Here is a 57671-nt window from a genome sequence, read left to right as displayed (position 1 = left end):
CTACGTCACCGAGGTCCGCACCCATCAGGCCGACGTCGCGCAGCGGCTCATCCCGCTGCTGCGGGACATCCGCCGCGGCGGATCGGCGGCCGTGGACCTGTGCGACGTGGCCGCCGGCCGCCTCGACGGCTACTACGAACGCGGCCTGCACCCCTGGGACCTGGCGGCGGGCGACCTGATCGCCAGGGAGGCGGGCGCGCTGACCGGCGGACGGCCCGGTGAGCGCCCCGGCCGCGATCTGGCGATCGCGGCCACCCCGGGCGTCTTCGAGCCCCTGCAGCGCCTGCTGGAGGACTTGGGCGCCTGGCACGACTGAGCTGCCGCACGCGCACGACGCAGGGGCCCCGGCGCTGGATTCGCCGGGGCCCCTGCGTCGTGCTGCGAACTGCTCAGACGCTTGTCGCGCCGACCTCCACACCGTGGTCGGCGGCGAGGCGGCGCAGGTCGTCGAGCTCGCCCTGCTCCACCTCGGCGAGGAACTCGTCGCCCTCGTCGCGAGCCCGCGTCAGGTCGGACTCGGTCGCCCTTATGCGCTGCAGAAGTCCTGCGGTGAATGCGTCCATGCTGCGCCCCCTCGTCCTGGGTCGTGGGTCGTTGGCACGGGGGTGTGCCGGTTGGGAAGGGGCGATCACGTCTTTCACAGGTGCCCGGCGCAGCCCCGCCGGGCGGCGACGGTGCCGGACACCCACGTCCACTCTGCGGAAGCGGAACGCGCAGTGCCGCATGGTGCTACGGCACATGCAGAGCGTGATCGCGGGGTGTAAAGCCGTCCTCCCCCCGCGCTCTTCCACGGAAACCTCAACCCGGCGAGAAAATCTCGCATTCCCGGGCCTCGCACCCGCTCTTCATCTGGCGCCCACCGCCTTACCGCCGACTTATGGCCGAAAAGGGCAGGATGGAAGCCCACACCCGCCAAGACACCCGTCCGCGTGCGCTCGAACGGCGCTACGCGGGTGGACACAGGAAGGACAAGCGACGTGCGCGTACTCGTCGTCGAGGACGAGCAGCTGCTCGCCGATGCGGTGGCCACCGGACTGCGCCGGGAGGCCATGGCCGTCGACGTCGTGTACGACGGTGCGGCCGCCCTGGAGCGCATCGGCGTCAACGACTACGACGTGGTCGTCCTCGACCGGGACCTCCCCCTCGTGCACGGCGACGACGTCTGCCGCAGGATCGTCGAACTCGGCATGCCCACGCGGGTGCTGATGCTCACGGCCTCCGGCGACGTCAGCGACCGTGTCGAGGGACTGGAGATCGGCGCCGACGACTACCTTCCCAAGCCCTTCGCCTTCAGTGAGCTGATCGCGCGCGTGCGCGCCCTCGGCCGGCGCACCAGCGTGCCGCTGCCGCCCGTCCTGGAGCGGGCCGGGATCAAGCTGGACCCCAACCGCCGCGAGGTCTTCCGCGACGGCAAGGAGGTCCAGCTCGCGCCCAAGGAGTTCGCCGTGCTCGAAGTGCTGATGCGCAGCGAGGGGGCGGTGGTGTCCGCGGAGCAGCTGCTCGAGAAGGCCTGGGACGAGAACACCGACCCGTTCACCAACGTCGTGCGCGTGACCGTCATGACGCTGCGCCGCAAGCTGGGCGAACCTCCGGTGATCGTCACCGTCCCCGGCTCCGGCTACCGGATCTGATCCGCCATGGCCACGACCCCCACGTCCGTGCAGGCGCCCCCCAAGCCCACCTGGGACCCCAGGAGCCCGCAGACCCCCTTCCCGTGGCTGCGGCCCACCATCCGCATACGTCTCACACTGCTGTACGGCGGCATGTTCCTGATCGCCGGCATCGTGCTGCTGTCGATCATCTACCTGCTGGCCGCGCAGGCCCTCCACGAGGGCGGCGGCGGTCAGTCCCTCCAGGTGCGCGGGGTCAGTCTGGACGTGACCAGCGCGTCCTGTCCCGCGGTGAACAGCGCGCCCGACGCCGAGATCAACGCGGTGCTCAAACAGTGCGACGCCATCCAGCGGCAGCGCGCTCTGGACGACCTCCTCAGCCGCTCCCTGCTGGCTCTCCTCGGCCTCGCCGTCATCGCCTTCGCCTTCGGCTACGCGATGGCCGGACGCGTCCTGTCCCCGCTGGGCCGGATCACGCGCACCGCGCGCGCGGTGGCGGGCTCCGACCTGTCCCGGCGGATCGAGCTGGACGGACCGGACGACGAGCTGAAGGAGCTGGCCGACACCTTCGACGACATGCTGGAGCGACTGCAGCGGGCGTTCACCGCCCAGCAGCGCTTCGTGGGCAATGCCTCGCACGAGCTGCGCACGCCGCTCGCGATCAACCGCACCCTGCTGGAGGTGCACCTCTCCGACCCCGGGGCGCCGCCGGAGCTGCAGCAGCTGGGCAAGACGCTGCTGGCCACCAACGAACGCAGCGAACAACTGGTCGAGGGGCTGCTGCTGCTCGCCCGCAGCGACAACCAGATCGTCGAGCGCAAGCCGGTCGACCTGGCCGAGGTGGCCGAGCAGGCCGTCGACCAGGTGCACGGGGAGGCGGCGGCCAAGGGCGTGCTGATCCGCGGGGAGCAGAAACCCGCGGTCGTCCAGGGCAACGGCGTACTGCTGGAGAGGATCGCCCTGAACCTCGTCCAGAACGCGGTGCGGTACAACGTTCCCGAGGGCGGCTGGGTCGAGGTGACCACCGAGATCCAGCACGGCCAGGCGGTGCTCGTCGTGTCGAACACCGGACCGGTCGTGCCGGCGTACGAGATCGACAATCTGTTCGAGCCATTTCGCCGGTTGCGTACCGAGCGGACGGGTAGCGACAAGGGGGTCGGGCTCGGTCTGTCCATCGTGCGGTCCGTGGCCCGGGCGCACGGCGGCCACATCGCGGCTCAGCCTCGCGAGGGGGGAGGTCTTGTGATGCGGGTCACATTGCCCGTCTGAGATCGTGTCGCGACACACGCGGGCTTGTTCGCTTTGCGCGGAATTTCCCGGGGCCTTGTCGGGCTTGCCTGTGTGTGATCGATCACAGGGGCGATTTTCCGTCCATCCACTCTCCGTGATCATGAATGCCGTATAACGCCCGGAAAATCCGGGTTTTCGGGGGTGCTGATCACGGGAAGTACACGGTGAGACGCCTTTGAAGTGCGGCATTCGGACCGTGTACGGTCCCGATCGCCATTCCAGCCGATCACTCGTGAGGAGTTCGGTTGGGTGTCGATTGAGTAACAGACCTTGATGTGAGGCAAAATCTCCGCCTCGAGGCGGGCACAAGTCCGGCCTCTCACGCGTTACGTGCGCTGGAGACACCGCAGACACCCAGAGGGGGAGAGGCGACATGGCCACCGATTACGACACCCCACGCAAGACAGATGACGACGTCGATTCAGACAGCCTTGAGGAGCTGAAGGCACGGCGGAACGACAAGTCCGCCTCGGCGGTCGACGTCGACGAGTTCGAGGCGGCGGAGGGCCTTGAGCTGCCCGGCGCGGACCTCTCGAACGAGGAGCTGGCCGTCCGGGTGCTGCCCAAGCAGCAGGACGAGTTCACCTGCATGAGCTGCTTCCTGGTGCACCACCGCAGCCAGCTGGCCCGCGAGAAGAACGGCCAGCCGATCTGCCGCGACTGCGACTGAGGGCGGGTCGGCCGTGACTGGCTCGACCCCTCCTCGGAAGCGCCGCTTCCCCTTGCGGGGATCGGACAAGGGGCCCACGGAGGGCCCCCACGGCGTGCGTGACGACGAGCGAGGCTCATCCACAACGGGAGCGATCCCGGCAGGATCGGCCTCGCTCGAACGTGCGAGTGAACGGGCTGACCTCCCGGCGCCGACGCGGAACACCGCCCCCGTCGCCAAGCGACGGGCGGCGGTCATCCGGGGCAAGGCCACCGGTCTGGCCCGGGAAGGCCTCCGCAAGAGCGGTGGCCGCGCCAGGGCGGGCCTGGCGCATCTGGCCGACCGGATCATCGACATCGCCCCACGGGTCCCCGTGCGGGACCTTCAGACGCTCCGCGCACAGTTCCCCGGCCTCGGGCCCGAGCAGCTCGCGGACAAGCTCGTGGCGGGCGCGGCGAACGCCACGTCCACCGTCGGGGCGGGCATCGGCGCCGCGGCGATGCTGCCGGTGCCGCCGGCGATGCCGACCGAACTGGCGGCGGAGATCACCGGGGTCGCCGCGATCGAGCTGAAGCTGATCGCCGAACTCCACGAGGTCTACGGCCTGCGGCCGCCGGGCGGTCTCAAGGACCGCAGCGCCGCCTGTCTGCGCTCGTGGTCGGGTGAGCGCGGGATCGACGTCAGGAAACCGTCCTCGGTCAACGCGGCCCTCGGCGGTCAGATGAAGCGCGAGCTGCGTCAGCAGATCATGAAGCGCATGGTCCGCAACCTGCCGAACCTGATGCCCTTCATGGTGGGCGCCGCCGTCGGCGCGCTCATGAACCGGCGGGACACCAGAAGGCTGGCCGGGAAGATCCGGGCAGACCTGCGCAAGGCGCAGGTGCCGTGGGACGCGCTGCCGGAACTGCCGGCGCTCGAGGAGCCCGCGGAGCCGCTGGCCATGGGCGAGATCACCCATGACCCGCTGAATCCCGAGAACCCGGGCGAACCCGGACGCTGAGCCCTGCCGAAGCCTTGCTGAAGCCCTGTTGAAGGCCTGCCGAGGCCCGCGGGGGCTCCGCCCGGCCTCCTGAGCGGGCTACGCCTGCGCCGCGGCCCCGCGTGCCGCCTCGATGGCCTGCGCCAGCCGCTCAGGCTCCCGCGTCGACAGGTACAGGTACGGCGTCGGGTCCTGCGGGTCGGTTACCTCCACCTTCAGCGCGGTGGGGATGTAGGAGCGCAGCAGCAGGAAGGCCCGGGTGTCGGCCTTGTACGTGCGCCAGGCGCGCGCCTCCTCCGCGTCCAGGACCTCCGCGTCGCCCAGGGCCGTGACCGGGATCTTCGCCTCGCCCGCGATCAGCGAGTCGCCCACCACGCGGATGCGCGGGGACCCGTAGGAGCTGGCCACGACGGCCGCGGCCGCGGTGCCGCCCACCAGACCGCCGAGCAGCGGCAGAGTGCCGAAGGGCAGCAGGATCAGTGCCATGGAGACGCCCACGAGGAACGAGACCAACCACCACGAGCGGGGGGCGGTGAGGCGTTCTTCGTACGGGGCGGCGGAGAGCTGCATGGAACCAAGCTTGGCACGGTCCCCGGTGCCGGCCGGGGGCAGGGTGGCGGCGCGACAGCGCTGCCGGGCACGGTGGCGGCGGGCGTCGGACGGGCGGGTAAGGTCTGCGGCTGTGAGTGGTACTTCCGCAGCTCTCGAGCCTCCGGCCGGGGCCCAGAAACCCGTCCGGCACCCCGACGCCCCCGCGCCCGGCGAACTGCTCGGCGCCCACTACGAACACTGTTTCGGATGCGGCGGCGGGCAGGCCCACGGTCTGCATCTGCAGGCGAGGGCCGGCGAGGGCGTGACCGTCACGGCCGAGTTCACCGTGCAGCCGGCCCACCAGGGCGCGCCGGGACTGGCGCACGGGGGGGTTCTGGCGTCCGCCCTGGACGAGACGCTCGGCTCGCTGAACTGGCTGCTGCGGACGATCGCCGTGACCGGACGGCTGGAGACCGACTTCGTCCGGCCCGTGCCCGTCGGCACCACGCTGCACCTGGAGGCCGAGGTGACCGCGGTGGCCAGGCGCAAGATCTACTCGACCGCGACCGGGCGGATCGGCGGCCCCGACGGGCCCGTCGCGGTCCGCGCCGACGCCCTCTTCATCGAGGTCGCCGTCGAGCACTTCGTGGACCACGGCCGCGCGGAGGAGATCCAGGCGGCCATGAGCGACCCGGACCAGGTGCGGCGTGCCCGCGCCTTCGAGGTGAACCCGTGAGCCGTGGTCCCCTGGACGTCCTGATCCGGCGCGTCGACCCGGACGTACCGCTTCCGGCGTACGAGCACCCCGGCGACGCGGGAGCCGATCTGCGCACCACGGAGAGCCGCGAACTGGCTCCGGGGGAGCGGGCCGTGCTGCCCACGGGGGTCTCCGTGGCCCTGCCGGAGGGGTACGCGGCCTTCGTGCACCCCCGGTCGGGGCTCGCCGCCCGGTGCGGCGTCGCCCTCGTGAATGCCCCGGGGACGGTTGATGCCGGGTACCGTGGGGAGATCAAGGTGATCGTGGTGAATCTCGACCCGCGCGAGTCGGTGCGGTTCGAGCGCTTCGACCGGATTGCCCAACTGGTCGTCCAGCAGGTCGAGAGGGTCCGCTTCCAGGAGGTCGCGGAGCTTCCCGGGTCGGCGCGGGCCGCAGGGGGCTTCGGGTCCACCGGCGGGCATGCCGCCGTGGGCGGCGCAAGCGGTACAAGCGGTCAGGCCGCCGACGGCGGCGCGACGGGTGGGAATCGATACGCTTCGGTCGTATCCGACCGGGAAGGACAGTGACGTGTTCGGACGTCGCAACAAGAAGGATGCCGCCGAGGACGCGGCCGGCGAGGCCGAGCAGGTCGTCGACAGTGTCGACGCTGAGGCGGACGACGTGGAGGGCGTGCGTGAGCGCGTGCGGCTCGAGCCGGAGCCGCGGCCCGACGGGCCGTGGGACGACTCGGAGGTGCGCGACCCCGCCGAGGGGCGCGTCGACCTCGGCGGGCTCTTCGTGCCCGGGGTCGACGGCATGGAGCTGCGGGTCGAGGTGGCCGGCGACGCGATCGTCGCCGCGACGGTCGTGCTGCGCGACAGCGCCATCCAGCTGCAGGCCTTCGCCGCTCCCAAGCGCGAGGGCATCTGGGGCGAGGTGCGCGAGGAGATCGGCTCCGGCATCACCCAGCAGGGCGGCATCGTCGACGAGGTCGAAGGGCCGCTGGGCTGGGAGCTGCGGGCCCAGGTGCCGGTGCAACTGCCGGACGGCACGGGCGGCTTCCATGTCGTGCGTTTCGTCGGCGTGGACGGTCCCCGCTGGTTCCTGCGCGGGGTGATCTCGGGCCAGGGCGCGGTGCAGCCGCAGGCGGCGGGTCTGCTCGAGCAGATCTTCCGGGACACGGTCGTGGTGCGAGGCGAGGGGCCGATGGCGCCTCGCGACCCGATCGTCCTGAAGCTGCCGAACGACGCGCAGATGGTGCCCGAGGGTGTGCAGCAGCAGGACGAGAGCTCCCGCTTCTCGGGGGGCATGGGCCAGCTGCAGCGCGGACCGGAGATCACCGAGGTCCGGTAGTCGACGACCGGCCCCACGGCAGGCAGGGCCGCACCCTCAGGGGGGTGCGGCCCTTCGTCGTGCCCGCCGGGGCGCAGCCCCGTTCTCTTCTCCGCCGTGCGACCCGCGGGGGAAGGTCCGCGAGACCCGCAGGGGTGTGTCCGCGTGAACCGATCCGGGGGGCTCGTCCGATGAAGGGTCGAGGGATGCCCCCGACCGCCGGACGGCGTCAGGGTTGCGTCAACGGCGCCCCTCACCTGTCGGATCATCCCATTTGTCGGGACCGTTGGCCGTAAGGTCGACGCTGCACACGCAGATTCAGCGGAAGACAGTGAGGCCATGGCACGCGGCAAGCTTCGGATCTACCTCGGTGCGGCGCCGGGCGTGGGCAAGACGTACGCCATGCTCTGCGAAGCGCACCGGCGGCTGGAGCGCGGCACCGACTGCGTGGTGGCGTACGTCGAGCACCACGGCCGACAGCGCACCGAGGTGCTGCTGCACGGTCTGGAGCAGATCCCGCGCCGGGAGCTGGAGTACCGCGGCGGCTCCTTTGCCGAGATGGACGTGGACGCGGTCCTCGTCCGCGACCCGCAGGTCGCCCTGGTGGACGAACTCGCCCACACGAACGTCCCGGGCTCGCGCAACGTCAAACGCTGGCAGGACGTGGAGGAACTGCTCGCCGCCGGCGTCGACGTGGTCTCCACGGTGAACATCCAGCACCTGGAGTCCCTCGGCGACGTCGTGGAGTCGATCACGGGCGTCCGGCAGCAGGAGACGGTGCCCGACGGGTTCGTGCGGCGCGCCGACGAGATCGAGCTGGTGGACATGTCGCCGCAGGCGTTGCGCCGGCGGATGGCGCACGGCAACGTCTACCGGCCGGACAAGGTCGACGCGGCCCTGTCCAACTACTTCCGGCCCGGCAACCTCACAGCCCTGCGGGAGCTGGCCCTGCTGTGGGTCGCCGACCGGGCCGACGCGTATCTGAAGCAGTACCGCCGCGACCACCGGGTGTCGGCGATCTGGGGCTCGCGCGAGCGGATCGTGGTCGGACTGACCGGCGGCCCGGAGGGACGCACCCTCATCCGGCGGGCGGCGAGACTGGCGGAGAAGGGCGCCGGCGGCGAGGTGCTGGCCGTCTACATCGCCCGCAGTGACGGACTGACCTCGGCCTCCCCGAAGGAGCTGGCGCTCCAGCGCACCCTCGTGGAGGACCTCGGCGGCACCTTCCACCACGTGGTCGGCGACGACGTGCCGGCCGCGCTGCTGGACTTCGCCCGCGGGGTCAACGCCACCCAGATCGTGCTCGGCTCCTCCCGCCGCAAGACCTGGCAGTACGTCTTCGGACCCGGGGTCGGCGCGACGGTGGCCCGGGAGTCGGGGACCGACCTCGACGTGCACATCGTCACCCACGAGGAGGTCGCCAAGGGGCGTGGGCTGCCGGTGGCCCGGGGTGCCCGGCTCGGGCGGACCCGGATCGTCTGGGGCTGGCTCGTCGGGGTGGCGGGACCGGCGCTGGCGGCACTGCTGCTGAACACCGTCCACCTCGGCCTCGCCAACGACATGCTGCTGTTCCTGGCCGTGACCGTGGCGGCGGCGCTGCTCGGCGGTCTGCTGCCCGCACTGGCGTCCGCCGCCGTGGGCTCGCTCCTGCTGAACTACTTCTACACACCGCCCCTGCACCGGTGGACGATCGCCGACCCGAAGAACTTCGTCGCCATCGTGGTCTTCGTCGGCGTGGCGGTGTCGGTGGCCTCGGTGGTGGACCTGGCCGCCCGGCGTACGCACCAGGCGGCCCGGCTGCGGGCCGAGTCCGAGATCCTCTCCTATCTGGCGGGCAACGTGCTGCGGGGCGAGACCAGCCTGGAGGCGCTGCTGGAGCGGGTCCGCGAGACCTTCGCCATGGAGTCGGCGGCACTGCTGGAGCGGGCGGACGACCGGGCGCCGTGGACCCGCGCGGGCCACGTCGGCGGGGGCAGACCGGTCGAGCGGCCCGAGGAGGCCGACGTGGACGTCCCCGTCGGCGACCACCTGGCGCTCGCGCTCACCGGGCGGGTGCTGCCCGCGGAGGACCGGCGGGTGCTGGCGGCCTTCGCGGCGCAGGCGGTCGTCGTGCTGGACCGGCGGCGCCTGCGGGAGGAGGCCGAACGCTCCCGCGCGCTGGCAGAGGGCAACCGCATCCGCACTGCCCTGCTGGCCGCCGTCAGCCATGACCTGCGCACCCCGCTGGCCGGGATCAAGGCGGCGGTCTCCAGCCTCCGTTCCCCGGACGTCACGTGGTCGCCGGAGGACCGGGCGGAGCTGCTGGCGGGCATCGAGGAGGGCGCGGACCGCCTCGACCATCTGGTGGGCAACCTGCTGGACATGTCGCGCCTGCAGACCGGCACGGTCACGCCGATCTTCCGGGAGACCGACCTCGACGAGGTGGTGCCGATGGCGCTCGGCGGGGTGCCGGAGCCGGAGCGGAGCGTGGAGCTGGACATCCCGGAGACGCTGCCCATGGTCGCCGTGGACCCGGGCCTGCTGGAGCGGTCGGTCGCCAACCTGGTGGAGAACGCGGTCAAGTACAGCCCGGCGGACGCGCGCGTGCTGGTCTCCGCCAGTGCGATGTCCGACCGCGTCGAGGTGCGGGTCGTGGACTGCGGGCCGGGCGTCCCCGACGAGGCCAAGGAGCGGATCTTCGCGCCCTTCCAGCGGTACGGCGACGCCCCGCGCGGCGCGGGGGTGGGGCTCGGGCTCGCGGTCGCGCGGGGCTTCGCGGAGGCCATGGGCGGCACCCTCGAAGCCGAGGACACCCCCGGCGGCGGTCTCACCATGGTCCTCACCGTCCGGGCGGCCGGCCCGCGCCCCGAACAGCAACCCGTGCGACCCGAAAGGCGGACCTCATGCTGAGCCAGGCCGGGGGGGCACCCCAGGCATCCACGAGGGTGCTCGTCGTGGACGACGAGCCGCAGATCGTGCGCGCCCTCGTGATCAACCTCAAGGCCCGCGGATACGAGGTCGACGCGGCCCACGACGGCGCCACCGCCCTCCGGCTGGCCGCCGCCCGGCACCCCGACGTGGTCGTCCTCGACCTCGGGTTGCCGGATCTGGACGGCGTGGAGGTGATCAAGGGGCTGCGCGGCTGGACCCGGGCGCCGATTCTGGTGCTGTCCGCCCGGCACTCCTCGGACGAGAAGGTCGAGGCGCTCGACGCCGGCGCCGACGACTACGTCACCAAGCCCTTCGGCATGGACGAGCTGCTGGCGAGACTGCGGGCCGCCGTGCGCCGTGCCGAACCCGCCGGGGGCGAGGACGAGGCCCTGGTGGAGACCGACGGGTTCACCGTCGACCTGGGCGCCAAGAAGGTCAACCGGGCCGGGAAGGACGTCCGGCTGACGCCCACCGAATGGCACCTGCTGGAGGTGCTGGTGCGCAACACCGGTCGGCTGGTCAGCCAGAAGCAGCTGCTGCAGGAGGTGTGGGGGCCCTCGTACGGGACGGAGACCAACTATCTGCGGGTGTACATGGCCCAGCTCAGGCGCAAGCTCGAGAGGGATCCCTCCCACCCCAGGCACTTCCACACGGAACCCGGGATGGGCTACCGGTTCGAGCGTTGAATCCGGGTCGGGCCGACGCCGCGCGGCCATGGGCCGGCCGGACGATGGCCGGCGGTGGCGGTGGCGGGGCGCAAGGTGCGGCGGTGGCCTGCACAGGGGCAGGGGCAGGGGCAGGGGCAGAGAGGTGCGGCGGGTGGCCGGGGCAGGGGTTCGGCGGTGGTCGAGGTGGGGGTACGGCGGTGGCTACGGGTCGGCGCGGGCGCCCCGGTACGCTTCAGACATGAGTGCTGCCCCTCGTTCAGAAAAGCCGGTGGGCCGGTTCCGGCGCATGCTCGACCGGCTCTCCTCGTCGCAGGAGGACCTGGAGTCCGAGGAGCTGCGCGAGGACGCCGAGACGGCCGGCTGCACGCGGATAGGCGACTGCCAGGACCGACAGATCGTCACGGTTACTGGTACCTTGCGCACGGTCACCCTGCGGCCGCGCGCCGGAGTTCCGGCCCTCGAGGCCGAGCTGTTCGACGGCAGCGCCGCGCTCGACGTGGTGTGGCTGGGCAGGCGCTCCATCGTGGGCATCGAGCCGGGGCGCAGGCTCATCGCATCGGGCCGGGTCTCCATGAGCCGGGGCCGCCGGGTGCTGTTCAACCCCAAGTACGAACTGAGACCCCTGGGTAGGGAGTAGCCGGTGACGTCGCTCGACAAGCCGACCGAAGACGCGACCGTGGAGCATCCGACCGCGGAGGACACTGCCGCGGCCGACGCCCGGGCGGTGACGGAGGCCGCGCTGTTCGAGGCGTTCGGCGGGATCCGCGGCATGGTCGAGACGGTGGTGCCCGGCCTGGTCTTCGTCACGATCTTCACGATCAACAAGGACCTGCACATGTCCGCGATCGCCGCGCTCGCGGTGTCGCTGGTCCTGGTCGTGGTCCGCCTGGCGATGAAGGACACGGTCAAGCACGCGTTCAGCGGGGTCTTCGGCGTCGCCTTCGGCGTCGTCTTCGCGATGATGACCGGCAACGCCAAGGCCTTCTACCTGCCGGGCATGCTCTACACGCTGGGGCTGGCGCTCGCGTACATCATCACGACGCTGTGCGGGGTGCCGCTGATCGGTCTGATCCTCGGCCCGGTCTTCAAGGAGAACCTCTCCTGGCGGACCCGCAACCCAGGACGCAAGAAGGCCTACGCCAAGGCCAGCTGGGCCTGGGGGCTGATCCTCCTCGCCAAGTGCGCGGTCCTCTTCCCGCTGTACTGGTGGGCCGACACCACCCAGCTCGGCTGGGTGCTGGTCGCCCTGAAGATCCCGCCGTTCCTGCTGGCCGTCTGGCTGACCTGGGTCTTCCTCGCGAAGGCGCCCGCGCCGATCGACGTGTTCGCGGAGATGGAGGCGGAGGAGAAGGCTGCGGCCGCTGCTGCGGAGGCGTCCGAGGCCGGTGGGCGGCACCGCCGGGAGGGGTAGTTCCCGGTAGGGGTGGCCGTCCCTGGGGACTGTGCCCCCGGACCCCCGCGTCGGCCCCTGCACGGGCCTCGGCCCGGATCTCCCTCAGAGGGGGCGCCCCCCAGACGGGCTGGTCGTCCGGGCCCGCGATGAATGAAGCCGCCGCGCCGCGCTGAGAGGCGCAGGTAGCGGCAGAGGCAGCGGCAAAGGTGAAGGGCGTCCCGAGATCCCGGGGCGCCCTTCATTGTCGTCACCTGTTGCCGGCTCAGTCGCCCGTGTCGTCCTTGCGGACGGAGAGCAGGTCCTCGAGCTGTTCCTCTCTCGCCTGGGCGGCGACGAAGAGCAGTTCGTCGCCCGCCTCCAGGGAGTCCTCCCGGGTCGGGGTGAGAACCCGCGTGCCGCGGATGATGGTGACCAGCGAGGTGTCCTCCGGCCACTCCACGTCGCCGACCTGCGTGCCGGCCAGGGCCGACTCCTCCGGGAGCGTCAGTTCGACGAGGTTGGCGTCGCCGTGGCTGAAGCGCAGCAGACGCACCAGGTCGCCGACGCTCACGGCCTCCTCGACCAGGGCCGACATCAGGCGCGGGGTGGACACGGCCACGTCCACGCCCCAGGACTCGTTGAAGAGCCACTCGTTCTTCGGGTTGTTGACCCGGGCCACGACGCGCGGGACGCCGTACTCCGTCTTGGCGAGCAGTGAGACGACCAGGTTGACCTTGTCGTCGCCCGTCGCGGCGATGACGACGTTGCAGCGCTGCAGGGCCGCCTCGTCCAGTGAGGTGATCTCGCAGGCGTCGGCCAGCAGCCACTCCGCCTGGGGGACGCGCTCGACCGAGATGGCGGTCGGCGCCTTGTCCACGAGGAGGACCTCGTGGCCGTTCTCCAGCAGCTCGCCGGCGATCGAACGGCCGACGGCACCGGCTCCGGCAATGGCGACCCTCATCGGTGACCGTCCTCCTTGGGGCCTTCGGCGAACGACGCCTCGACCTTCTCGACCTCGTCGGTGCGCAGCATCACGTGCACCAGGTCGCCCTCCTGGAGGACCGTCTGCGAGCTGGGCAGAATGGCCTCGCCGAGCCGGGTCAGGAACGCCACGCGGACGCCCGTCTCCTCCTGCATCGTGCTGATCTTGTGGCCGACCCAGGACGCGGCGGCGTGTACCTCGGCCAGTTGGACGCCCCCGGTGGGATCGCGCCACAGCGGCTCGGCACCCGACGGCAGCAGCCGGCGCAGCATCTGGTCGGCCGTCCAGCGGACGGTGGCGACGGTGGGGATGCCCAGGCGCTGGTAGACCTCCGCGCGGCGCGGGTCGTAGATACGGGCCGCGACGTTCTCGATCCCGAACATCTCACGCGCCACTCGGGCGGCGATGATGTTCGAGTTGTCGCCGCTGGAGACGGCCGCGAACGCGCCGGCCTCCTCGATGCCCGCTTCGCGCAGGGTGTCCTGGTCGAAGCCGACCCCGGTGACCCGCCGGCCGCCGAAGCCGGAGCCCAGTCGTCGGAAGGCGGTGGGGTCCTGATCGATCACGGCGACCGTGTGCCCCTGTTGCTCCAGGGTCTGCGCGAGAGCGGAACCCACTCTGCCGCAGCCCATGATGACGATGTGCACGACCGTCCTTCCGAGGGTCAAGAAGTAAAGAAGTCCATAAATTTTCTGGCCTGGCTGGGAACAGGGTCTCAGACCGCGGCCCAAGCTACACAGGCGCGGTCGCCGCAGGGCACCCCCGTGCACCGTATGCGCCTGTCCGGGGGAGTGGGATCAGCGCCGGCTGATGCTCCACAGACTCAGGAAGGTGAGAACCCCCAGTCCCAGCAAGGCTCCTACGGCGCCGACGAGCTCCGCGGTCGTGTGCATGGACCCTCCGGGGGGCGGCAGTGGGCGGGGGATTGTCATATAGGCACGGCGACCGCCGCGGTCGCGCAACCCGCAGCCGCCGACCGGCCGATTTCACCCGGGAGGCAGATGCGCCACGCCGTCACCCGGCTGAGCCCGGGGGAGGGTGGGCGGTCCCGTGTTCGAAGGCCTACGATCCTCTGTTGTGTCCAAACTGACCGACGTGCCCAAACGGATCCTGATCGGGCGCGCACTGCGCAGTGATCGGCTCGGAGAAACGCTCCTGCCGAAGCGCATCGCTCTGCCCGTCTTCGCTTCCGACCCGCTGTCCTCCGTGGCCTACGCGCCTGGGGAGGTACTGCTGGTCCTGTCCATCGCGGGCGTGTCGGCCTACCACTTCAGCCCGTGGATCGCCCTCGCGGTCGTCGTGCTGATGTTCACGGTGGTCGCCTCCTACCGGCAGAACGTCCACGCCTACCCGAGCGGCGGTGGCGACTACGAGGTGGCCACCACCAACCTCGGCCCCAAGGCGGGCCTGACCGTCGCGAGCGCGCTGCTCGTCGACTACGTCCTCACGGTGGCCGTCTCCATCGCCTCCGGCATCGAGAACCTCGGCTCCGCGATCCCGTTCGTCGTCGAACACAAGGTGGCCTGCGCGGTCGCCGTGATCGTGTTGCTGACGCTGATGAACCTGCGCGGCGTCAAGGAGTCCGGCAAGCTCTTCGCCATCCCGACCTACGTGTTCGTCGCGGGCGTCTTCATCATGATCGCCTGGGGCGCCTTCCGCGGGGTGGTGCTCGGCGACACCATGCGGGCGCCGACCGCCGAGTACACGATCAAGGCCGAGCACCAGGGCCTGGCCGGTTTCGCCCTGGTCTTCCTGCTGCTGCGCGCCTTCTCCTCCGGCTGTGCCGCGCTCACCGGCGTGGAGGCGATCTCCAACGGCGTCCCCGCCTTCCGCAAGCCCAAGTCGAAGAACGCGGCGAGCACGCTCGCGGCGATGGGCCTGCTGGCCGTCACCATGTTCTGCGGGATCATCGTCCTGGCCCTGGTGACCGATGTCCGGATGGCCGAGAACCCGGCCGCCGACCTGCTGCACAACGGCGTCGCCGTCGGCTCCGAGTACGTCCAGAACCCGGTGATCACCCAGGTCGCCGAGGCCGTCTTCGGCAAGGGCAGCTTCCTGTTCGTCGTGCTCGCCGCGGCCACCGCCCTGGTGCTGTTCCTGGCGGCGAACACCGCCTACAACGGCTTCCCGGTGCTCGGCTCGATCCTCGCCCAGGACCGCTACCTGCCCCGCCAGCTGCACACCCGCGGCGACCGCCTCGCCTTCTCCAACGGCATCGTGCTGCTCGCCGGGGCGGCCACCCTGCTGGTCGTCATCTACGGCGCCGACTCCACCCGGCTGATCCAGCTGTACATCGTCGGCGTGTTCGTGTCCTTCACGCTCAGCCAGACCGGCATGGTCCGGCACTGGAACCGGCTCCTGGCCACCGAGACCGACCAGGTCAAGCGCCGCCACATGGTCCGCTCGCGGGCGATCAACACCTTCGGCGCCTTCTTCACCGGCCTGGTCCTGGTCGTCGTCCTCGGCACCAAGTTCACGCACGGAGCGTGGGTCGCGCTGCTCGGCATGGTGATCTTCTACGGGACGATGACCGCGATCCGCCGCCACTACGACGGTGTCGCCGCCGAGATCGCCGCCCCCGAGGGGCCCAGCGACGACAGCGTCCGGCCCTCTCGCGTCCACTCGGTGCTGCTCATCTCCAAGATCCACCGGCCGACGCTGCGGGCCCTCGCCTACGCCAAGCTGATGCGCTCCGACACGCTGGAGGCGCTGACCGTCAACGTCGACCCGGCCGAGACGAAGACGCTGCGCGACGAGTGGGAGCGGCGCGGGATCGACGTACCGCTGAAGGTCCTGGACTCGCCCTACCGCGAGGTCACCCGGCCGGTCATCGAGTACGTCAAGAGCCTGCGCCGGGAGTCGCCGCGCGACGCCGTGTCGGTGATCATCCCCGAGTACGTGGTCGGTCACTGGTACGAGCACCTGCTGCACAACCAGAGCGCCCTGCGGCTGAAGGGCCGGCTGCTGTTCACGCCGGGCGTCATGGTCACGTCCGTCCCGTACCAGTTGCAGTCCTCCGAGGCGGCGAAGAAGCGGGCGCGCAGGCGACAGGAGTGGAACGCTCCCGGTTCGGTGCGGCGCGGGCCGCTGCAGGAGGGGCACCACCCGAAGGAGCCGTCGGCTCCGCCCGGCCCGCCGGATTCCGGCAACGCCGAGAACTCCTCGGAGCCGGACGCGAAGAACTGACCCCCGCTCCGCGCGGACCTCTGTTCCGCGCGGGCCCTCGTTCCGTGCGGACCCCGTTTCCGCGTCCCGGCGCGTGGTGAACGGCCGGACGACAGCCACGTAGACTGGTGGGCTGTTGTCCGGCCGTTCCTCGTTCGACGTTGTGGAGTCACCCCGCCATGCAGGCAGAACCGAAGAATCCGCAGGCGGTGTCGCTCGTCGGGCAGGAGTACGAGGTCGAGATCGGCCCCGTCGCCCACGGCGGCCATTGCATCGCCCGGACGGAGGCCGGCCAGGTCCTGTTCGTCCGGCACACACTGCCCGGTGAGCGGGTGGTGGCCCGTGTGACGGAGGGCGAGGAGGGCGCGCGTTTCCTGCGGGCCGACGCCGTGCAGGTCCTGGAGGCGTCCAAGGACCGCGTCGAGGCTCCCTGCCCGTACGCCGGCCCCGGCCGCTGCGGCGGCTGCGACTGGCAGCACGCCAAGCCCGGCGCGCAGCGCCGCCTCAAGGGCGAGGTCATCGCCGAGCAGTTGCAGCGGCTCGCGGGCCTCACGCCCGAGGAGGCCGGCTGGGACGGCACCGTGATGCCGGCCGAGGGCGACAAGCTCCCGGCGGGTCAGGTGCCCCAGTGGCGGACCCGCGTGCAGTACGCGGTGGACGCCGACGGCAACGCCGGTCTGCGACGCCACCGCTCGCACGAGGTCGAGCCGATCGAGCACTGCATGATCGCGGCGCCGGGCGTCAGCGAGCTGGGCATCGAGGAGCGCGACTGGTCCGGCATGGCCTCCGTCGACGCCATCGCCGCGACGGGTTCCCAGGACCGCATGGTGATCCTCGAACCCCGGCCCGGCGCGCGCCTTCCCCTCGTCGAACTCGACAGGCCCGTCTCCGTCATGCGCGTCGAGGAGCACGACGGCGGCATCCACCGCGTCCACGGCCGCGGGTTCGTACGGGAGCGGGCCGACGGCCGCACCCACCGCGTCGGCAGCGGCGGCTTCTGGCAGGTCCACCCGCAGGCCGCCGACACCCTTGTCAAGGCCGTCATGCAGGGCCTGCTGCCGCGCAAGGGCGACATGGCGCTCGACCTGTACTGCGGCGTCGGCCTCTTCGCCGGAGCACTCGCCGACCGGCTCGGCGACAAGGGCGCGGTCCTCGGCATCGAGTCGGGCAAGCGCGCCGTCGAGGACGCCCGGCACAACCTCGCCGGCTTCGAGCGGGTGCGGATCGAGCAGGGCAAGGTCGAGACCGTCCTGCCGCGGACCGGGATCACCGAGGTGGACCTCATCGTCCTGGACCCGCCGCGCGCGGGAGCGGGCAAGAAGACGGTGGAGCACCTGTCGTCGCTGGGCGCGCGGAAGATCGCCTACGTGGCCTGCGACCCGGCCGCGCTGGCCCGGGACGTGGCCTACTTCCGGGACGGCGGATACCGGGTGCGGACGCTACGGGCGTTCGACCTGTTCCCGATGACGCACCACGTGGAGTGCGTGGCGATTCTGGAGCCTGCTGACAAGGGCGCCTGACCTGTGGTTTCGTGGCCCTGGTGGGTTATTCGACCTGTTTCCCTCCGTGCAGCGGGTCGAGCGGACAGTTCATCCTTCGCAGCCTCCTGACCTGCGAATTCACTAGAGAGGCGCTTGCGTCGGCGACGCCTTCAGGGGCTCGTTGGAGAATCTTGACGCTCGGATGACGCTCGAAGCGGAAGTCTCCGCCTTCCGGACCTCCGTCTGCGGCCGTGCGGACTGGACCATCGGCACAGGGAGGGATCCGCCACGGGCGTCCCGTTGCGCCGTTCTGTATCAGGGGACGCGGCGGCGCCTCCACCGTCAAGAACGACGTCATGCCCCACTGGTCGGATTGGGAGATGCGGGCCGTTACTCGCATGGACGTCCAGAGCTGGATTCGCTCCCTGGTGGCTGGAGGCGTGGGCGCTGCCGCGACCACGGGCGTACAACCTGACCTCGTGCATCATGCGCGCGGCCGTGGATGACGATGTGATCGCACACCCTCACCGCGGACCCGGTCGCCTACCAGGTGTCGGTCTTCCTCGAGGTCGAGGGCGCAGCCCACTAACTGCCGGCCTACGCCGGCAACCTCGACATCATTGACCAGCGCTGCCGTCCGTATGGCCGAGGCCATGGTCGCCCACACCAACGAACTTCAGGGTGCGGGCGCATGACCGTCGACAGGCTCTTCATCCAGGACGTGACCTTGCGGGACGGCATGCATGCCATCCGCCACCGCATCGAGCCGGAGCAGCTCGGCCGGATCGTCGCCGCACTCGACGCCGCGGGCGTCGACGGCATCGAGGTCTCCCACGGCGACGGCCTCGCCGGCGGCTCCTTCAATACGGTCCGGGCAGCCACACCGACTGGGAGTGGATCGAGACCGCCGCCGCCCACATCGAGAACGCCCGCCTCACCACGCTGCTGCTGCCCGGCATCGGCACCATCAAGGAGCTCAAGCAGACGTACGCGCTCGGCGTCCGCTCCGTGCGTGTGGCCACCCACTGCACCGAGGCCGACGTCTTCGCGCAGCACATCGCCACCGCCCGTGAGCTTGGCATGGACGTGTCCGGCATTCTGATGATGAGCCACATGGCGGACGCCAGGACGCTCGCCGGGCGGGCCGCGCTCATGGAGTCGTACGGCGCGCGGTGCGTCTACGTCACCGACTCCGGCGGCCGTCTGATGACGGACGGCATTCGCGACTGCATCCGCGCCTACCGGGACGTCCTCGACCCGACGACCGAGATCGGCGTCCACGCCCACGAGCACCTCTCCCTCTCGGTCGCCAACTCGATGACCGCGGTGGAGGAGGGAGTCACCCGGGTCGACGCCTCGCTTGCAGGCCAGGGCGCGGGCGCCGGCAACACCCCGCTGGAGGCGTTTATCGCAGTGGCCGACCTCAACGGCTGGGCCCACGGCTGCGACCTGTTCGGGCTTCAGGACGCCGCCGACGACCTGGTTCGTCCAAATGTTCGCTGCATGGCTCCGGCGCGGTCCCTACGCGGCGTGTACCCACTTCAGGGCAGACGCGCGGAGCCCCTCGATCGTCCGTCGGACGTCCGCGACCGGCACGCAGTGGCCCGGCCGTGCGGTCATGGCCATGGCCAGGCTCCGGCGGGCCAGCTCGCCGTCGCCCGGGGACCAGACGGAACGCTTCTCGAGATCCATGAGCGCGTGGTCGACGCCTCCGTCGGCCGCGACGCCCAGTTCCGCGAGGGCGGCCTTGGCCGCGGCGACGACGACAGCGCCGCAGAGCCTCGCCGCGACGCCGGCCTCGCCCTCGTCGGCGGCGCGCTCCGCGAGCGTGAGAACGGCGTCGGAGCCGCTGCCCAGCGCGTTCATGTCGTGCGTCAGGAACAGACCGCGGATGTCCTCCATGACGACGTCCAGGTACAGCTGCCGGTAGAACGACGGGCAGGCACAGTCCCGTACGTCTGCCCGCCACCAGTAGTTGACCGAGACCGAGGCTTCGTCCTGGGCGGAGACCTGGTGCCACCAGAAGGCCGGAAGGAAGAGCAGGTCACCCGGCTCGACCACGGCCTCCCAGTACTCCGCCTGCTCGAACCTGGGGAACTGCTGCAGGTCGGGGGCCTTCAGGTCGACGCGGCTCAGGTGCCGGGTGCGGATGTCGAGCGGACCCGGGTAGAGCAGGTCGCTCTGGTCCGGGTTGAAGAGCAGGAATCGCTTCGTCCCGTCGAGCTGCGCGAACAGGTTGTGCATGTTGTCGTAGTGCAGGGGGGTGTTCGACGCGCCCGAGGCCATCCACAGGTTGATGTCGGTGATGGCCGCGGCCGGAACGCACGGGGGGACGACGAGTTCGCCGTGCAGCTCGGGAAGCCTGTCGGCGATCGACATCTGCTGCATGCTGAGCCGGCGGCCGGACCGCGTGTCGCGGAACTCGGCCGCGAGCCGAGATCCGCGCATGTGCTCGTAGCGCAGACCCTCGCGTGCGTCCAGATTGTACCGGAACGCGCCGTCCGCCTCCGCGATGCTGACGGGCATCTCGCGGTCGCCCAGACGCTCGGAAATGTACTCGGGAGTCCACTTCTGCATGGCGTCGAGCGCGTCGGTGCCGCGGATCACCAACGGGGTCGTGGTGAGGACCGAAGCGCGGGTGAGGGGTTCTTCGGGCAACGAGGAAACGATGTCCACGTGTCCCAGCGAGCGGGCTCCCGGCATGACAGCTTTCCCTTCCGAGGGAAACGTGTGACGAAGAACCGATGCCTGGGTCCGTCCGTCACCGGGCTTCGGGCGATCCGAACCACGATGTTCGACAGAGGTGTTCATGTCGAGGCGTGAGTGTCCGAACGCCCGCCGAGTCCCCGATCCGGTCGTTCAACCGGCGCATCCGCTGCAGTTGATCGGGCTGACGAAGGTGGCGACCCGCCCGCCCGCTGCGGCAGACTCCAGGAGAACCGAGCCCGGGCCTGCTCGATCGTGCGGAAACACGGAATCCATGGCGGTCGCTCACCGCCCGGTGAGAGGACCAGGGGCCGCCCCGGACACGCGGGCGCAGAACATCCCCGCGTCGTCCCGGTACCCGCAGACAACCCACACCGGCGCATCGCGTACCGCTTCGGAAGGAACACCCCACGCATGAGCCACAGCACAGCACTCACCGGCCCGCGCAAGACAGCGGTCGCGACGGCCCAGCCCCTTCCATCCGTAATCCCGGCGCAGCGGCGATGGCGCGCACCGCATGTCCAGCTGCCGACACAGTTCAGGCCGCGCTGAGCGGTTCGGGCATTACTTGCCGGCAGCCGGATTCGCGGATCTCGCCCGCGCCCGCCCGCCCGTTCGCCCGCGCGGAGAGGAGAGTCCCGTGAATCCGACGCTCGAACCCAGCGTGCTCCATCTGCTGCGCCGCCACGCAACCGAGCGGCCCGACCGGACCGCCGTGACGTTCGTCCACGACCACGACGCGCCCGACGGCGCGCGGAGCCTGACCTACGCCGAGTTGGATACGGAGGCCCGCCGCGTCGCGTCCTGGCTGCAGGAACGCTGTGCCCCCGGCGACCGGGCACTGCTGCTGCACCCGGCCGGGCTGCCGTTCGTCACCGCCTTCCTCGGCTGCCTCTACGCCGGGGTCGTCGCGGTGCCCTCACCGATGCCGGGTCAGTTCCAGTACCAGCAGCGCCGCGTGACGAAAATCGCCAACGACGCGGACCTGAGCGTGGCACTCACCGACGTCGGCCAGCTGCACGAGGCACAGCAGTGGGCCGCCGGCAGCGGAGTCGATCTGCCCGTCGCGGCCAGCGACGCCCCCGACTTCGGCGACGGCGGGAGCTGGCGCGACCACAGCGCCACCGCCCAGGACCTGGCGCTGCTGCAGTACACCTCCGGCTCGACGGGCGACCCCAAGGGCGTCATGGTCGACCACGCCAACCTGCTGCACAACGCGGCCAGCTTCGGCCGGGCCCTCGGCTTCACCGAGGAGACCAACTTCGGCGGCTGGATCCCCCTGTACCACGACATGGGCTTGATGGCGCAGACGCTGCCCGGCCTCTTCCTCGGCAGCCAGGTCGTGCTGATGTCGCCGATGGCCTTCCTCAAGCGCCCGTACCACTGGCTCAAGCTGATCGACCGCTACGACATCGGCCTCTCGGCCGCGCCCAACTTCGCCTACGAGCTGTGCACCCGGCGGGTCACCGACGAGCAGACAGCCGGACTCGACCTGTCCCGCTGGCGGTTCGCCTGCAACGGCTCCGAGCCGATCCAGGCCAGCACGCTGCGGGAGTTCGCCGAACGCTTCGCCCCGGCCGGCTTCCGGGCCGAGCAGTTCGCCCCCTCGTACGGGATGGCCGAGGCCACCGTCTTCATCTCCGCCCGCGCGTCCCGCCCGCCGGTCTTCCGCGCCGTCGACGCGCAGGCGCTGGAGAAGCACCTCGTCCAGGACCCCGGGCCGAATGACCCGGTGCGCGAGCTCGTGGGCTGCGGCGACGCCCTCGGCTCCGACGTGCGCATCGTCGACGAGCAGGGCACCGTGCTGCCCGACGGCACCACCGGCGAGATCTGGCTGCGCGGACCGAGCACCGCCAGAGGCTACTGGGGCCGTCCGGACGCGACCGAGCAGACCTTCCACGCCCGCACCGCCGACGGCGACGGACCCTATCTGCGCACCGGCGACCTCGGAGTCCTCGTCGACGGCGAGATCTACGTGACCGGCCGCACCAAGGACCTTCTCATCGTGCACGGCCGCAACCTCTACCCGCACGACATCGAGCACGAACTGCGGCTGCAGCACGCGCCGCTGAGGACCCTGGCCGGCACCGCCTTCACCGTCCCCGTGCCGCACGAGGAGGTCGTGGTGGTGCACGAGATCCGCGGCCGGTTCACCGAGGAGCAGCTGCGCGAACTCACCGTCGCCATGCGCGCCACCGTGCACCGCGAGTTCGGCGTGCACGCCGCGGGCATCGTGCTGCTGCGGCCCGGTGCCGTCCGCAAGACCACCAGCGGCAAGGTGCAGCGCAGCGAGATGCGCGGCCTCTTCCTGGCGGGAGACCTCACCCCGCTGTACGCGGACCTGGCCCCCAGCCTGCAGACGGCTCGGGCGGGAGCGGCCGGGTGAGCGCGCGTGTGCCGCAGTGGCCCGTCGGCGTACCGGCCGCGCTGGCCGAGGCGATGGACACGGCGGCTGCGGCGGGCGGCCCGTTCAGCGGGCGCCGAACCGCGGAGCTGGACGCCGCGGAGGCCTTCCCCGACCACGAGTGCGCCCTGCTGGACGCCGCCGGCTTCCCCCGCGCCTACGTGCCGGCCCCGCTCGGCGGAGCCTGCGGGGGCCTGCCCGAACTGGTCGACGCGCTGCGCGTGGTGGCGGCCCGCGACCTGACCGTCGCCGTGGCCCACGGCAAGACCTTCCTCGGCTCGGTGTCGACCTGGGTCGCCGGAACCGAGGAGCAGCAGCGGGCCTTGGCCGCCCTGGTGCTCGACGAGCACGCGGTGGTCGCCTGGGGCCTGACCGAGCCGGGCATCGGCAGCGACCTGTTGGCCGGCAACCTGGCCGCCGTCCCCGCACCGGACGGCGGATGGCGGCTCACCGGCGAGAAATGGCCGATCAACAACGCCACGCGGGGGCGGCTCGTCTGCGTCCTGGCGCGCACCGGCCCGGACGGCGGGCCGCGCGGGTTCAGCCTCTTCCTGGTCGACAAGTCCACTCTCCCGGACGGCGCCTGGCAGCCGTTGCCCAAGGAACCCACCCACGGCATCCGCGGCGCGGACATCAGCGGGATCCGCCTGAACGGCGCGCCCGTCCCGGCCGACGCGCTGATCGGGCGGATCGGCGACGGCCTCGGCATCGTCCTGAACGCGCTGCAGCTCACCCGCACTATGTGCGTCGCGCTCTCCCTGGGCGTCGGCGAGCACGCGCTGCGCCTGGCCGCCGAGTTCGCCGCCGAGCGCGCCCTCTACGGCACCCGGCTGCTGCTTCTGCCGCTGGCCCGGCGCACGCTGGGCCGGGCCGCCGCCTCCCTGGCCCTGGCCGACGCCGCGACCCTGCTGGCGGCGCGCTGCGCCCACGGGCTGACCGGCGAGATGAGCACCGTCTCGGCAGCCGTCAAGGCCGGGGTGCCCTGGTTGGTCCAGCAGGCCATCGACGACCTCGCAGAAGTGATGGGCGTCCGCGGATTCCTGACGGGCCATCATGCGGACGGCGCGTTCCAGAAAATGGAACGTGACCACCGGATCGTGGCCGTCTTCGACGGCAGCACCGCGGTCAACCGTTCCCTGCTCATCTCCCAGTTCCCCCTGCTGGCCCGACTGATCCGCACCGGCGCCCACGACGCGGCCGGACTCGCCGCGGTCACCGGGGAGACCCCGCTGCCCGACCTCGACTTCCGGGCCCTGCGCCTGGTGAGCCGCACGGGCTGCAGCATCGTCCAGTCGGTGCCGGACGCCGCCGGGCGGGTCGCCGCTCTGGCCGCGGCCGGCTCCCTGCCGGAGCGCGTCGCCGAACTGGCCGCCCAGCTCTCCGCGCAGACGCGGGCGCTCGCGGACGCCATGGCCGAACTGCCCCCGAGCGCAGGGTCCGCCCCGGCCGCGGCCTTCGCCGTAGCCCGGCGCTTCGAGCTGTGCTTCGCCGGTGGCGCCGTCCTCCACCTGCTCGCCGCGTCCGGCGGCCAGGAGCGCACGGTGACCCTGACCGCGGCCCTGGAGAGGTGCCTGGAGCTGCTGGTGCCCGGCCACCGGCCACCCTCCGACGCCTACGAGCCCCTCGTCCCGCCCCTCGCGCACCCCGTGGAGGAACCGGTCCGATGACCCTTGTCGATCCCGCCGGAAGCACCGCCCCCGCAGCAGCCGCCGACCCGAGCGACCGGCTGGAGGCCCTGCTCGGCCACGCCGGCGACCCCGCCAACCCGGTCGGCCGGGCCGCGGTGCTCGCAGCCGACGCCCAGGGCACCCTGCTCACGGCCGGCGAGGAGATGCTCACCGCCTTCGGCCTGAACGCCCAGTTCGTCCCACAGGCCCTGGGCGGCCGGTTCACCGGTCCGGAGGAACTCATCGCCGTCATGCGCGCCGTCTACCGGCGCGACCCCTGCCTGGGCCTAGGCTACGGCGTCGGCTCCTTCATGGCCGCCGTCAACGTCTGGACCGCCGGCAGCGTCGAACAGCAGGCCCGGCTCGCCGAGCACCTGCTCTCCGGGGGCCGGGTGGCCTGCGGCTACCACGAGTTGGCCCACGGCAACGACTTCGCCCGCGCCGAGGTCCGCGCGCTGCCCGGTCCGGACGGGCGGCTGCTCCTCAACGGCCGCAAGGAAGTGGTGGCCAACATCACCCGGGCCGGCGCCATCGTGGTCTTCGCCCGCACCAGCGACGCCCCCGGCAGCCGCAGTCACTCCCAGCTCCTGCTGGAGGCGGACCGGCTGCCACCGGAGACCGTCACCCACCTGCCCCGCTACGGCACCGTCGGGATGCGCGGCGTACCGCTCGGCGGGATCGAGTTCACCGACTGCCCCGTCCCGGCCGACTCCGTGGTCGGCACCCCCGGCCACGGACTGGAGACGGCCCAGCGTTCCTTCCAGCTCACCCGGATCGCGCTGCCCGGCATGACCGCCGGCCTGCTCGACACCGCGCTGCGCACCGCCCTGCGCGGCGCGCTCGGACGCCGGTTGTACGGCGGCACCGCCGCCGACCTGGCCCTGTCCCGGACGCTGCTCGCCGAGGCCTTCGCGGACCTGCTGCTCGCGGACGCGTTCGTCACCGTGGCCGCCCGCGCGGCCCACACCGCTCCCGCGCAGTGCGCCGTGTACGCCTCGGCCGTCAAACTCACCGTCCCGGCGCTGCTGATGGCGGCCGTCCGGCGGCTCGGCGACCTGCTCGGCTCACAGTTCTACCTGCGCGACGCGGAGCAGCCGCTGTTCCAGAAGCTGCAGCGCGATGTGCTGCCCTCGGCCTTCGGCCACGCCTCCCGGGTCTCCTGCCAGTCCGCGCTGCTGCCGCAACTGCCGCTGACCGTACGGCGGACCTGGAGCAAGGAGGACGGTCCTGCGCTGCCCGACGTCACCTTCCGGCCCGGGGAGGCGCTGCCACCGATGGACTTCGGCGCCCTCGCCGTCACCGCGGGCGGACGCGACCCGCTCTCCCGGACCCTGCTCGAGGGGGCCGAGCGGCGCACCGGCGAAGACCCGGCGATCGCCGCACAGGCCGTGGAGCATGCCGCCGAGGTGCGGGCGCTGGCCACCGAGGCAGCCCTGCTCACCCCCGCCCAGCTGGGCCCCGCGGCACCGCCCGAGGCCTTCGACCTGACGACCCGGTGGGCCTCGGCGCTCGCCGCCGCGGCCTGCCTGGGCCTGTGGTGGCAGCGGCCGCGGGACGGGCGCGGCCCGGGCGCCGAGCCCGCCTGGGTCCTGGCGGCGCTGCACCGCCTGGGCGCCCACACCGGGCGGCATCACGACCCGCTGCCCGAGCCGCTCACCGAGCGTCTGTACGCGGAGCTCCTCCGGCGCCACGACGCCGGCCTCACATTCGACCACGCGTGCCGCCCCACCGGCGCGTGAGCCCGTCGTGACCGCCCCCCTCAGACACGACAGACACGACACCCCTCAGACCCGACTACCAGGGAGGTTCCATGGCCGAGACCACTGACCACGCGGACGCCGTCGACACCGAGGAGATCCGGCAGTGGCTGCGCGGCTGCGTGGCCGCGAGCGTCCGGATCCCCACCGAGAACATCGACTTCGAGGTTCCGCTGTCCGAGTACGGCCTCGACTCGGTGTACGTGCTCAGCCTGTGCGCCGACATCGAAGACCGCTACGGCATCGAGGTGGAGCCCACCCTGCTCTGGGACCACCCCGCCATCGGCCCGCTCGCGGACGCCCTCACGCCGCTGATCGCCGGCGGCAGGGCGTAGGTCGTTGGAGCACAACGCACGAAGGGCCGCCGGTTTTCCCCGGCGGCCCTTCGTGCGTCGCGTCACCCGTGGCCCGTGCCCCGTGTCAGGCCGCGGTCAGTCCGACCGGGAGGCGTTCGGGGCCGTTGACGACGATCGAGTCGAGCAGTTTGGGCTCGCCGGCGAGCTCCACCCGCACCGACCGGTCCAGCAACTCGCCGTAGAGCAGTCGTAGTTCGACCTTGGCCAGCATGCTGCCGAGGCAGAAGTGCTCGCCGAACCCCAGGGCCAGGTGCCGGTTGGGCTTGCGGGTGACGGTGAAGGTGTCGGGGTCGTCGAAGACGGTCTCGTCGCGGTTGGCCGACGGCAGCCAGAAGACAACTGGGTCGCCCGCCTCGATCTTCTTGCCGTGGATCTCGGTGGTCCGGGTGGCGGTCCGCATGATGTGGGTGGCGGTCGACGTCCAGCGCAGCACCTCCTCGACCGCGGACGGCAGCAGCTCCCGGTCCTCGGCCACCTGCCGCCACTGCTCGGGGTGTTCGAGGAAGGCGAGCATGCCTCCGGCGGCGGCGATCCGGGTGTTCTCGGTGCCGCCGACCAGCAGGTTGTCGCAGTTGAGGATGACGTCCTCCGCACCGAGCCGCTCGCCGTCGAGGGTGGCCGTCGCCAGCACGCTCACCAAGTCGTCCGCCGGCCGCCGCGCCTTCTCCGCCTGGAGCGACTCGAAATACCCGAGGATGTTCAGGTGGGCGAACCGGCGTTCGAGCGGGTCGCCGGCCGCGAAGGCCTGGCTGGTCAGCTCGTACAGGTACTCCCAGTCGGACTCCGGCACCCCCATCATCTTGCAGATCACGTAGAGCGGGACCCGCGCGGCGACGTCCGCCACGAAGTCACAGGTGCCCTGCTGCAGCGCCTTGTCGACGATCCCCTTGGTGATTCCCGCCATCTCCGCCTCGAGTTGGCGAACGGAGCGTACCGAGAACCACTCGTCCACCAGGCCGCGCAGCTGGCGATGGCGCGGCGCGTCGGTCAGGGCCAGGGTGCGGCCGCCGCCCGGGTCGACGCCGTGGTCGGCCGGCCGGAGCAGGATCCCCCGGGCCGAGCTGAATGTCTCCGCATCACGATAGGCGGTGCGCACGTCCTCGTAGCGGGTCAGTGCCCAGAAGCCGGGAAGCTCCGTGGCCGGGTGCCAGTACACCGGATCGTTGGCCCGCAGCCAGCGCCACTGCACAAAAGGATCGCCGTGCGAGTACAGTCCGGGATCCACCAAATTGATCGGCGGGGCCGATTCGGCCGGCGCATTGTGCATGGGAATGCCTCACAGGATCGTCGGAATTCGAGACCGAAATATCATGCACGTGGCCGGGGTGTTGACGAAATGCCGTCCGGAACCCCGGGGTCGGACGTGGTCACCGATGTGAAGCGCCATTCCGTACGACTGTCAACCGCGTTCGGGCAGCACGTCCGAACGGTGTTCAACCGGCGCGGCGGCACAGTTGAACGGCCTGTCCCGGACCTGCCAGGTCGCAGGCGCGGCAAGGCCGTTCGAGCGGCCGCAGCTCATTGATCGCATCAGCGTCCCTGAGCCATAGTGGATCACGTCCCGGGCGGTGGAGAGTGCGTGCCGGGGGAAACGTGTTCGGCGTCGAGGGCGCCTTTTGTGGCAAGGGGCCGCATTTTGCGATTCCATCGGGACGCCAATTATTCAGTTCCGGCTGGCCCACCTCATGACTGCATCGCAGGGTGTCGGTCGAACCTGCGCGCTTAGAGGTTCCTGCTGTCGCCTGCCGGCCGATGAGTCGAACCGAATGGAGTGCGCGGGAATGGCTACGTCTGAGGGTGGACTCCGGGAGTTGATGGCCGGCCAGCTCGCGATCTGGTATGGCCATCAACTCGCGCCCGAGAACCCGTACTTCAACGGTGGCGAATACCTGGAGCTCCACGGAGACGTGGAACTCGGCCTCCTGGTGCGGGCTTCACGACGCCTGATGGAGGAGGCCGACGCCGTTCGGCTGCGGATCCGCGAGGTCGACGGGCAACCGCTGCAGTACTTCCACGACGTGGCGGACTACCCGGTGGACGTCATCGACGTCAGCGGCGACGCCGACCCGCGTGCGGCCGCCGAGCGTCTGATGTGGGAGGACATCCGGCAGGAGCGAGGGGCTGCCGACCGCGCCCTCTACGGCATCAAGATCTTCACGGCCGGCCCCCGCCTCACCCTGTGGTACCAGCGCGCCTATCACGTCATCCTGGACGGCCGCAGCATCGGCCTGATCGTCGGCAGGCTCTCGCAGATCTACAACGCGCTGCTGCAGGGCGACTCGGTGGACGAGACCGCCCTCCCGTCCAGCACCGTGCTGATGGAGGCGGAACGCGACTACCGGGCCTCCGCAGACTACGAGGCGGACCGGGAGTACTGGAGAGGCGTCCTGGCCGGGATGCCGGTGGCCGAGGACCTCGGCGGGAGCCACGCGAGGCGGGTCCAGGGAACCCCCGTCCGGTCCTTGGAGGACGTCGACGACTCGGTCGCCGCGAACCTGAAATCGACCGCCCGCCGACTGGGTACCAACTTCGCCGGCCTGATGATCAGCGCCGCGGTGCTCTACCAGCACTACCGCACCGGGCAGCGCGACGTGGTCGTAGGCGTGCCGGTGAGCGGGCGCTTGGGGACGCGGGACCTCGCGGTTCCGCTCATGACCCACAACGTCCTCCCGATCCGGGTGGAGATCTCCCCGGACACCACGGTCGGGGACCTCGTGCGGCGCACGACCCGCGCGGTGTTCCAGGGCCTGCGCCACCAGCGCTTCCGCTACGAGGAGATGCTCCACGACGCGGCGCTCGGCGAGGGCGACCTGTGGGACCTGACGATCAACGTGATGTCCTTCGACATCTACTCGCTGCCGTTCGGCGACTGCACCATCACCGCGCACAATCTGGCCAGCGGGCCGGTCGACGGCACCCGGATCGACGTCTACGACCGGTCCGGCATGGAGATCGCCGTCGACGTCAACGGCGACGCGCCCGGCCTCACGCCGGGCGACGAGGTCTGCCGCCGATTCCTCGCCCTGGCGAACTGGCTCGCCTCCGTCGAGGCCGACGAACGGGTCAGTCGATCCGGCCTTCTGGACGCGGACGAGCGTCGTCGGGTGCTGGTGGAGTGGAACGACACGGCGGTGGAGGTCGAGCCGTCGACGCTTCCGGGGTTGTTCGAGGCGCAGGTGGCGCTCACGCCTGATGCGGTGGCGGTGGTGTTCGAGGGTGTGGAGGTGTCGTTCGCGGAGCTGGATGCGCGGGCGAACCGGTTGGCGCGGTTGCTGGCCGGCCGCGGTGTCGGCCCGGAGTCGGTGGTGGGGGTGTGCCTGGAGCGCGGGGTTGGGCTGGTGGTGGCGTTGTTGGCGGTGGTGAAGGCGGGTGCGGCGTATCTGCCGTTGGATCCGGAGTATCCGGCTGAGCGGGTTGCCGTGGTGCTGGAGGATGCGGTGCCGGCTGCGGTGGTGACGGCGCGGGCCTTCACCGAGGTGATCCCGGCTGGTGCACCGGTGGTGGTGCTGGATGCGCCGGCCGTCGTCGAGGAGTTGGCGGGTCTGCCGGGCACGGCGCTGGGTACGGCTGTGCTGCCGGGGCATCCGGCGTATGTCATCTTCACGTCGGGTTCGACGGGGCGTCCGAAGGGCGTTGTGGTGGCGCATGAGGGCATCGTGAACCGGCTGGGGTGGATGCAGTCCCGCTACCAAATCGGTGTGGGGGACCGGGTGGTGCAGAAGACGCCGTTCGGGTTCGACGTGTCGGTGTGGGAGTTCTTCTGGCCGTTGTCGGTGGGTGCGTGCCTGGTGGTGGCGCGTGCGGGTGGGCACCGGGATCCGGAGTATCTGGCCTCGCTGATCGTTGATCAGGGGGTGACGACGGCGCATTTCGTGCCGTCGATGCTGGAGGCGTTCCTGTCGGAGCCGTCCGCGGTGCGGTGTGTGAGCCTGCGTCGGGTGGTGTGCTCGGGTGAGGCGCTGTCGCCGGTGGTGGCAGATCGCTTCTTCGAGGTGTTCGGCGGGGTGGAGCTGCACAACCTGTACGGGCCGACGGAGGCCTCGGTCGATGTCACCGCCTGGCAGTGCGAGCGGGGCAGTGGAAGCGGTGTGGTGCCGATCGGTGGGCCGGTGGCCAACACCCGCCTGTATGTGCTGGACGAGTACCTGCAGCCGGTCGCTCCCGGTGCCGCTGGCGAGCTGTATCTCGCCGGCGTGCAGCTCGCGCGCGGCTACGCCAACCGGGCCGCGCTCACCGCGGAACGTTTCGTTGCCTCGCCGTACGGCACCGGGGAGCGGATGTATCGCACCGGTGACGTGGCCCGTTGGACCGCTGATGGTGTGGTGGAGTACCTGGGCCGTGCGGACGAGCAGGTGAAGATCCGTGGCTTCCGTATCGAGCCGGGGGAGGTCCAGGCTGTTGTGGCGGCGCATGGGCGGGTCGCGCAGGCGGCTGTCGTCGCGCGTGAGGATGTGCCGGGTGACAGGCGTCTGGTGGCGTATGTCGTCCCGGACGGCGGTAATGCTTCCGGACTGTCCGAAGACGTACGGCAGTTCGTGGTGTCCCGGCTGCCGGAGTACATGGTGCCCTCGGCCGTCGTCGTCGTGGATGGGCTGCCGTTGTCGGTGAACGGCAAGCTGGACCGCAAGGCCCTGCCCGCCCCCGAGTATTGCACCGGCTCGGGTCGTGCTCCGGCGAGTGTGCGTGAGGAGGTGGTCTGCGCGGCGTTCGCCGAGGTGCTGGGTCTGGAGAGCGTCGGTGTGGACGACGACTTCTTCCGTCTCGGCGGCCAGTCGCTGATGGCGATCCGCCTGGTGGGGACGCTCCGCAAGCTCGGCGTGTCCGTATCGGTACGGGCGTTCTTCGAAACACCGACGCCGGCCGGTCTCGCCCGGTCCGTGGGTGCCGCGGAGGTCGCCGTGCCGGCGAACCTGATCCCCGCCGACGCGATCGCGATCACGCCGGAGATGCTTCCGCTGGTCGAGTTGACCGCTGAGGAGATCGCGCGGGTCGTCGCCACGGTGGAGGGCGGCGCAGCCAACATCGCGGACGTCTATCCGCTTGCCCCGCTCCAGGAGGGTCTGCTCTTCCACCACCTCCTCGATGACGGCGACGACGACACCTATCTGGCCTCCTTCGTGCTGGAGTTGGACTCCAAGGAGCGGCTCGACGTCTTCGCCGACGCGCTGCAGCAGGTGCTGGACCGGCACGACATCTTCCGCACGGCGATCGTCTGGGAGGGGCTGCCCGAGCCGGTCCAGGTGGTGTGGCGGCGCGCCGAGCTGCCGGTGACCGAGGTGGCCCTCGACCCGCAGGCCGCCGACCCGGTTGCCGAGCTGGCCGCGACGGTCGGCCGTACGGTGGACCTCACCCGGGCCCCGATGCTCGGGCTCCACGTGGCCGAGACCGCGGACGGCCGCCGCCTCGCCCTGCTGCGGCTGCACCACATGGTGCAGGACCACACCACGGTCGAGGTGCTGCTCGCCGAGATCCAGGCCGTCATGCAGGGGCGCGACACCGAGCTGCCGCAGCCGCTGCCGTTCCGCGACATCGTGGTTCGGGCTCGGGCGGGGCTCGACGGCGAAGCGCACGAACGCTTCTTCGCCGAGCTGCTGGGCGACGTCACCGAACCGACAGCGCCGTTCGGGCTGCTGGAGACGCGTGCGTCCGGGATTCAGACGGTCGAGACCGAGGCGCGGATCGCCCCCGATCTGGAGCACAAGCTCCGCGAGGTCTCCCGGAAGGTCGGCGCCAGCCCTGCGACGCTGATGCATGTCGCCTGGGCTCGGGTCCTCGCTGTGGTGAGCGGCCACGACGACGTGGTGTTCGGCACGGTCCTGTTCGGCCGGATGAACGCCGACGCCGAGGCGGACCGGCAGCTCGGCCCCTTCATGAACCTGCTGCCCGTGCGCGTGAAGACCGGAGACCTGGGTGTGCTGGCCGCCGTCGGCGCGGTGCGAAGCCAGCTCGCCGCACTGCTCGAACACGAGCACGCACCGCTCGCCGTGGCGCAGAACGTTAGCGGCGTGGAGGGCGAGAGCCCTCTGTTCACCTCCATGTTCAACTTCCGGCACAACGACCGTTCCGTCCGTAAGAGTGGCACCCTCTTCGACGGCGTCGAGCTCCGCCACTACCGGGAGTACACCAACTACCCGCTCGCGGTGAACGTCGACGACGACGCCGACGCGATGCGGGTGAGCGTCGACGTGCTGCCCTCCGTGGACCCGCGGCTCGTCATCTCGCTGCTGTGTACGGCGACGTGGAACCTGCTGGTCGCGTTGGAGGTGGCGCTGGAGGGTGGTCCGGAGGTCGCGCTGGGTGCGGTTGAGGTGCTGGACGCGGACGAGCGTCGTCGGGTGCTGGTGGAGTGGAACGACACGGCGGTGGGGGTCGAAGGGGGCACGCTTCCGGGGTTGTTCGAGGCGCAGGTGGCGCTCACGCCTGATGCGGTGGCGGTGGTGTTCGAGGGTGTGGAGGTGTCGTTCGCGGAGCTGGATGCGCGGGCGAACCGTTTGGCGCGGTTGTTGGTGGGGCGGGGTGTGACTGTCGGCTCTGTGGTGGGGGTGTGCCTGGAGCGCGGTGTTGAGTTGGTGGTGGCGTTGTTGGCGGTGGTGAAGGCGGGTGCGGCGTATCTGCCGTTGGATCCGGAGTATCCGGCGGAGCGGGTTGCCGTGGTGCTGGAGGATGCGGTGCCGGCTGCGGTGGTGACGGCGCGGGCTTTCGCGGAGGTGATCCCGGCTGTTGTGCCGGTGGTGGTGGTGGATGGGTTCGCCGTTGTTGAGGAGTTGGCGGGTCTTGAGGGTGGCGCGTTGGGTGTGGTGGTGGGGCCGCTGGATGCCGCGTATGTGATCTTCACGTCGGGTTCGACGGGGCGTCCTAAGGGCGTTGTGGTGGCGCATGAGGGCATCGTGAACCGGCTGGGGTGGATGCAGTCCCGCTACCAAATCGGTGTGGGGGACCGGGTGGTGCAGAAGACGCCGTTCGGGTTCGACGTGTCGGTGTGGGAGTTCTTCTGGCCGTTGCTGGAGGGTGCGTGCCTGGTGGTGGCGCGTGCGGGTGGGCACCGGGATCCGGAGTATCTGGCCTCGCTGATCGTTGATCAGGGGGTGACGACGGCGCATTTCGTGCCGTCGATGCTGGAGGCGTTCCTGTCGGAGCCGTCCGCGGCGCGGTGTGTGAGCCTGCGTCGGGTGGTGTGCTCGGGTGAGGCATTGCCGCTGCACACGCAGCAGCGGTTCTTCGAGGTGTTCGGCGGGGTGGAGCTGCACAATCTGTACGGGCCGACGGAGGCTTCGGTCGATGTCACCGCCTGGCAGTGCGAGCGCGGGCAGAGCACGGGTGTGGTGCCGATCGGCGCGCCGGTCGCGAACACCCGCGTGTACGTCCTGGATGCCGGGCTGAACCCGGTTCCGGTGGGTGCGGCGGGTGAGCTCTATCTGGCGGGTGTGCAGTTGGCGCGTGGTTATGCGGGCCGTGCTGCCCTGACGGGGGAGCGGTTCGTCGCGAACCCGTTCGAGCCGGGCGCGCGGATGTATCGCACCGGTGATATCGCGCGCTGGACCGCGGACGGTCAGCTGGAGTACCTGGGCCGGGCGGACGAGCAGGTCAAGATCCGTGGTTTGCGGATCGAGCCGGGCGAGGTGCAGTCCGTGATCGCCGGGCATCCCCTGGTGGCGCAGGCCGCGGTGATCGCTCGCGAGGATGTGCCGGGTGAGTTGCGTCTGGTGGCCTACGTCGTCCCGGACGCCGACACGGCGGCTGAACTGCCCGAAGCAGTACGGGAGTTCGCGGCGCATCGGCTGCCCGAGTACATGTTGCCCTCGGCCGTCGTCGTCCTGGACGAGCTGCCGTTGAGCGTCAACGGCAAGCTCGACCGCAAGGCCCTGCCCGCCCCCGCGTACACCACCGGCACCGGCACCGGCCGAGGCCCGGCGAACGCCCGTGAGGAGATCGTCTGCGCCGCCTTCGCCGACATCCTCGGTCTGCAGAGCGTCGGCGTCGACGACAACTTCTTCCGGCTCGGCGGCCACTCCCTGCTGGGTATCCGCCTCGTCGAGCAGCTCCGCCTGCGGGGCGTCGCGGTGTCCGTGCGCACGCTGTTCCAGGCCCCGACGCCGGCCGGTCTGGCCGCCTCCACCGGTGTCGTCCAGGTGGAGGTGCCGGCGAACCTCATCCCCGCAGACGCGCGGGAGATCACCCCGGAGATGCTCCCGCTCGTCGACCTGACCACCGACGAGACCGAGCGGATCGTGGCCACCGTCGAGGGGGGCGCCGCGAACATCGCGGACGTCTATCCTCTGGCCCCGCTCCAGGAGGGCCTGCTCTTCCACCACCTCCTCGCCGAGGGCGGCGAGGACGCCTATGTGCTGCGGGCGGCGCTGGAGTTCGACACCCGGGAGCGTCTGGACGCGTTCGTCGAGGCGCTGCAACTGGTCGTGGACCGGCACGACATCTTCCGTACGTCCTTCGTCTGGGAGGGCCTGCGCGAGCCCGTGCAGGTGGTGTGGCGCCGCGCCGTCCTGCCGGTGGCCGAGGTGACCCTCGGCCCGGACACCACCGATCCGGCTGCCGAGTTGCAGGCGATCGTCGGCTCCTCGATGAACCTGGGCCACGCACCGCTCCTGCGGGTGGACTACGCGGCGCTGCCGGGCGGGGGCTGGATGGCGCTGACCCGGATGCACCACACGGTGCGCGACCACACCGCGCTGGAGGTCGTGCTCAGCGAGGTCCGGACGATCGTGGCCGGGCGGGCCGCGGACCTGCCCGCGCCGATGCCGTTCCGCAACTTCGTCGCACAGTCCCGCCGTGGAGTGCCGCTCGCAGAACACGAGCGGTACTTCGCCGGTCTGCTCGCCGACGTGGACGAGCCGACCGCGGCGTACGGGGTGCTGAACGTGCGCGGCGACGGCGCGGACACCGTGCACGGGGTGACCGCCTTCAGCGAGGAGCTGAACACCCGTCTGCGGGACATCGCGCGCCGCCTGGGCACCAGCCCGGCGACGCTGCTGCATGTGGCGTGGGCCCGGGTGCTGGCCGCGGTCAGCGGCCGCGACGACGTGGTCTTCGGCACCGTGCTGTACGGCCGGATGAACTCCGGGGCCGGCGCCGACCGGGTGCCCGGACCGTTCATGAACACGCTGCCCGTCCGCGCCCTGACGGACCGCCACGGTGTGCTCGCCGCCGTCACCGCGATGCGCGACCAACTGGCCGAGCTGCTGGAGCACGAGCACGCGCCGCTGGTGGCGGCACAGCGGGCCAGCCGCATCGTCGGCGACGCTCCGCTGTTCACCTCGTTCATCAACTACCGGCGCAACGAGGCGCAGAGCCCCGAGGAGCGCGCGGGCGAGGTGATGGAGGGCACCCGCCTGCTGCTGTCGCGAGAGCGCACCAACTACCCGCTGGTCATCCTGGTCGACGACAACGGCGACGGGATCGAGGTCGCCGTCGACGCCGTGGGCTCGATCGACTCGGCCGAGGTGGGCACGCTGGTGTGCACCACGACCGAGAACCTGGTCGGCGCACTGGAGAAGGCGCTGGACGGTGGCCCGGAGCTGCCGCTGAACGAGGTCCGGGTGCTGGGCGAGGCCGAGCGCGCACGCCTGCTCACGGAGTGGAACGACACGGCGGACGAAGTGCCGGCCGGCACCGTCGTGAACCGCTTCGAGGCCCAGGCGGCACGCACCCCCGACGCGGTGGCGATCGTCGCCGACGGCGAGCGGGTGACGTACGCCGAGCTGGACGCCCGGGCGAACCGGCTCGCGCACTACCTGGTCGGCCAGGGCGTCGGCGCCGAGTCCGCGGTGGGCCTGGCGCTGCCGCGCGGCGTCGAGATGATCACCGCGATGCTGGCGGTCTGGAAGGCCGGCGCCGGCTATCTGCCGATCGACCCCGAGCAGCCGGCCGACCGGGTGGCGTTCATGCTCAGCGACTGCCAGGTGGCCCTGGTGCTCACCACCGAGGAGTTCCTGGACGAGCTGCCGGCCGGCCGGATCCGCGCGGTGACGCTGGACGGCACGCTGACGGCGATGCAGCTGGCCGCGGCCCCCTCTACCGCGCCGGAGACGGCGGTGGACCCGGGCTGCCTGGCCTACGTGATCTACACCTCCGGCTCGACCGGCCGCCCGAAGGGTGTGGCGGTCACCCACGGGGCGCTGGCCAACTACGTCGCCACGGTTCCGCCCCGGATCGGGTACACCGGGCCGGGCGCCCGGCACGCCCTGCTCCAGGCGCAGGTCACCGACCTCGGCAACACGGTGTTGTTCGCGAGCCTGGTGACCGGCGGGGAGCTGCACATCCTGGAGGAGGGCGCGGTCACCGACCCGGCCGTGGTCTCCGGCTACCTGGCCGAGCACCGCATCGACCACCTGAAGGTCGTACCCTCGCACCTCGCGGCGCTGAGCGCGGTGGCCGGCCTGGAGCAGGTTCTTCCGGCGCGGTCGCTGGTCCTCGGCGGCGAGGCAGCCGCCCCGGACTGGGTGCGGCGGCTGGTGGCCGCGGCCGACGGGTGCGCGGTCCACAACCACTACGGCCCGACCGAGACCACCATCGGCGTGGCCACCACCCGGCTGACCGCCGAACTGGTCGCCGACGGAGTGGTCCCGATCGGCAGGCCGGTCGGCAACACCCGGTTCTACCTGCTGGACGCCCGCCTGCAGCCGGTGCCGGTGGGCGTGGCGGGCGAGCTGTACGTCGCGGGCGCCCAGCTGGCGCGCGGCTACGTCAGGCGTCCGGGCCTCACGGCGGAGCGGTTCGTAGCCAACCCGTTCGAGCCGGGCCTGCGGATGTACCGCACCGGTGACCGCGCACAGTGGACCATGGACGGCCAGGTGGTCTTCCTCGGCCGGGCCGACGAGCAGGTGAAGATCCGCGGCTACCGGATCGAGCCCGGCGAGGTGCAGGCGGCGCTGGCCGCGCACCGGCAGGTCGCCCAGGCGGCGGTCGTCGCGCGTCAGGACACCCCGGGCGAAACCCGCCTGGTCGCCTACGTGGTGCCCGGCGATGGCGTGGACGGCGAGAGCCTGCCCGCGCAGCTGCGGCAGTTCGCCGCCGAGAAGCTGCCGGAGCACCTGGTGCCGTCCGCCGTGGTGGTGCTGGACGCGCTGCCGCTGGCCGCCAACGGCAAGCTGGACCGCAAGGCGCTCCCGGCCCCGGACATCGCGGGCCGGGCCGGCACCGGCAGGGGGCCGGCCGACGCCCGCGAGGAGCTTGTCTGCGCGGCCTTCGCCGAGGTGCTGGGCCTGGAACGGGTCGGCGTGGACGACGACTTCTTCGAACTGGGCGGGCACTCCCTGGTGGCCGTCCGGCTGGTGGAGACCCTCCGCGCGCAGGGCGTCTCGATCTCCGTCCGCACCCTGTTCGACACCCCCTCCCCGGCGGGGGTGGCGGCCTCCGTGGGCGCCGAGCGGATCACCGCGCCCGCCAACCTGATCCCCGCGGGCGCGCGGGAGATCACCCCGGACATGCTCTCCATGGTGGACCTGACGGAGCAGGAGGTCGCCGCCGTGGTCGCGGCCGTCCCCGGCGGCGCGGCGAACGTCGCGGACGTCTACCCGCTGGCCCCGCTCCAGGAAGGCCTGCTCTTCCACCACGTGCTCGCGGACGGCGGCGACGACGCCTACGTGATGCCCGCGGTGCTGGAGTTCGACTCCCGGGCCCGCCTGGACGCCTTCGCCCGGGCCATGGACCAGGTGGTGAACCGGCACGACATCTACCGCACCGCCTACGTCTGGGAAGGACTGCGCGAGCCGGTGCAGGTGGTGCTGCGGCATGCTCCGCTGTCGGTGACCGAGGTCGTGCTGGACCCACAGGCCGCCGACCCCGTGGCCGAACTCGTCGCCCACGGCGGCCACTCGATGGACCTGGCCGACCCCCCGCTGATCACCCTGCACATCGCGGCCGCGCCCGGAGGCGGCAGGTGGCTGGCGCTGGTCCGGGCCCACCACATGGTGCGCGACCACACCGCGCTGGTGGTGTTGCTGACCGAGGTCAAGGCATTCCTGACCGGCCGCAGCGCCGAACTCCCCGCACCGCTGCCGTTCCGCGACTTCGTCGCCCAGGCCCGCGGCGGCGTGGCGCGGGAGGAACACGAGCGGTACTTCGCGGCCCTGCTGGGCGACGTCGAGGAGCCGACCGCGCCGTTCGGCCTCGTCGACGTGCGCGGTGACGGCGCCGCCCTGGTCCGCAACCGGGTCGCGCCCGCCCCCGAGGTGGACGCCCGGCTGCGCGAGGTGGCCCGACGCCTGGGCACCAGCCCGGCGACCCTGCTCCACGTGGTCTGGGGCCGGGTCCTCGCGGCCGTCTCGAACCAGCCGACCGTGGTCTTCGGCACGGTCCTGTCCGGCCGGATGAACGCCGCCGCCGGCGCCGACCGGATCCCCGGCCCGTTCATCAACACCCTGCCGGTACGCATGCCGGGGCGACGCCTCGGCGTGGTGGCGGCCGTCGCCGCGATGCGCAGCCAGCTCGCCGAGCTGCTGGAGCACGAGCACGCCCCGCTGGTGCTCGCCCAGCGCGCCGGCGGCGTGGCCGGCGGCAGTCCGCTGTTCACCTCGTTCATCAACTACCGGCGCAACGCCGGCCAGAACCTGGACGAGCGCTGGGACGGCGAACTCGACGGCAGCCGCCTGGTGTTCGCGAACGAGCGCACCAACTTCCCGCTGGCGCTGATGGTCGACGACAACGGCGAGGACATCGCCCTGTCCGTGGACTCGGTGGCACCGGCCGACGGCGCCGCGGTGGGCGAGCTGGCCCGCAACGCGATGGCGAACCTGGTGTCGGCGCTGGAGACGGCCCTGGACGGCGGCCCGGAGCTGCCGCTGGACGCGGTGGCGGTGCTGGACGAGGACGAACTGCACCGCATGCTCGACGAGTGGAACAGCACCGGCCGTGGAGTGGCCGCGGCGACGCTGCCGGAGCTGTTCGCGGCACAGGCCGCCGCGACTCCCGACGCGACTGCGGTGGTCGCGGACGGCGTGAGCCTGTCGTACGCCGAGTTGGACGCGCGGGCCAACCGGCTGGCGCGGCTGCTGCTCGGCCGCGGCGTGGCCCCGGAGTCGGTGGTGGCGGTGGCCCTGGAGCGGGGCATCGACCTGGTGGTCGCCCTGCTCGCGGTGGTGAAGGCCGGTGGCGCCTATCTGCCGCTGGACCTCTCGTACCCGGCGGAGCGCATCACCCACATGCTGGCCGATTCCGCGCCGACCCTGCTGCTGACCGACGGCCGCGGCACCCTGGCCGCCGCCGGCCTGGCCCGCGTGGTGCTGGGCGAAGAGGAGACGGCACGCGAGCTGGCGGGCTTCTACGAGGGCCCGCTGCGGCCGGCGGAGCTGCGCGCACCGCTGGGTGCGGACAACGCGGCCTATGTCATCTACACCTCCGGCTCCACCGGGCGTCCCAAGGGCACGGTCGTGCCGCACCGGGCCGTCGACCGGCTGGTGCGCGACAGCGGCTACCTGGAGCTGGGCCCGGGGAACGTGGTCGGCCAGCTCTCCTCGGCCTCCTTCGACGCGGCGACCCTGGAGATCTGGGGCCCGCTGCTCAACGGGGCGACCCTCGCTGTCGCGGCGCCCGGCGCCCTGTCCGTGGCCGAGCTCAAGGCCTTCCTGGCCGACCACGCCGTGGACACGGCCTGGCTGACGGCCGGCCTGTTCCACGAGGTGGTCGACCAGGACGTGTCCGCCCTGGCCGGGCTCCGCCGCCTGCTGGCCGGCGGCGACGCCCTGTCACCGGCGCACTGCCGCCGCCTGCTGGCCGCACTGCCCGAAGTACGGCTGTTCAACGGCTACGGCCCGACCGAGAACACGACCTTCACCACGGTCCACGAGATCCTCGCGGCCGAACTGACCGAGGGCACCGCCTCCGTGCCGATCGGCGGCCCCATCGCCGACACCCGGGTGTACGTACTGGACGCCGGGCTGCGGCCGGTGCCGGTCGGGGTCGAGGGCGAGCTCTACACCACCGGCGCCGGCCTGGCCCGCGGCTACGCGCAGCAGGCCGCGCTGTCGGCCGAGCGGTTCGTGGCCTGCCCTCTCGAGCCGGGCGCGCGGATGTACCGCACCGGCGACCGGGCACGGTGGACGGCGGACGGGCGGCTGGTGTTCGCCGGCCGTACGGACCACCAGGTGAAGATCCGCGGCTTCCGGGTCGAGCCGGGGGAGGTCGCCGAGGTGCTCGCCGGGCACCCACAGCTGGCGCAGGTCGCGGTCGTCACCCGTGAGGGCGCCTCCAACGGCCCGCGCCTGGTCGCCTACGTCGTCCCCGCCGACCCCGCGGGCGACGAACTGGCGGTCGGGGTACGGGAGTTCCTGGCGGACCGGCTGCCCGAGTACCTGGTCCCGTCGGCGGTCGTGATGCTCGACGCGCTGCCGCTGACCGCCAACGGAAAGCTCGACCGCGCGGTCCTGCCCGCCCCCGCGTCCCCGACCGGCGGGGGACGCGGGCCGGCCGACAGCCGCGAGGAGGCCCTCGGCGGCCTGTTCCGCGAGGTGCTCGGCCTCGCGCGGGTCGGAATGGACGACGACTTCTTCGCCCTGGGCGGCCACTCCCTGCTGGCCACCCGCCTGGTGACCAGGGTGCGGGAAGTCCTGGGCGTCGAACTGCCCCTGCGGGCGGTGTTCGAGGTACGCACCGTGGCCGGCCTGGCCCGGCGCGTGGGAACCGAGAAATCAACCAGGCCGGCTCTGCGGCCGATGCGCAACCACGAGGAGTCCTGATGGTTCCCCTGTCCTTCGCCCAGCGCCGGTTGTGGTTCATCGGCCAGCTGGACGGCCCGAGCGCCAGGTACAACCTCCCGGTCGTGCTCCGGCTCTCGGGCCGGGTGGACGGCGCCGCGCTGAACGAGGCGCTGCGGGACGTCATCGGCCGCCACGAGGTGCTGCGCACCGTCTACGCGGTCACCGACGGCGAGCCGTACCAGCGGATCCTCGAACTCGACGAGCTGGACTGGGCCCTGACCGTGGCCGAGGTCGACCCGGCCGGCCTGGACGAGCGGGTCACGGCCGCGGCGGAGTACGCCTTCGACCTGGCACAGGAGGTCCCGATCCGGGCCCGGTTGTACTCGACCGGCCCAAAGGAGCACACCCTCGTCCTGACCACCCACCACATCGCCGGCGACGGCTGGTCCATGCGCGTCCTCGCCCGGGACATCTCGGTGGCGTACGCGGCGCGCACGGCAGGCCGGGCGCCGGCGTGGGAGCCGCTGCCCGTCCAGTACGCGGACTACGCGCTCTGGCAGCGTGAGCTGCTCGGAGACGAGGGCGACCCGGACAGCAGGCTGTCGCGACAGGTCGCCCACTGGCGCGAGGCCCTGGCAGGCGTGCCCGAGGAGCTGGCGCTGCCGGTCGACCGCCCGCGCCCCGCCGTCGGCTCCTACCGCGGCCACCGGGTGCCCCTGGAGGTGCCCGCCGAGGTGCACGCGAAGCTCGCGGAGCTGGCGCTGGCCGAGGGGGTGACCCCGTTCATGGTGCTCCGCAGTGCCCTGGCCGTCCTGCTCGCCCGTCTGGGCGCCGGTGACGACATCCCGATCGGCTCGGCGGTCGCCGGGCGCGCCGACTCGGCCCTCGACGACCTGGTCGGCTTCTTCGTCAACACCCTCGTCATCCGCACCGACCTGGCGGGCGATCCCAGCTTTCGCGAACTGCTGGCCCGGGGGCAGGAGACCGCCCTGTCGGCCTTCGAGCACCAGGACGTCCCCTTCGAGAAGCTGGTCGAGGAGCTCGCGCCCACCCGCTCGATGGCGCGCCACCCGCTCTTCCAGGTCATGCTGAACCTCCAGAACAACGCCGCGGCGGTGCTGGAACTCCCCGGGCTGCGCGTCGAGGTGGCCACGGCGAACGTCCACGGGGCCAAGCTCGATCTCGAGGTCGACTGCTGGGAGACGTTCGACGAGGCGGGCGGGCCGGCCGGTCTGCGCGGTTCGCTGACCGTGGCCGCGGACCTGTTCGACGCGGAATCGGCCCGGTCACTGGCCGAACGCCTGGTGCGGGTGCTCGAACAGCTCGTCGCCGACCCGTCGGCGCCGGTGAAGACCGTCGAGGTGCTGGAGCCCGCCGAGCGTGAGCGGCTGCTGCTGGAGTGGGGCGGCGCGGCGGCCGGGACGGAGCAGTCGACTCTCCTGCCCGAGTCGTTCGCGGCGCAGGCGGCACGGACGCCGGAGGCGACCGCGGTCGTCTCCGAGGGTGTGGCGGTGTCGTACGCCGAGCTCGACGCGCGGGCGAACCGGCTGGCTCGTCACCTGGCCGGCTCGGGCGTGGGCGCCGGATCCGTGGTGGGGGTGTGCCTTGAGCGGGGCGTCGAACTGGTGGTGGCGCTGCTGGCGACGCTGAAGGCCGGCGCCGCGTATCTGCCGCTGGATCCGGAGCATCCCGCCGAGCGGCTCGCGTACGTGCTGGACGACGCCGCGCCCGCGTGCGTGGTCACCTCGGCGGAGTGCGCCCCGGTGCTGCCCGAGGGTGTCGTGCGGGTGCTGGCGGAGGACCCTGCCGTCGCGGGGCTGGACGGCGGGCCGCTGGGCACGGTGGTGCGGCCGCAGGACGCGGCCTACACGATCTTCACATCGGGGTCGACCGGCAGGCCCAAGGGCGTCGTGGTCCCGCACGCCGCGCTTGCGGCGCACCTGCGGGGCGCGAGGGAGCGGGTGCCGCTGTCGGGCGGTGACCGGCTGGTGGCCGTGACCACGGTGTCGTTCGACATCGCGGCGCTGGAGCTGTTCCTGCCGCTGGTGTCCGGCGCGTCGGTCGTGGTGGCCTCCCGCGAGGTGGTGCGGGACCCGGCCGCGCTGCTGGAGCTGGTGGTCTCGTCCGGGGCGACCGTGGTGCAGGGCGTTCCGTCACTGTGGCGGGGCGTGCTGGAGGCGGGCCCCTGGCCGGCCTCGGTAGGGGTACTGGTCGGCGGCGAGGCGCTGCCCGGCGAGCTGGCCGCGCGACTGACGGCCACCGGCGCGCCGGTGGTGAACGTGTACGGGCCGACCGAGGTGACGGTGTGGGCCACCTCCGCGCCGGTCTCGGACGAAGGGCCCGTGCTGGTCGGCCGTCCGTTCGCGGGCGTGCGGGCCTACGTGCTGGACGAGCGCCTGCGCCCGGTCGCGCCCGGGGCGACGGGCGAGCTGTACCTGGCGGGGGCGCAGGTCGCGCGCGGATACCTGGGCCGCCCCGGCCTCACGGCCGAGCGCTTCGTCGCCGGCCCGTTCGAGCAGGGCGCCCGGATGTACCGCACGGGAGACCTGGCGCGCTGGACCCGGGACGGGCAGCTGGAATGCCTGGGCCGTGCCGACGAGCAGGTGAAGGTTCGCGGCTTCCGGATCGAGCCGGGCGAGGTCGAGGCCGTGCTGTGCGCGCACGCCTCCGTGGACCGGGCAGCCGTGACGGCCCGCGAGGACGTCCCGGGAGACGTCCGCCTGGTCGCGTACGTGGTCGCCCGGACCGGCGCCGCTGTGGACACCGCGCAGCTGCGCGCGCACGCGGGGCTGAGCCTGCCCGCATACATGGTCCCGTCGGCCGTCGTGGTCCTCGACGCGCTGCCGCTCACCGCCAACGGCAAGCTGGACCGCAAGGCCCTGCCGGCCCCCGAGCACACGGCGGGTGCGGGCCGCGGCCCGGCGACCGTCCAGGAGGAACTCCTCTGCGGTGCCTTCGCCCAGGTGCTGGGGCTGCCCCAGGTTGGGGTCGACGACGACTTCTTCGCGCTCGGCGGCCACTCCCTGCTCGCGACCCGGCTGGTCAGCCGGATCCGTGCGTCGTTGCTGGGAGTCGAGCTGCCGCTGCGCGCGCTGTTCGAGACGCCCACCGTGGCGGGTCTCGCGAACCGGCTGGTCGACGCGGCCGCGGCCCGGCCGGCCCTGACCGCGGGCGGGCGCCCCGAACGCGTCCCGCTGTCGTTCGCGCAGCGACGCATGTGGTTCATCGGACAGCTGGAGGGCCCCAGCCCCACCTACAACATCCCGGTCACGGTACGGCTGACCGGAACCGTCGACCCTCAGGCCCTCGACGCGGCCCTGCGCGACGCCCTCGCGCGCCACGAACTGCTGCGCACGGTGTTCGCGGTGGGCGAGGACGGCGAGCCGTACCAGCGGATCATTCCGGTGGAGGCCCTGGAATGGGAGCTTTCGGTCGTGCCGGTGGCGCCGGAGGAGCTGGACGCCTCGGTCGCGGGGGCGGCCGGGCATCTCTTCGACCTGGCCTCGGAAGTGCCGATCCGGGCCTGGCTCTTCTCCATCGCGCCGGACGAGCACGTCCTCGCGGTGGTGGTGCACCACATCGCGGGTGACGGCTGGTCGTGGGCGCCACTGGCCCGGGATCTGTCGGTGGCGTACGCGGCCAGGTCCGCGGGTGCAGTTCCTGAGTGGGAGCCGTTGCCGGCGCAGTACGCGGACTATGCGCTGTGGCAGCGGGAGTTGCTGGGTGAGGCCGACGATCCGAAGAGTCTGCTGTCGCGTCAGATGGAGTACTGGCGCGCTGAGTTGGCGGGTGTGCCGGAGGAGTTGGCGCTGCCGGTCGATCGTGTGCGTCCGGCGGTGGCGTCGAACCGTGGTCATGAGGTGCGGGTGGAGGTTCCGGCGGTGTTGCACGCGGAGCTGACGCGGGTGGCGCGGGCCGAGGGTGTGACGATGTTCATGGTGTTGCAGTCGGCGCTGGCGGTGTTGTTGTCGCGGCTGGGTGCGGGCGCGGATGTGCCGATCGGTGCGGCGAACGCGGGTCGTACGGATGCGGCGTTGGAGGATCTGGTCGGGTTCTTCGTGAACACGTTGGTGATCCGGGCGGATCTGTCGGGTGATCCGTCGTTCCGTGAGGTGCTGGGCCGGGTGCGGGAGACGAGTCTGTCGGCGTTCGAGCACCAGGACGTGCCGTTCGAGCGGCTGGTGGAGGAGCTGGCGCCGACGCGTTCCACCGGGCGTCACCCGTTGTTCCAGACGGTCTTCACGATGCAGAACAACGCACAGGCCGCCCTCGGCCTGTCGGGCGTGCAGGTGCGTGACCTGCCGATGTCCGCCGCCGCGGCGGCCCGGTTCGATCTGGATGTGCTGCTGGGTGAGCTGTTCGACGAGCGGGGTGTGCCTGCGGGTGTGTCCGGGTCCGTGATCGGTGCGGCGGATCTGTTCGAGGCGGAGTCGGTCGAGCGGATCGCGGAGCGCCTGGTGCGGGTGCTGGAGCTGGTGGCGGCTGATCCGGGGCTGCGGCTGAGCGCGGTGGACGTGCTGGACGCGGACGAGCGTCACCGGTTGCTGGTGGAGTGGAACGACACCGGGGCCGAGTTCGCCGATTCGCTGGTGCCGGAACTGTTCGCGGGACAGGTGGCCCGGACGCCGGACGCGGTGGCGGTCGTCGCGGACGGTGAGCAGGTGTCGTTCGCCGAGCTGGACGCCAGGGCGAACCGGCTCGCTCACTATCTGCTGGGCCAGGGCGTCGGCGCCGAGTCGACCGTCGGCGTGTGCCTGCCTCGCGGTGTGGACGCGGTGGTGGCGATCCTGGCGGCGTGGAAGGCCGGGGCGGCGTTCCTGCCGATCGACCCCGGTTATCCGGTCGAGCGGATCTCGTTGATGCTGGCGGACAGCGGTGCGGTGCTGACGCTGACCGACGAGGAGGTCCTGGACGAACTGCCCGCGGGGCGGGCGCGGATGGTCGCGGTGGACTCCACCCTGATGGAGACGCAGCTGTCGATGCTGCCGACGACGGCGCCCGAGATGTCGGTGTCCGCGGAGGGTCTGGCGTATGTGATCTTCACGTCGGGTTCGACGGGGCGGCCGAAGGGTGTGGCGGTCACGCACGGAGGTCTGGCGAATTACGTGCAGTGGGCTGCGGGTGCGTATGAGACGGCGGGTGGTGCGCCGCTGCATTCTTCGCTGGCCTTCGACCTGACGGTGACGAGTGTCGTGGTGCCGCTGATCTCCGGTTCGCCTGTGGTGGTGAGCCCCGAGGGCGGTGTGGAGGGGCTGGCGGATCTACTGCGGGACGGTGGTGGCGGGTTCGGTCTGGCGAAGGTGGTGCCCGCGCATCTGCCGCTGCTGGCAGAAATATTGACTGACGGTCAGGTCAAGGACGCGGCGGTCACGTGGGTGGTTGGTGGTGAGGCGCTGCCCGGTGCGGTGGTGCGGGCGTGGCTGGAGCGTGCGCCGGAGTCGGTGGTGGTGAACGAGTACGGTCCGACCGAGACGGTGGTCGGTTGTGCGGTGTTCGAGGTCCGGGCCGGCCAGGAGGTCGGCGAGCCGGTGCCCGTGGGCCGTCCGATCGCCAACATGAGCCTGTATGTGCTGGACGGGTCCCTGCGTCCGGTCGCCCCGGGGGTGGCGGGGGAGTTGTACCTCGCGGGTGCGCAGGTGGCCCGGGGCTACGTGCGGCGCCCGGGTCTGACGGCGGAGCGGTTCGTGGCGAACCCGTTCGATCCGGGTGTGCGGATGTATCGCTCGGGGGATGTGGCGCGTTGGCGTGCCGATGGTCAGCTGGAGTTCCTGGGGCGTGCGGACGAGCAGGTGAAGGTCCGCGGGTTCCGCATCGAGCCCGGCGAGGTCGAGGGCGTGATCGCCGCTCATCCGCAGGTCGCGCAGGCCGCGGTCATCGCCCGTGAGGACGTGCCCGGCGATGTGCGTCTGGTGGCGTACGTCGTCGCGGAGGACGACGAGGCCGACGGCCTGTCGGAGCAGCTGCCGGGGTTCGTGGCGCAGCGGCTGCCGGAGTACATGGTCCCGTCGGCCGTGGTGGTCCTGGACGCGCTGCCGCTGACGGCCAACGGCAAGCTGGACCGCAAGGCCCTGCCCGCCCCCGACCACGCGGCGGGCGCCGGCACCGGCCGGGCCCCGGCGAACGCGCGCGAGGAAACCCTCTGTTCGGCGTTCGCCGAGGTCCTCGGGCTGGAGAACACAGGCGTCGACGACGACTTCTTCGCCCTGGGCGGTCACTCGCTGCTGGCGGTGCATCTGGTCGAGGTGTTGCGCAAGCAGGGTGTGTCGGTGTCGGTGCGGGCGCTGTTCGACACTCCGACCCCGGCGGGGCTTGCCCTCTCCGCGGGTGCGGACGAGGTTGTCGTTCCGGCGAATCTGATCCCCGCGCACGCGACGGAGCTCACCCCGGAGATGCTCCCGCTGGTCGATCTGACCGCTGAGGAGATCGCCCGGGTTGCCGCCACGGTGGAAGGTGGCTGCGCGAACATCGCGGATGTCTATCCGCTGGCCCCTTTGCAGGAGGGCCTGCTCTTCCACCACATGATGGCGGAGGGCGGCGAGGACGCCTACCTGATGCCGGTGGTCGTCGAGATGGACTCGCGGGAGCGGGTCGAGGACTTCGCGCGGGCTTTCCAGCAGGTGGTGGACCGGCATGACATCCTGCGGACCTCGTTCGTGTGGGAGGGGCTGCGGGAGCCGGTGCAGGTGGTGTGGCGGCGCGCCGTCCTGCCGGTGACCGAGGTGGCCCTCGACCCCGAGGCCGCGGATCCGGTGGCCGAACTGCAGGCCGTTGTGGGTTTGTCGATGGATCTGGGCCGGGCGCCGTTGATCAGTGTGCACGCGGCCGCGCTGCCCGAGGGCGGGCGCTGGCTGGTGCTGCTGCGGCTGCACCACCTGGTGCAGGACCACACCGCGCTGGAGGTGCTCCTGCACGAGGTGGCGTCCTTCCTCGCCGGGCGCGGCGGCGAACTGGCGCAGCCGCTGCCGTTCCGCGACTTCGTGGCTCAGGTGCGCGGCGGCGTCGAACGCACCGAGCACGAGCGCTACTTCGCCGAGTTGCTGGGCGATGTGAGCGAGCCCACGGCCCCGTACGAGCTGGTCGATGTCCAGGGTGACGGTGCCGCCGTCGAGCGTGCGGTGGTCCCGCTCGCGCCCGAGGTGATCGATCGGCTGCGGGCAGTGGCCCGCCGGGTCGGTACGAGCCCGGCGACGCTGATGCACGTCGCGTGGGCCCGGGTCCTCGGGGCGGTGTCGGGTCATGCGGACGTGGTGTTCGGCACGGTGCTGTTCGGTCGGATGAACGCGGGTGCGGGCGCCGATCGGGTGGCGGGCCTGTACCTGAACACGCTCCCGGTGCGGCTGAAGACGGGTGAGCTGGGCGCGCTGGAGGCGGTGACGGCGATGCGCGGCCAGCTCGCCGAACTGCTGGAGCACGAGCACGCCTCCCTGGCCCTGGCCCAGCAGGCCAGCGGCCTTCCGGGCAACACCCCGGTCTTCACCTCGCTGCTCAACTACCGCCACAACACCGGTGCGGAGGCCGAACAGCAGGGTGACACCGCGCCCGAGGGCATGCGGGTGCTTGTCTCCCGCGAGCGCACCAACTACCCGCTCGGTGTCTCCGTCGACGACAACGGCGACACGATGGCGCTGGCGATCGACGCGGTCGCCCCCATCGACCCGGCCGCCGTCGGCCTTCTCATGCGGACCGCCGTCGCGAACCTGGTCCTCCGGGTCGAGAAGGCACTGGACGGCGGACCGGACGCCGCGCTCCGGGACGTCCAGGTGCTGGCCCCCGCGGACCAGCACCGGATGCTCGTGAAGTGGAACGAGACATCGGCCGAGGTGGAGTCGGCGGCGGTGCCGGAGCTGTTCGCCGCGCAGGTCGCGCGTACTCCGGAGGCGGTGGCTGTGGTCGCCGACGGAGCCGAGCTGTCGTACGGCGAGCTGGATGCGCGGGCGAACCGTCTGGCCCGGTTCCTGGTCGGCCGGGGTGTCGGTGTGGGCTCGGTGGTGGGGGTGTGCCTGGAGCGTGGTGTCGAGCTGCTGGTGGCGGTGCTCGGTGTGCTGAAGGCCGGTGGGGCGTACATGACCATCGATCCGGAGTATCCGGCGCAGCGTGTCGCCTACATGGTGGAGGATGCCGTGCCGGCCGTGGTGCTGGCCACGGCCGGCACGCAGGAGCTGGTTCCTGGTGCGGTGCTGGTCGAGGAGCTGGACCTGGCGGAACTGGACGCCGGCCCGCTGGACGGGGTGGTGCGGCCGCAGGACGCCGCGTACGTGATCTACACCTCGGGTTCGACGGGGCGGCCGAAGGGTGTGCTGGTCTCGCACGCGGGTGTGGCGAGCCTGGTGGCGGGTCAGACGCGCTACCTGGGCGTTGGTCCGGGTTCGCGGGTGGGCCAGTACGGGTCGGTGGGCTTCGACGCGTTCGCGTGGGAGTGGTTCATGGCCCTGCTGACCGGCGCGACCCTGGTGGTGGTTCCGCAGGAGCAGCGTCTGGGCGAGGCTCTGCCGCGGTTCCTGACCGAGCGGGCGGTGACGCATGTGGCGTTGCCGCAGGCCGCGCTGGCGACGCTGGACGAGACCTCGATCGGGGACGACGTCGTTCTGGTGACGGGCGGCGAGGCGCTCCCGCTGGACGTGATGGCGCGATGGTCGCGTGACCACCGGCTGTTCAACTCCTTCGGCCCGGCCGAGACGACCGTCGACGCGACGCTGTGGCCGTGCGATCCGGCGGTGGCCGAGGTGGCGATCGGGTCGCCGGTGGTCAACACGCGGGTGTTCGTGCTGGATGAGTTCCTGGCTCCGGTGCCGGTGGGTGTGGCGGGTGAGTTGTATGTGGCGGGTTCGGGTCTGGCGCGCGGGTATCTGGGCCGTCCGGGTCTGACGGCGGAGCGGTTCGTCGCGCATCCCTTCGGTGGTCCGGGTGAGCGTTTGTACCGTACGGGTGACCGGGCGCGGTGGACGGTGGACGGGCAGTTGGTGTTCGCGGGCCGTATCGACGACCAGGTGAAGATCCGTGGCTTCCGGATCGAGCCCGGCGAGGTGGAGAACGTCCTCGCGTCGCACCCGCAGGTCGCCCAAGTGGCGGTCGTCGCCCGCGAGGACGCCCCGAACGACAAGCGGCTGGTCGCCTACGTGGTCCCGGCCGAGGGAGCGCCCGCCCAACTCCCCGAGCTGATGACGCGGACGGCCGCCGAGCGGCTGCCCGCCTACATGGTCCCCTCCGCCGTCGTCGTGCTCGACGCTCTGCCGCTGACGGTCAACGGCAAGCTGGACCGCGGGGCCCTGCCCGCCCCCGCGTACACGGCCGGTTCCGGCCGCGGCCCGGCGAACGCGCGCGAAGAGGTCCTCTGCGCGGCCTTCGCCGACGTCCTCGGCCTGGAGAACGTCGGCGTGGACGACGACTTCTTCCGGCTCGGCGGCCACTCCCTGCTCGCTGTGCGCCTGGTCGAGGTGCTGCGCTCGCACGGTGTGTCCGTCTCGGTGCGGTCCCTGTTCCAGACGCCGACCCCGGCCGGACTCGCCCTCTCGGCGGGCGCCGGCCGCCAGGTGGAGGTTCCGGCGAACCCGATCCCCGCCGACGCGCGGGAGATAACCCCGGCCATGCTGCCGCTCGTCGACCTGACCGCCGACGAGATCGCCACCATCGCCGCCACCGTCCCCGGCGGTGCGGGGAACATCGCGGACGTCTACCCGCTGGCCCCGCTGCAGGAGGGCCTGCTCTTCCACCACCTGCTGGCGGACGGCGGCGACGACGCCTACGTCACCCCGGTGGTGTTCGAGCTGGAGTCGCGCGAGCTGCTGGACGCCTTCACCGAGGCCCTGCAGCAGGTGGTGGACCGGCACGACATCTTCCGCACCTCGATCGTCTGGGAGGGGCTGCGCGAGCCGGTGCAGGTGGTCTGGCGCCGGGCCCCGCTCGTCGTCGAGGAGGTGGCGCCGGCCGCGCACGGCACCGACCCGGTCGAGCAGCTCCTGTCGGCCGGTGGGACGTCGATGGACCTGGGCCGCGCGCCCCTGCTCACGATGCACGTCGCCGCACTGCCGGACGGTGACCGTCGGCTGATGCTGCTGAAGGTGCACCACAGCGTCCAGGACCACACCGCCATGGAGGTGGTGCTCGGCGAGGTCCAGGCGTTCCTGACCGGCCGGGGCGACTCCCTGCCGACACCCGTGCCGTTCCGCACCTTCGTCGCCCAGGCCAGGGGCGGCGTGGCGCAGTCGGAGCACGAGCGCTACTTCACCGAGCTGCTCGGCGACGTCGACGAGCCGACCGCGCCGTTCGGACTGGTCGACGTCCGCGGCGACGGAGCGGACACCGTCCGGGTCCACGTGCCCTTCGGGCCGGAGCTGCACGCGCGACTGCGCGCGGTCGCCCGCCGGCTGAGCACGAGTGCGGCGACCGTGCTGCACGTCGCGTGGGCGCGGACCCTGGCGGCGGTCTCGGGCCGGGCCGACGTGGTCTTCGGCACCGTGTTGTTCGGCCGGATGAACGCCGGCGCCGGTGCCGACCGGATCCCCGGCCCGTTCATCAACACACTGCCGGTCCGGCTGCGCACCGCCGAGCTGGGCGCGCTCGAGGCCGTCTCGGCCATGCGGGACCAGCTGGCCGAGCTGCTGGAGCACGAGCACGCCTCCCTCGCCCTGGCCCAGCGGACCAGCGGACTGGCGGGCGACACGCCGCTGTTCACCGCGCTGTTCAACTACCGCCACAACCCCGGCGGATCCGAGCGGGAGCGGGACGACCGCAACCGCGGCTTCGAGGGCTTCGAGGCACGGTTCTCGCGCGAGCGCACCAACTACCCCCTCGCCGTGTCCGTGGACGACGACGGCGAGTCCATCGCGCTGGCCGTGGACGCGGTGGCGGGCGTCGACCCCCACGCCGTGGGACGGCTGGTGTGCACCGCCGCCGAGAGTCTGGTCACCGCCCTGGAGGCGGCCCTGGACGGCAGCACCGAGCAGCCGCTGAGCGCGGTACAGGTCCTCGACGAGGTCACCGCGCACCAGATGCTGACGGTGTGGAACGACACGGCGGTCGAGGTCGCCCCGTTGACCGTGCCGGAGCTGTTCGCCGCGCAGGTCGCGCGTACTCCGGAGGCGGTGGCTGTGGTGTCCGGGGGCACGGAGCTGTCGTATGCCGAGCTGGATGCGCGGGCGAACCGTCTGGCCCGGTTCCTGGCCGGCCGGGGTGTGGGCCCGGAGTCGGTGGTGGGGGTGTGCCTGGAGCGTGGTGTCGAGCTGCTGGTGGCGGTGCTCGGTGTGCTGAAGGCCGGCGGGGCGTACATGACCATCGATCCGGAGTATCCGGCGCAGCGTGTCGCCTACATGGTGGCCGATGCGAGGCCGGGGGTGCTGCTGGCTGCGAGTGGTACTGCGGGTGTGCTGCCCGGTGCGGTGCTGCTGGACGACCCCGAGGTCGTGGCCGCCCTGGCGGGTCTGGAGGGTGGCGCGCCGGTCGGGCCGGGGCCGGTGCCGTCGCATCCGGCGTACGTGATCTACACCTCGGGTTCGACGGGGCGGCCGAAGGGTGTGCTGGTCTCGCACGCGGGTGTGGCGAGTATGCGGGCGGGCCACGGTGGTCTGCTGGGCGTTGGTCCGGGTTCGCGGGTGGGTCAGTTCGCCTCGGTGGGCTTCGACGCGTTCGCGTGGGAGTGGTTCATGGCCCTGCTGACCGGCGCGACCCTGGTGGTCGTCCCGCCGGACCAGCGGGCCGGCGCGCCGCTGGCGCAGTTGCTGGCCGAGCAGGCGGTGACCCATGTGACCCTGCCGCCCGCGGTGCTGGCGACGCTGGACGAGACCACGGTAGGCAAGGACCTCGTCCTGGTGACGGCGGGCGAGGCGCTGCCCCCGGAGACGGCGGCGCGCTGGTCGCGAGGTCGGCGGATGTTCAACGCCTACGGCCCCGCCGAGACCACGGTGGACGCCACCAGCTGGCCGTGCGATCCGTCGGTGGCCGAGGTGGCGATCGGGTCGCCGGTGGTCAACACGCGGGTGTTCGTGCTGGATGAGTTCCTGGCTCCGGTGCCGGTGGGTGTGGCGGGTGAGTTGTATGTGGCGGGTTCGGGTCTGGCGCGCGGGTATCTGGGCCGTCCGGGTCTGACGGCGGAGCGGTTCGTCGCGCATCCCTTCGGTGGTCCGGGTGAGCGTTTGTACCGTACGGGTGACCGGGCGCGGTGGACGGTGGACGGGCAGTTGGTGTTCGCGGGCCGTACCGACGACCAGGTGAAGATCCGTGGCTTCCGGATCGAGCCCGGCGAGGTGGAGAACGTCCTCGCGTCGCACCCGCAGGTCGCCCAAGTGGCGGTCGTCGCCCGCGAGGACGTCCCCGGCGACAAGCGGCTGGTCGCCTACGTGGTCCCGGCCGAGGGAGCGCCCGCCCAACTCCCCGAGCTGTTGACCCGTTTCGCCGCGGATCTGCTGCCCGCGTACCTCGTCCCGTCCGCGGTCGTGGTGCTGGACGCACTGCCGATGACGGTCAACGGCAAGCTGGACCGCAAGGCCCTGCCCGCCCCGGCGTACGTCACCGGCGGCGGCCGCTCTCCGGCGAACGCGCGTGAGGAGATCCTCTGCGCGGCGTTCGCCGAGGTGCTGGGTCTGGAGAGCGTCGGTGTGGAGGACGACTTCTTCCGGCTCGGCGGCCACTCCCTGCTCGTGGTGCGTCTGGTCGAGGTGCTGCGCTCGCACGGTGTGTCCGTCTCGGTACGGTCCCTGTTCCAGGCGCCGACCCCGGCCGGCCTGGCGGCCTCCACCGGAGCCGTGCAGGTGGAGGTGCCGGCGAACCTGATCCCGGCCGACGCGGTGGAGCTCACGCCGGAGCTGCTCTCCATGGTGGAGCTGTCGGAACAGGAGGTCGCCGCGGTGGTGGCGACCGTTCCCGGCGGTGCGGGGAACATCGCGGACGTCTACCCGCTGGCCCCGCTGCAGGAGGGCCTGCTCTTCCACCACCTGCTGGCGGACGGCGGCGACGACGCCTACGTGAGCAGGGAAGTGTTCGAGCTGGAGTCGCGCGAGCTGCTGGACGCCTTCACCGAGGCCCTGCAGCAGGTGGTGGACCGGCACGACATCTTCCGCACCTCGATCGTCTGGGAGGGGCTGCGCGAGCCGGTGCAGGTGGTCTGGCGCCGGGCCCCGCTCGTCGTCGAGGAGGTGGCGCCGGCCGCGCACGGCACCGACCCGGTCGAGCAGCTCCTGTCGGCCGGTGGGACGTCGATGGACCTGGGCCGCGCGCCCCTGCTCACGATGCACGTCGCCGCACTGCCGGACAGTGACCGCTGGTTGACGCTGCTGAAGGTGCACCACGCAGTCCAGGACCACGTCGCCCTGGAGGTGGTGCACGACGAGGTCCAGGCGTTCCTGACGGGACGGGGCGACGCGCTGCCGGAACCGATGCCCTTCCGCGATTTCGTTGCGCAGGCCAGGGGCGGCGTGGCGCAGTCGGAGCACGAGCGCTACTTCACCGAGCTGCTCGGCGACGTCGACGAGCCGACCGCGCCGTTCGGACTGGTCGACGTCCACGGCGACGGAGCGGACACGGACTGGGTACGGATGCCCTTCGGGCCGGAGCTGCACGCGCGACTGCGCGCGGTCGCCCGCCGGCTGAGCACGAGTGCGGCGACCGTGCTGCACGTCGCGTGGGCGCGGACCCTGGCGGCGGTCTCGGGCCGGACGGACGTGGTCTTCGGCACCGTGTTGTTCGGCCGGATGAATTCCGGTGCCGGTGCCGACCGGGTCCCCGGCCCGTTCATCAACACGCTGCCGGTCCGGCTGCGCACCGCCGAGCTGGGCGCGCTCGAGGCCGTCTCGGCCATGCGGGACCAGCTGGCCGAGCTGCTGGAGCACGAGCACGCCTCCCTCGCCCTGGCCCAGCGGACCAGCGGACTGGCGGGCGACACGCCGCTGTTCACCGCCGTGTTCAACTACCGGCACAACAGCGGTGGATCCGGGCACGGCACGGACGACGATCCGAGCCACCGCTTCGAGGGCTTCACCATGCGGTTCGCGCGGGAGCGGACCAACTACCCGCTCGTGGTGGCCGTGGACGACGACGGCGAGTCGATCGAGCTGACCGTGGACGCGGTGGCCGCCATCGACGTACAGGCCGTCGGACGGCTGCTGTGCACCACAGCGGAGCACCTGGTCACCGCGCTGGAGACCGCACTCGACGGAGGAGCGGACGAGCCGCTGGCATCGGTGCGCGTGCTCGACGACGGGGAACTGCATCGGCTGCTCGACGAGTGGAACAGCACCGACCGGGACACCGCCGCGCCGGTGTCCGTGCCGGAGCTGTTCGCGGCCCAGGTGGCGCGCACTCCGGATGCGATCGCCGTCGTGTCCGAGGGTACGGAGCTGTCGTACGCCGAGCTGGACGCGCGGGTGAACCGGCTGGCCCGGTACCTGACGGGCCGGGGCATGGGCCCGGAGTCGGTGGTGGCGGTCGCCCTGGACCGCGGGGTCGACCTGGTGGTCGCGCTGCTCGCAGTGATGCGGGCCGGAAGCGCCTACCTGCCGGTGGACCCCGAGTACCCGGCGGAGCGGGTGGCGTACACCATCGGCGACGCCGGGGCTGCCCTGGTGCTGACGGCGCGCGACCCGGGCGACCGGCTGGCGGGGCTCGGAGTGGCCGTGGTGGCCCTGGACGACCCGGCGACGATCCGGGAGCTGGCGCGGCTGGACGCGGAGGTGCCGTCCACGGGCAGGCGAGGCGTGTCGCTCCCGGAGCACTCGGCGTACCTCATCTACACCTCCGGCTCCACGGGCCGGCCCAAGGGTGTGGCGGTGTCGCACGGAGCGCTGGCGACCCACCTGACCGGTGTGGCGGAGCGGGTGCCGCTGGCGGTGAGCGACCGGCTGGTGGCCGTGACCACGGTGTCGTTCGACATCGCGGCGCTGGAGCTGTTCCTGCCGCTGGTGTCGGGCGCGTCGGTGGTGGTGGCCTCCCGCGAGGTGGCGCGCGACCCGGCCGCCCTGACGGAACTGGTGGTCTCGTCCGGGGCGACGGTGGTGCAGGGTGTGCCGTCGCTGTGGCGGACGTTGCTGGAGGTGCGCGGATGGCCCACCGGGGTGAGGGCGTTGGTGGGCGGCGAGGCCTTGCCGCCGGAGCTGGCGCAGCGGTTCACCGACCTCGGTGTCGAGGCGGTGAACCTGTACGGGCCGACCGAGGTGACGGTGTGGGCGACCTCCGCCGAGGTGACCGACGGCCCGGTGTCGGTGGGGCGTCCGTTCGCGGAGGTGCGCGCGTACGTGCTGGACACCTGGATGCAGCCGGTGCCGGTCGGCGTGGCCGGGGAACTGTACCTGGCGGGTGCGCAGTTGGCGCGCGGCTACGCGAACCGTCCGGGCCTGACGGCCGAACGGTTCGTGGCCTCGCCGTACGGGCCGGGGGTGCGGATGTACCGCACGGGCGACCTGGCGAGGTGGACGCCGCAAGGGCGGCTGGAGTGCCTGGGCCGTGCCGACGACCAGGTGAAGGTCCGCGGGTTCCGGATCGAGCCGGGTGAGATCGAGGCCGTGCTGGCCGGCCAGGACTCGGTGGCACAGGCCGTCGTGGTGGTCCGTGAGGACCGGCCCGGCGACCAGCGGCTGGTGGCCTACGTGGTACCCACCGGGGATGCGGGGGAGAAGGCCGAGGAGCTCGCGCAGGCGCTTCGGCAGGCGGCCCAGGACCAGCTTCCCGCGTACATGGTCCCGTCGGCGGTCGTGGTGCTCGACGCCCTTCCGCTGACCGCCAACGGGAAGCTGAACCGGAAGGCACTGCCCGCCCCGGAGTACACCGCGGGTGCGGGCCGGGCACCGGCGAACCGCCAGGAGGAGCTCCTGTGCCGGGCGTTCGCCGAGGTGCTGGGGCTGGGGCTGGAGAGCGTGGGCGTGGACGACGACTTCTTCGCGCTCGGCGGTCACTCCCTGCTCGCCACCCGGCTGATCAGCCAGATCAGGTCCCTGTTGCACGTCGACGTCTCGCTGCGAGCGCTCTACAGGACGCCGACGGTGGCCGGACTCGCCCAGCGGCTTGGAACCCAGAAGACAGCCAGGCCAGCTCTGCGGCCGATGCGTACCAACGAGGAGCACTGATGATCCCTCTGTCCTATGCCCAGCGTCGGCTCTGGTTCATCGGCCAGCTGGACGGCCCCAGCCCGGCCTACAACATCCCGATCGTGCGGCGGCTGTCGGGCGAGCTGGACCCTTCGGTGATGAACGCGGCGCTGCGCGAGGTGATCGGCCGGCACGAGGTGCTGCGCACGGTGTTCCCGACCAAGGACGGCGAGCCCTACCAGCGCATCCGCACGATCGACGAGCTGGACTGGGAGCTGGCGGTCTCCCAAGTGGCGCCGGAGGAGCTGGACGGAGCCGTGTCCGGGGCCGCGCGTCACCTGTTCGACCTGGCGTCGGAGGTGCCGATCCGGGCCTGGCTCTTCTCCACCGCACCCGACGAGCACGTCCTGGCGGTGGTGGTGCACCACATCGCGGGTGACGGCTGGTCGATGGGTCC

General features: G+C 71.9%; 27 protein-coding genes and 1 pseudogene (1 of these 28 running past the window's edge). 22 read left to right on the top strand and 6 right to left on the bottom strand.

Going from position 1 to position 57671, the window contains the following annotated elements:
• Nucleotides 1-316, top strand: partial view of an inositol monophosphatase family protein gene (locus C6376_RS00145; protein ID WP_107441522.1) — the 3' end only. The gene continues 500 nt to the left of window position 1, outside the view; 316 of the gene's 816 nt are visible here — the last part of the coding sequence; the start codon falls outside the window, past its left edge; its stop codon occupies nucleotides 314-316.
• 73 nt (nucleotides 317-389) lie between these two features.
• Here C6376_RS00145 and C6376_RS44335 read toward each other — a convergent pair whose 3' ends face one another.
• Nucleotides 390-563 (bottom strand): hypothetical protein, encoded by a 174-nt coding sequence (locus tag C6376_RS44335; protein WP_173985551.1) that lies wholly within the window; start codon nucleotides 561-563, stop codon nucleotides 390-392.
• A 414-nt stretch (nucleotides 564-977) separates the two neighbouring features.
• Here C6376_RS44335 and C6376_RS00140 point away from each other — a divergent pair, with 414 nt between their 5' ends.
• The 4 genes from C6376_RS00140 (at nucleotide 978) to C6376_RS00125 (ending at nucleotide 4549) form a co-directional block, all read left to right on the top strand.
• On the top strand, nucleotides 978-1631 hold the full coding sequence (locus tag C6376_RS00140) for a response regulator transcription factor (RefSeq protein WP_007387794.1): 654 nt from the start codon (nucleotides 978-980) through the stop codon (nucleotides 1629-1631).
• 6 nt (nucleotides 1632-1637) lie between these two features.
• The gene (locus tag C6376_RS00135) at nucleotides 1638-2879 is read left to right on the top strand and encodes a HAMP domain-containing sensor histidine kinase (protein ID WP_107441521.1); all 1242 of its coding nucleotides are present in this window, start codon (nucleotides 1638-1640) and stop codon (nucleotides 2877-2879) included.
• Between the two features lie 394 nt (nucleotides 2880-3273).
• Nucleotides 3274-3570, top strand: a complete 297-nt coding sequence (locus tag C6376_RS00130) for a DUF4193 domain-containing protein (RefSeq protein WP_003993510.1) — start codon at nucleotides 3274-3276, stop codon at nucleotides 3568-3570.
• A 13-nt stretch (nucleotides 3571-3583) separates the two neighbouring features.
• A complete protein-coding gene (locus tag C6376_RS00125) occupies nucleotides 3584-4549 on the top strand; it encodes a hypothetical protein (protein WP_107441520.1) in 966 nt (321 codons plus the stop codon).
• Nucleotides 4550-4627: 78 nt separating this feature from the next.
• On the opposite strand, the gene C6376_RS00120 is transcribed toward C6376_RS00125, so the two are convergent.
• Nucleotides 4628-5098, bottom strand: coding sequence for a DUF3093 domain-containing protein (locus C6376_RS00120; RefSeq protein ID WP_107441519.1), 471 nt, complete (start codon nucleotides 5096-5098; stop codon nucleotides 4628-4630).
• A gap of 112 nt (nucleotides 5099-5210) precedes the next feature.
• Between C6376_RS00120 and C6376_RS00115 the strand changes: the two genes are divergently transcribed.
• The 7 genes from C6376_RS00115 (at nucleotide 5211) to C6376_RS00085 (ending at nucleotide 12077) form a co-directional block, all read left to right on the top strand.
• Nucleotides 5211-5795, top strand: a complete 585-nt coding sequence (locus C6376_RS00115) for a PaaI family thioesterase (RefSeq protein WP_107441518.1) — start codon at nucleotides 5211-5213, stop codon at nucleotides 5793-5795.
• On the top strand, nucleotides 5792-6343 hold the full coding sequence (gene dut / locus C6376_RS00110) for a dUTP diphosphatase (protein WP_057575476.1): 552 nt from the start codon (nucleotides 5792-5794) through the stop codon (nucleotides 6341-6343). The genes C6376_RS00115 and dut overlap by 4 nt, the downstream gene beginning before the upstream one ends.
• Nucleotide 6344: 1 nt before the next feature.
• Nucleotides 6345-7109 carry a DUF3710 domain-containing protein gene (locus C6376_RS00105; protein ID WP_107441517.1) on the top strand — a complete coding sequence of 255 codons (765 nt, stop codon included), beginning with the start codon at nucleotides 6345-6347 and terminating at the stop codon, nucleotides 7107-7109.
• A gap of 318 nt (nucleotides 7110-7427) precedes the next feature.
• On the top strand, nucleotides 7428-9977 hold the full coding sequence (locus tag C6376_RS00100; protein ID WP_107441516.1) for an ATP-binding protein: 2550 nt from the start codon (nucleotides 7428-7430) through the stop codon (nucleotides 9975-9977).
• A complete protein-coding gene (locus C6376_RS00095) occupies nucleotides 9971-10684 on the top strand; it encodes a response regulator (RefSeq protein ID WP_107441515.1) in 714 nt (237 codons plus the stop codon). The genes C6376_RS00100 and C6376_RS00095 overlap by 7 nt, the downstream gene beginning before the upstream one ends.
• Before the next feature lie 220 nt (nucleotides 10685-10904).
• The gene (locus tag C6376_RS00090; RefSeq protein WP_107441514.1) at nucleotides 10905-11303 is read left to right on the top strand and encodes an OB-fold nucleic acid binding domain-containing protein; all 399 of its coding nucleotides are present in this window, start codon (nucleotides 10905-10907) and stop codon (nucleotides 11301-11303) included.
• A gap of 3 nt (nucleotides 11304-11306) precedes the next feature.
• Nucleotides 11307-12077 (top strand): DUF3159 domain-containing protein, encoded by a 771-nt coding sequence (locus C6376_RS00085; protein WP_173985550.1) that lies wholly within the window; start codon nucleotides 11307-11309, stop codon nucleotides 12075-12077.
• 244 nt (nucleotides 12078-12321) lie between these two features.
• On the opposite strand, the gene C6376_RS00080 is transcribed toward C6376_RS00085, so the two are convergent.
• Both C6376_RS00080 and C6376_RS00075 read right to left on the bottom strand, forming a co-directional pair.
• Nucleotides 12322-12999, bottom strand: a complete 678-nt coding sequence (locus tag C6376_RS00080) for a TrkA family potassium uptake protein (protein WP_107441513.1) — start codon at nucleotides 12997-12999, stop codon at nucleotides 12322-12324.
• Nucleotides 12996-13667, bottom strand: coding sequence for a TrkA family potassium uptake protein (locus C6376_RS00075; RefSeq protein WP_057575491.1), 672 nt, complete (start codon nucleotides 13665-13667; stop codon nucleotides 12996-12998). Before C6376_RS00075 ends, C6376_RS00080 begins: the two co-directional genes overlap by 4 nt.
• Nucleotides 13668-14097: 430 nt before the next feature.
• Here C6376_RS00075 and C6376_RS00070 point away from each other — a divergent pair, with 430 nt between their 5' ends.
• From C6376_RS00070 to dmpG, 3 genes and pseudogenes are all read left to right on the top strand, one after another.
• The gene (locus C6376_RS00070) at nucleotides 14098-16206 is read left to right on the top strand and encodes an APC family permease (protein ID WP_254075795.1); all 2109 of its coding nucleotides are present in this window, start codon (nucleotides 14098-14100) and stop codon (nucleotides 16204-16206) included.
• A gap of 158 nt (nucleotides 16207-16364) precedes the next feature.
• The gene (locus tag C6376_RS00065) at nucleotides 16365-17705 is read left to right on the top strand and encodes a class I SAM-dependent RNA methyltransferase (RefSeq protein ID WP_107441512.1); all 1341 of its coding nucleotides are present in this window, start codon (nucleotides 16365-16367) and stop codon (nucleotides 17703-17705) included.
• 652 nt (nucleotides 17706-18357) lie between these two features.
• A pseudogene (dmpG, locus tag C6376_RS00050) lies at nucleotides 18358-19157 on the top strand (4-hydroxy-2-oxovalerate aldolase); the annotation flags it as partial.
• Nucleotides 19158-19187: 30 nt separating this feature from the next.
• Here the strand turns inward: dmpG and C6376_RS00045 are convergent.
• The gene (locus tag C6376_RS00045) at nucleotides 19188-20324 is read right to left on the bottom strand and encodes a cupin-like domain-containing protein (RefSeq protein ID WP_159083129.1); all 1137 of its coding nucleotides are present in this window, start codon (nucleotides 20322-20324) and stop codon (nucleotides 19188-19190) included.
• Between the two features lie 688 nt (nucleotides 20325-21012).
• Here C6376_RS00045 and C6376_RS00040 point away from each other — a divergent pair.
• The 4 genes from C6376_RS00040 to C6376_RS00025 all read left to right on the top strand — a co-directional run bounded on the left by C6376_RS00040 (nucleotide 21013) and on the right by C6376_RS00025 (nucleotide 26535).
• On the top strand, nucleotides 21013-22758 hold the full coding sequence (locus C6376_RS00040; protein WP_254075794.1) for a fatty acyl-AMP ligase: 1746 nt from the start codon (nucleotides 21013-21015) through the stop codon (nucleotides 22756-22758).
• Nucleotides 22755-24443: an acyl-CoA dehydrogenase family protein gene (locus C6376_RS00035; RefSeq protein WP_107441509.1), complete on the top strand. Its 1689-nt coding sequence runs from the start codon at nucleotides 22755-22757 to the stop codon at nucleotides 24441-24443. Before C6376_RS00040 ends, C6376_RS00035 begins: the two co-directional genes overlap by 4 nt.
• Nucleotides 24440-26182: an acyl-CoA dehydrogenase gene (locus tag C6376_RS00030; protein WP_107441508.1), complete on the top strand. Its 1743-nt coding sequence runs from the start codon at nucleotides 24440-24442 to the stop codon at nucleotides 26180-26182. The genes C6376_RS00035 and C6376_RS00030 overlap by 4 nt, the downstream gene beginning before the upstream one ends.
• 71 nt (nucleotides 26183-26253) lie before the next feature.
• The gene (locus tag C6376_RS00025; RefSeq protein ID WP_107441507.1) at nucleotides 26254-26535 is read left to right on the top strand and encodes an acyl carrier protein; all 282 of its coding nucleotides are present in this window, start codon (nucleotides 26254-26256) and stop codon (nucleotides 26533-26535) included.
• An 85-nt stretch (nucleotides 26536-26620) separates the two neighbouring features.
• Here C6376_RS00025 and C6376_RS00020 read toward each other — a convergent pair whose 3' ends face one another.
• A complete protein-coding gene (locus C6376_RS00020) occupies nucleotides 26621-27781 on the bottom strand; it encodes a cytochrome P450 (RefSeq protein ID WP_254075793.1) in 1161 nt (386 codons plus the stop codon).
• Between the two features lie 556 nt (nucleotides 27782-28337).
• Between C6376_RS00020 and C6376_RS00015 the strand changes: the two genes are divergently transcribed.
• From C6376_RS00015 to C6376_RS00005, 3 genes are all read left to right on the top strand, one after another.
• A complete protein-coding gene (locus C6376_RS00015; RefSeq protein WP_159083128.1) occupies nucleotides 28338-41243 on the top strand; it encodes a non-ribosomal peptide synthetase in 12906 nt (4301 codons plus the stop codon).
• Nucleotides 41243-57253 carry a non-ribosomal peptide synthetase gene (locus C6376_RS00010; RefSeq protein WP_107441504.1) on the top strand — a complete coding sequence of 5337 codons (16011 nt, stop codon included), beginning with the start codon at nucleotides 41243-41245 and terminating at the stop codon, nucleotides 57251-57253. Before C6376_RS00015 ends, C6376_RS00010 begins: the two co-directional genes overlap by 1 nt.
• Nucleotides 57253-57671: condensation domain-containing protein (locus tag C6376_RS00005; protein WP_216825566.1), on the top strand; the 419-nt coding region annotated here is incomplete at its 3' end. The genes C6376_RS00010 and C6376_RS00005, both read left to right, overlap by 1 nt.

Origin of the sequence: Streptomyces sp. P3 (assembly GCF_003032475.1) — a bacterium.
Taxonomy (GTDB): domain Bacteria; phylum Actinomycetota; class Actinomycetes; order Streptomycetales; family Streptomycetaceae; genus Streptomyces.
Note: the sequence above shows the minus strand (reverse complement) of the source record. Positions and strands in the feature narration are given on the sequence as shown.

Excerpts from the sequence above, each read along its gene's own strand:
- C6376_RS44335 (WP_173985551.1), bottom strand. The coding sequence starts at position 563 with ATGGACGCATTCACCGCAGGACTTCTGCAGCGCATAAGGGCGACCGAG.
- C6376_RS00135 (WP_107441521.1), top strand. The coding sequence starts at position 1,638 with ATGGCCACGACCCCCACGTCCGTGCAGGCGCCCCCCAAGCCCACCTGG.
- C6376_RS00130 (WP_003993510.1), top strand. The coding sequence starts at position 3,274 with ATGGCCACCGATTACGACACCCCACGCAAGACAGATGACGACGTCGAT.
- C6376_RS00120 (WP_107441519.1), bottom strand. The coding sequence starts at position 5,098 with ATGCAGCTCTCCGCCGCCCCGTACGAAGAACGCCTCACCGCCCCCCGC.
- C6376_RS00100 (WP_107441516.1), top strand. The coding sequence starts at position 7,428 with ATGGCACGCGGCAAGCTTCGGATCTACCTCGGTGCGGCGCCGGGCGTG.
- C6376_RS00095 (WP_107441515.1), top strand. The coding sequence starts at position 9,971 with ATGCTGAGCCAGGCCGGGGGGGCACCCCAGGCATCCACGAGGGTGCTC.
- C6376_RS00090 (WP_107441514.1), top strand. The coding sequence starts at position 10,905 with ATGAGTGCTGCCCCTCGTTCAGAAAAGCCGGTGGGCCGGTTCCGGCGC.
- C6376_RS00080 (WP_107441513.1), bottom strand. The coding sequence starts at position 12,999 with ATGAGGGTCGCCATTGCCGGAGCCGGTGCCGTCGGCCGTTCGATCGCC.
- C6376_RS00065 (WP_107441512.1), top strand. The coding sequence starts at position 16,365 with ATGCAGGCAGAACCGAAGAATCCGCAGGCGGTGTCGCTCGTCGGGCAG.
- C6376_RS00030 (WP_107441508.1), top strand. The coding sequence starts at position 24,440 with ATGACCCTTGTCGATCCCGCCGGAAGCACCGCCCCCGCAGCAGCCGCC.
- C6376_RS00025 (WP_107441507.1), top strand. The coding sequence starts at position 26,254 with ATGGCCGAGACCACTGACCACGCGGACGCCGTCGACACCGAGGAGATC.
- C6376_RS00015 (WP_159083128.1), top strand. The coding sequence starts at position 28,338 with ATGGCTACGTCTGAGGGTGGACTCCGGGAGTTGATGGCCGGCCAGCTC.
- C6376_RS00010 (WP_107441504.1), top strand. The coding sequence starts at position 41,243 with ATGGTTCCCCTGTCCTTCGCCCAGCGCCGGTTGTGGTTCATCGGCCAG.